Origin of the sequence: Corynebacterium pseudodiphtheriticum DSM 44287, from assembly GCF_000688415.1 — a bacterium.
GTDB classification, from domain to species: domain Bacteria; phylum Actinomycetota; class Actinomycetes; order Mycobacteriales; family Mycobacteriaceae; genus Corynebacterium; species Corynebacterium pseudodiphtheriticum.
In genome coordinates this window covers 1-57,671 of sequence record NZ_JIAH01000001.1, presented here as the reverse complement: position 1 = coordinate 57,671, position 57,671 = coordinate 1, and the positions used below count along the sequence as shown (strand labels likewise).

Annotated in this window: 50 protein-coding genes and 1 rRNA gene (1 of these 51 running past the window's edge); 23 read left to right on the top strand and 28 right to left on the bottom strand. The window is 53.8% G+C overall.

Annotated elements, in window-relative coordinates; genetic code table 11:
- From arc to O146_RS0100200, 12 genes are all read left to right on the top strand, one after another.
- Positions 1-1,207, top strand: partial view of a proteasome ATPase gene (gene arc, locus O146_RS0100255; RefSeq protein ID WP_027017357.1) — the 3' portion only. The gene continues 320 nt to the left of window position 1, outside the view; 1,207 of the gene's 1,527 nt are visible here — the last part of the coding sequence; the start codon falls outside the window, past its left edge; it ends in the stop codon at positions 1,205-1,207.
- Between the two features lie 95 nt (positions 1,208-1,302).
- On the top strand, positions 1,303-2,850 hold the full coding sequence (gene dop / locus O146_RS0100250) for a depupylase/deamidase Dop (RefSeq protein WP_035000416.1): 1,548 nt from the start codon (positions 1,303-1,305) through the stop codon (positions 2,848-2,850).
- A 126-nt stretch (positions 2,851-2,976) separates the two neighbouring features.
- The gene (locus tag O146_RS0100245; protein ID WP_021353904.1) at positions 2,977-3,186 is read left to right on the top strand and encodes a ubiquitin-like protein Pup; all 210 of its coding nucleotides are present in this window, start codon (positions 2,977-2,979) and stop codon (positions 3,184-3,186) included.
- Positions 3,183-4,619, top strand: a complete 1,437-nt coding sequence (gene pafA, locus O146_RS0100240; protein WP_021353903.1) for a Pup--protein ligase — start codon at positions 3,183-3,185, stop codon at positions 4,617-4,619. The genes O146_RS0100245 and pafA overlap by 4 nt, the downstream gene beginning before the upstream one ends.
- A gap of 5 nt (positions 4,620-4,624) precedes the next feature.
- The gene (locus tag O146_RS0100235) at positions 4,625-5,632 is read left to right on the top strand and encodes a helix-turn-helix transcriptional regulator (protein WP_035000414.1); all 1,008 of its coding nucleotides are present in this window, start codon (positions 4,625-4,627) and stop codon (positions 5,630-5,632) included.
- Positions 5,629-6,630 (top strand): helix-turn-helix transcriptional regulator, encoded by a 1,002-nt coding sequence (locus O146_RS0100230; protein ID WP_027017354.1) that lies wholly within the window; start codon positions 5,629-5,631, stop codon positions 6,628-6,630. The genes O146_RS0100235 and O146_RS0100230 overlap by 4 nt, the downstream gene beginning before the upstream one ends.
- Before the next feature lie 63 nt (positions 6,631-6,693).
- On the top strand, positions 6,694-7,017 hold the full coding sequence (gene tatA, locus O146_RS0100225; protein WP_027017353.1) for a Sec-independent protein translocase subunit TatA: 324 nt from the start codon (positions 6,694-6,696) through the stop codon (positions 7,015-7,017).
- Positions 7,018-7,280: 263 nt separating this feature from the next.
- A complete protein-coding gene (gene tatC, locus O146_RS0100220) occupies positions 7,281-8,219 on the top strand; it encodes a twin-arginine translocase subunit TatC (protein WP_035000411.1) in 939 nt (312 codons plus the stop codon).
- An 11-nt stretch (positions 8,220-8,230) separates the two neighbouring features.
- Complete coding sequence (locus tag O146_RS0100215) at positions 8,231-11,041, top strand: DEAD/DEAH box helicase (RefSeq protein ID WP_027017351.1); 2,811 nt, start codon at positions 8,231-8,233, stop codon at positions 11,039-11,041.
- A gap of 24 nt (positions 11,042-11,065) precedes the next feature.
- A complete protein-coding gene (locus O146_RS0100210; protein WP_021353897.1) occupies positions 11,066-11,731 on the top strand; it encodes an FxsA family protein in 666 nt (221 codons plus the stop codon).
- Positions 11,732-11,781: 50 nt separating this feature from the next.
- Positions 11,782-13,464: an apolipoprotein N-acyltransferase gene (gene lnt / locus O146_RS0100205; RefSeq protein ID WP_027017350.1), complete on the top strand. Its 1,683-nt coding sequence runs from the start codon at positions 11,782-11,784 to the stop codon at positions 13,462-13,464.
- Between the two features lie 7 nt (positions 13,465-13,471).
- Entirely contained in the window at positions 13,472-14,353 is an 882-nt protein-coding gene (locus O146_RS0100200; protein ID WP_027017349.1) for a polyprenol monophosphomannose synthase, read from the top strand.
- Between the two features lie 124 nt (positions 14,354-14,477).
- Here O146_RS0100200 and O146_RS0100195 read toward each other — a convergent pair whose 3' ends face one another.
- Positions 14,478-14,864 (bottom strand): RNA polymerase-binding protein RbpA, encoded by a 387-nt coding sequence (locus O146_RS0100195; RefSeq protein ID WP_021353894.1) that lies wholly within the window; start codon positions 14,862-14,864, stop codon positions 14,478-14,480.
- Between the two features lie 236 nt (positions 14,865-15,100).
- Between O146_RS0100195 and O146_RS12780 the strand changes: the two genes are divergently transcribed.
- The 3 genes from O146_RS12780 (at position 15,101) to O146_RS0100180 (ending at position 17,993) form a co-directional block, all read left to right on the top strand.
- Positions 15,101-15,436, top strand: coding sequence for a hypothetical protein (locus O146_RS12780; protein ID WP_027017348.1), 336 nt, complete (start codon positions 15,101-15,103; stop codon positions 15,434-15,436).
- 17 nt (positions 15,437-15,453) lie between these two features.
- Entirely contained in the window at positions 15,454-16,149 is a 696-nt protein-coding gene (locus O146_RS0100185) for a YceI family protein (RefSeq protein ID WP_231892350.1), read from the top strand.
- Between the two features lie 203 nt (positions 16,150-16,352).
- The gene (locus O146_RS0100180) at positions 16,353-17,993 is read left to right on the top strand and encodes a DUF1266 domain-containing protein (protein ID WP_027017347.1); all 1,641 of its coding nucleotides are present in this window, start codon (positions 16,353-16,355) and stop codon (positions 17,991-17,993) included.
- Positions 17,994-18,026: 33 nt separating this feature from the next.
- Here the strand turns inward: O146_RS0100180 and O146_RS0100175 are convergent, their stop codons facing one another.
- Positions 18,027-19,340 carry a class I SAM-dependent methyltransferase gene (locus O146_RS0100175; RefSeq protein ID WP_023019498.1) on the bottom strand — a complete coding sequence of 438 codons (1,314 nt, stop codon included), beginning with the start codon at positions 19,338-19,340 and terminating at the stop codon, positions 18,027-18,029.
- A 151-nt stretch (positions 19,341-19,491) separates the two neighbouring features.
- On the opposite strand from O146_RS0100175, the gene O146_RS0100170 reads away from it, so the two are divergent.
- Both O146_RS0100170 and O146_RS0100165 read left to right on the top strand, forming a co-directional pair.
- Positions 19,492-20,889: an NAD(P)/FAD-dependent oxidoreductase gene (locus O146_RS0100170; RefSeq protein ID WP_027017346.1), complete on the top strand. Its 1,398-nt coding sequence runs from the start codon at positions 19,492-19,494 to the stop codon at positions 20,887-20,889.
- Positions 20,890-21,070: 181 nt separating this feature from the next.
- Positions 21,071-22,609 (top strand): bifunctional hydroxymethylpyrimidine kinase/phosphomethylpyrimidine kinase, encoded by a 1,539-nt coding sequence (locus O146_RS0100165; RefSeq protein ID WP_425265826.1) that lies wholly within the window; start codon positions 21,071-21,073, stop codon positions 22,607-22,609.
- A gap of 27 nt (positions 22,610-22,636) precedes the next feature.
- Here O146_RS0100165 and O146_RS0100160 read toward each other — a convergent pair whose 3' ends face one another.
- On the bottom strand, positions 22,637-23,110 hold the full coding sequence (locus tag O146_RS0100160; RefSeq protein ID WP_021353886.1) for a PaaI family thioesterase: 474 nt from the start codon (positions 23,108-23,110) through the stop codon (positions 22,637-22,639).
- 113 nt (positions 23,111-23,223) lie between these two features.
- Between O146_RS0100160 and gndA the strand changes: the two genes are divergently transcribed.
- On the top strand, positions 23,224-24,690 hold the full coding sequence (gene gndA, locus O146_RS0100155) for an NADP-dependent phosphogluconate dehydrogenase (protein ID WP_027017344.1): 1,467 nt from the start codon (positions 23,224-23,226) through the stop codon (positions 24,688-24,690).
- Between the two features lie 24 nt (positions 24,691-24,714).
- On the opposite strand, the gene O146_RS0100150 is transcribed toward gndA, so the two are convergent.
- Positions 24,715-26,265, bottom strand: a complete 1,551-nt coding sequence (locus O146_RS0100150; protein ID WP_081820520.1) for an SLC13 family permease — start codon at positions 26,263-26,265, stop codon at positions 24,715-24,717.
- Positions 26,266-26,486: 221 nt separating this feature from the next.
- Between O146_RS0100150 and O146_RS10485 the strand changes: the two genes are divergently transcribed.
- Genes O146_RS10485 through O146_RS0100135 form a run of 3 tightly spaced genes read left to right on the top strand, consistent with a single transcriptional unit; the run spans position 26,487 to position 30,382 of the window.
- Positions 26,487-27,932, top strand: a complete 1,446-nt coding sequence (locus tag O146_RS10485) for a DEAD/DEAH box helicase (RefSeq protein ID WP_051619152.1) — start codon at positions 26,487-26,489, stop codon at positions 27,930-27,932.
- 46 nt (positions 27,933-27,978) lie between these two features.
- Positions 27,979-28,851 carry a hypothetical protein gene (locus O146_RS0100140; RefSeq protein WP_027017342.1) on the top strand — a complete coding sequence of 291 codons (873 nt, stop codon included), beginning with the start codon at positions 27,979-27,981 and terminating at the stop codon, positions 28,849-28,851.
- Complete coding sequence (locus O146_RS0100135; protein ID WP_027017341.1) at positions 28,829-30,382, top strand: vWA domain-containing protein; 1,554 nt, start codon at positions 28,829-28,831, stop codon at positions 30,380-30,382. The genes O146_RS0100140 and O146_RS0100135 overlap by 23 nt, the downstream gene beginning before the upstream one ends.
- Positions 30,383-30,412: 30 nt before the next feature.
- Here O146_RS0100135 and O146_RS0100130 read toward each other — a convergent pair whose 3' ends face one another.
- From O146_RS0100130 to O146_RS0100100, 7 genes are all read right to left on the bottom strand, one after another.
- Positions 30,413-30,997: a MerR family transcriptional regulator gene (locus tag O146_RS0100130; RefSeq protein WP_021353880.1), complete on the bottom strand. Its 585-nt coding sequence runs from the start codon at positions 30,995-30,997 to the stop codon at positions 30,413-30,415.
- A gap of 297 nt (positions 30,998-31,294) precedes the next feature.
- A complete protein-coding gene (ftsR, locus tag O146_RS0100125; RefSeq protein ID WP_023019507.1) occupies positions 31,295-32,044 on the bottom strand; it encodes a transcriptional regulator FtsR in 750 nt (249 codons plus the stop codon).
- A 9-nt stretch (positions 32,045-32,053) separates the two neighbouring features.
- On the bottom strand, positions 32,054-32,485 hold the full coding sequence (odhI, locus tag O146_RS0100120) for an oxoglutarate dehydrogenase inhibitor Odhl (protein WP_021353878.1): 432 nt from the start codon (positions 32,483-32,485) through the stop codon (positions 32,054-32,056).
- Between the two features lie 205 nt (positions 32,486-32,690).
- Positions 32,691-34,991, bottom strand: coding sequence for an accessory Sec system translocase SecA2 (gene secA2, locus O146_RS0100115; RefSeq protein WP_027017339.1), 2,301 nt, complete (start codon positions 34,989-34,991; stop codon positions 32,691-32,693).
- Between the two features lie 86 nt (positions 34,992-35,077).
- On the bottom strand, positions 35,078-36,076 hold the full coding sequence (locus tag O146_RS0100110) for a CE1 family esterase (protein WP_244266776.1): 999 nt from the start codon (positions 36,074-36,076) through the stop codon (positions 35,078-35,080).
- Between the two features lie 149 nt (positions 36,077-36,225).
- Entirely contained in the window at positions 36,226-38,043 is a 1,818-nt protein-coding gene (locus tag O146_RS0100105) for an ABC transporter ATP-binding protein (protein WP_051619150.1), read from the bottom strand.
- A 2-nt stretch (positions 38,044-38,045) separates the two neighbouring features.
- Positions 38,046-39,458 (bottom strand): ABC transporter transmembrane domain-containing protein, encoded by a 1,413-nt coding sequence (locus tag O146_RS0100100; RefSeq protein WP_244266775.1) that lies wholly within the window; start codon positions 39,456-39,458, stop codon positions 38,046-38,048.
- Between the two features lie 175 nt (positions 39,459-39,633).
- Between O146_RS0100100 and O146_RS0100095 the strand changes: the two genes are divergently transcribed.
- Positions 39,634-40,428 carry a class I SAM-dependent methyltransferase gene (locus O146_RS0100095; RefSeq protein WP_027017335.1) on the top strand — a complete coding sequence of 265 codons (795 nt, stop codon included), beginning with the start codon at positions 39,634-39,636 and terminating at the stop codon, positions 40,426-40,428.
- 74 nt (positions 40,429-40,502) lie between these two features.
- Here the strand turns inward: O146_RS0100095 and der are convergent, their stop codons facing one another.
- From der to O146_RS0100015, 16 genes are all read right to left on the bottom strand, one after another.
- Positions 40,503-42,713 (bottom strand): bifunctional cytidylate kinase/GTPase Der, encoded by a 2,211-nt coding sequence (der, locus tag O146_RS0100090; RefSeq protein ID WP_027017334.1) that lies wholly within the window; start codon positions 42,711-42,713, stop codon positions 40,503-40,505.
- Between the two features lie 64 nt (positions 42,714-42,777).
- Positions 42,778-43,629, bottom strand: coding sequence for a pseudouridine synthase (locus O146_RS0100085; RefSeq protein ID WP_027017333.1), 852 nt, complete (start codon positions 43,627-43,629; stop codon positions 42,778-42,780).
- 29 nt (positions 43,630-43,658) lie between these two features.
- A complete protein-coding gene (gene scpB / locus O146_RS0100080; protein WP_021353132.1) occupies positions 43,659-44,258 on the bottom strand; it encodes an SMC-Scp complex subunit ScpB in 600 nt (199 codons plus the stop codon).
- A 106-nt stretch (positions 44,259-44,364) separates the two neighbouring features.
- A complete protein-coding gene (locus O146_RS0100075; protein ID WP_244266774.1) occupies positions 44,365-45,234 on the bottom strand; it encodes a segregation and condensation protein A in 870 nt (289 codons plus the stop codon).
- On the bottom strand, positions 45,231-46,106 hold the full coding sequence (locus O146_RS0100070) for a ParA family protein (protein ID WP_018119497.1): 876 nt from the start codon (positions 46,104-46,106) through the stop codon (positions 45,231-45,233). The genes O146_RS0100075 and O146_RS0100070 overlap by 4 nt, the downstream gene beginning before the upstream one ends.
- A 207-nt stretch (positions 46,107-46,313) precedes the next feature.
- Entirely contained in the window at positions 46,314-46,757 is a 444-nt protein-coding gene (locus O146_RS0100065) for a hypothetical protein (protein WP_027017331.1), read from the bottom strand.
- 67 nt (positions 46,758-46,824) lie between these two features.
- The gene (xerD, locus tag O146_RS0100060; protein WP_027017330.1) at positions 46,825-47,754 is read right to left on the bottom strand and encodes a site-specific tyrosine recombinase XerD; all 930 of its coding nucleotides are present in this window, start codon (positions 47,752-47,754) and stop codon (positions 46,825-46,827) included.
- A complete protein-coding gene (locus O146_RS10480; protein ID WP_027017329.1) occupies positions 47,754-48,509 on the bottom strand; it encodes an NUDIX domain-containing protein in 756 nt (251 codons plus the stop codon). The genes xerD and O146_RS10480 overlap by 1 nt, the downstream gene beginning before the upstream one ends.
- Before the next feature lie 2 nt (positions 48,510-48,511).
- The gene (locus O146_RS0100050) at positions 48,512-49,459 is read right to left on the bottom strand and encodes a copper transporter (RefSeq protein ID WP_035000404.1); all 948 of its coding nucleotides are present in this window, start codon (positions 49,457-49,459) and stop codon (positions 48,512-48,514) included.
- The gene (gene steA / locus O146_RS0100045) at positions 49,459-50,643 is read right to left on the bottom strand and encodes a putative cytokinetic ring protein SteA (protein WP_027017327.1); all 1,185 of its coding nucleotides are present in this window, start codon (positions 50,641-50,643) and stop codon (positions 49,459-49,461) included. Before steA ends, O146_RS0100050 begins: the two co-directional genes overlap by 1 nt.
- 50 nt (positions 50,644-50,693) lie before the next feature.
- The gene (gene recN / locus O146_RS0100040; RefSeq protein WP_027017326.1) at positions 50,694-52,421 is read right to left on the bottom strand and encodes a DNA repair protein RecN; all 1,728 of its coding nucleotides are present in this window, start codon (positions 52,419-52,421) and stop codon (positions 50,694-50,696) included.
- Positions 52,422-52,429: 8 nt separating this feature from the next.
- Positions 52,430-53,413: an NAD kinase gene (locus O146_RS0100035; RefSeq protein WP_027017325.1), complete on the bottom strand. Its 984-nt coding sequence runs from the start codon at positions 53,411-53,413 to the stop codon at positions 52,430-52,432.
- Positions 53,414-53,424: 11 nt separating this feature from the next.
- Positions 53,425-54,261, bottom strand: a complete 837-nt coding sequence (locus tag O146_RS0100030; protein ID WP_027017324.1) for a TlyA family RNA methyltransferase — start codon at positions 54,259-54,261, stop codon at positions 53,425-53,427.
- Positions 54,262-54,325: 64 nt separating this feature from the next.
- Entirely contained in the window at positions 54,326-54,493 is a 168-nt protein-coding gene (locus O146_RS12520; RefSeq protein ID WP_155896206.1) for a hypothetical protein, read from the bottom strand.
- A gap of 3 nt (positions 54,494-54,496) precedes the next feature.
- Positions 54,497-55,525 carry an HAD-IIA family hydrolase gene (locus O146_RS0100020; RefSeq protein ID WP_027017323.1) on the bottom strand — a complete coding sequence of 343 codons (1,029 nt, stop codon included), beginning with the start codon at positions 55,523-55,525 and terminating at the stop codon, positions 54,497-54,499.
- Positions 55,522-56,355 carry a tetratricopeptide repeat protein gene (locus O146_RS0100015; RefSeq protein WP_021353145.1) on the bottom strand — a complete coding sequence of 278 codons (834 nt, stop codon included), beginning with the start codon at positions 56,353-56,355 and terminating at the stop codon, positions 55,522-55,524. The genes O146_RS0100020 and O146_RS0100015 overlap by 4 nt, the downstream gene beginning before the upstream one ends.
- A gap of 416 nt (positions 56,356-56,771) precedes the next feature.
- Here O146_RS0100015 and O146_RS10475 point away from each other — a divergent pair, with 416 nt between their 5' ends.
- Positions 56,772-57,215 (top strand): thermonuclease family protein, encoded by a 444-nt coding sequence (locus O146_RS10475; protein WP_027017322.1) that lies wholly within the window; start codon positions 56,772-56,774, stop codon positions 57,213-57,215.
- Between the two features lie 196 nt (positions 57,216-57,411).
- Here the strand turns inward: O146_RS10475 and rrf are convergent.
- Positions 57,412-57,530 (bottom strand): 5S ribosomal RNA (rrf, locus tag O146_RS0100005).
- Between the last annotated feature and the right edge of the window lie 141 nt (positions 57,531-57,671).

Here is a 57,671-nt window from a genome sequence, read left to right as displayed (position 1 = left end):
CGGCTTCGCTTCCGATGGCGTATTAATGCGGGTTACTGAATTTGTCGAAGAGTCTGCACACGGTGATGTTCGTGTGCTTGCTTCCGCACCCCAAGGTGATACCCACGTGCTGCATTTGGCAGCGCCGCTGGTGGGACATGTTCGCGCGGGTGATAGCGTGCTGGCAGACGTGAAATCCGGCTTCGCATTCGAGCGGATTTCCCAAGCGGAAGTTACCCAGCTTGCACTCGAAGAAATCCCGGACGTCACTTACGACGACATCGGTGGCTTAGATGCGCAGATTGAACAAGTTCGCGACGCTGTCGAAATGCCGTTCGACCACCCCGAGCTCTACCACGATTACCAATTACATCCACCAAAGGGGGTATTGCTCTATGGGCCACCAGGTTGTGGGAAAACCCTGATCGCCAAAGCCGTAGCTCATTCACTGGCATCTCGCGTGGGGAACGGTTCAGCTTCCTATTTTTTGAATGTAAAGGGCCCGGAGCTACTGAATAAATACGTGGGCGAAACAGAACGCGTGATCCGCCTGATTTTTGAGCGCGCCCGAGAGCTTGCTTCTGAGGGTGCGCCCGTCATTGTATTTTTTGATGAGATGGAATCCATTTTCCGCACACGAGGTACCGGAGTCTCCTCAGACATCGAAACCACTGCAGTGCCACAGCTACTTACCGAAATTGATGGCGTAGAAGGCCTGGATAACGTCATAGTGGTCGGCGCGACCAACCGGGAAGAACTCATTGACCCCGCGTTGCTGCGTCCTGGGCGACTGGACATCAAGATCCGAATCTCTCGTCCCACCAAGCACGAAGCGCCAGACATCATCAGTCGTTATCTCCACGAGGGGGTTCCACATACTGATCCACTCGAAGTACTTATTGACGGAGCGGTAGATGCGTTGTTTGCACCACGTCCATTCGTCGAGCTAACTCTTCGCGACGGCAGTACCGCTGTACTGCATTACGGTGATTTCGTCTCTGGCGCCCTGATTGCCAATGTGGTTGATCGGGCGAAAAAGCTCGCGATCAAAGACTATATAGCCGCTGGTTCTACCGGTGAGCACGGAATCTCATTGCGACACATCCAAGCTGCGGTGCGTACAGAGCAAGATGAGAGTGAAGACCTTCCAAACACTGCAAACCCAGAAGAATGGAACCGCATCGTCAAACTGTCTCAATCTGTAGTCTCAGCACGGAGCTTGGCGTAGTCGAAGCAATACCAAATCCGAATTTTTACCTAGCTGGGGCAGACTACAGTTTGGGATTACCAAACTGCATTAACGAGTTCATCGGAGTAGCGAAGATGAAGAGCACACAGAAATTTCGACGGTTCATGGGCACCGAAACAGAATTCGGCATTGCCACCCCAACTCAGCCGAAGCTGAGCCCAATTGTCACTTCAACCCATGCTGTCGTGAGTTATGCACTCCGGAACATCGGTACCCGGTCGCGGTGGGATTTCGCGGCAGAACACCCAACTCGAGATACTCGTGGCAGTGATCGGCGACGATACCGAACCGGGGCGATGGTGGATCCGGAAACTCTTGGTGTTGCCAATGCCGTTACCCATAATGGCGCACGGTTTTACGTGGATCACGCACACCCCGAATACTCTTCGCCTGAATGTGCAGATGCGTGGCAGGCAATGGTCTATGACCAGGCCGGAGACCGCATTGCGCTGCAAGCAATCAACGACGTCGCGACTTTTTCGCAAAGTGGTACCTCTGCTCTGGCTAATCACGGCGCGTGCCCACCTCTGAAAATCTACAAAAACAATGTGGATGGAAAGGGTGCCTCATATGGTTCGCACGAGAACTATCTGTACCCTCGCAGTACCGAGTTTGCTGATATTGCGGACGGGCTCATCCCGTTTTTCGTGACCCGAATCATCATGATCGGCGCCGGTCGAGTAGGTCTGGGGCAGCATGGCGAAACCCCAGGTTTCCAAATTTCACAACGCGCGGATTATATCGAACAGGAAATTTCGCTCGAAACCACGCTCAACCGAGGATTGATCAATACTCGTGATGAGCCGCACACGAACCCTGAAACACACGGTCGATTGCACGTAATCACTGGCGATGCCAACATGTCCCAGACCTCAACACTGCTGAAATTAGGTACCACAGCACTGGTTTTGGACGCGATTGACGCTGGCGTTCGCTTCGACGATTTGCGCCCCAAAGATCCGGTTTCTGAAATTTCGGCCGTAAGCCACGACCTGAGCTTGACGCATAAAATTACTCTCGCCAATGGATCCTCGGCTACGGCTATTGAGATTCAAAAAGAATACCTTCGACGCGTCACTGAAGCTGTCGTAAGTCTCACAGAGAGAGAGCAGAAGGTAGTTGCACTGTGGGAGGAAGTTTTGGACTTGCTTGCCGACGACCCCCTCTCAACGGCTCACCTTTTAGACTGGACGGCAAAATATGCGTTGATCAAGGGCTTTCTGGACCGCGGTGTTGCGGTTAGTGACCCCAAAATCGCGTTAATCGATTTGCAATATACCGATGTTGATCCCTCGAAGTCGCTGTATCACGCCTTGGTACGCAAGGGCCGTATGCGGACGTTGGTGACAGACGAAGAAATCAACATGGCCATTGCTATGCCGCCTGCGGAGTCGCGGGCTTGGACTCGTGGACGCATGATTGAACGCTTCGCTGATGAGCTAGTGGCCGCGAACTGGCAAGAGCTACATTTTGCAGATCCAAATAGCCCAGGAGGTGAGATCTTTGTGGACCTAACCGAAGTCGATGGGTTGAATAAAGCAGCTGCGGAAGACATCATCGCTAGTTCACCAAGTGCAGCAGAAGCGGCTCGTAAAATCCTTGACGCAAAGTCCAGGACATAAACAACTCCAGAGTATAAACGCAGTAAACTGAAGAAATAAAGGCTTCACTCACTCGACTTACTCGATATCGAGCTCAAAAACTAGCCTAAAAATAATCCACGAACGATACCAAGGTAAGTGTTAATCATGGCGACTAATTCACCGTACAATTCCAGTTCGCAAGTCTCCCAGACGAACGGTGGAGCCGACAATGGCACCGCTGACGACGAATTTGCAAATGGACAGGCACAGATTTCTACTGCGGGCACTGACGACTTACTCGATGAAATCGACGGGCTGCTGGAATCGAACGCAGAAGAATTCGTCCGTTCCTACGTGCAGAAGGGTGGACAGTGACTGAAGTTTATACGCGCCGTATTATGGGCGTAGAAACTGAATACGGCATTACCGCGACATCTGCAAACGGGACGCATACCCTTGGTGCTGCCGATGTTGCTCGCTACCTGTTCGCTCCTGTAGTCGAGGAGCACGGCAGCTCCAATATTTTCAGCGATAATGGTTCACGGGTATACCTCGATATGGGAGCTCACCCGGAAATTGCCACCGCAGAATGCGACAGCATTACCCAGCTGTTGAATTATGAGCGAGCAGGGGATCGAATCCTCGATGCATTAGCGCGCCGCGCGGAACTAGTACTGGAGCGTGAGGGCGTCGGCAAGCATATCTACTTGTTTAAAAATAACCTGGATTCGCATGGTAATTCCTATGGTTGCCACGAAAATTACTTGATTTCACGGTCGATGGTATTGCGTGCGATCGGTCGCGCACTCGAGCCCTTGCTGGTAACGCGCCAGTTGGTCTGCGGGGCTGGCCTCATTGAGCGAGAAACTGACGATCACCCTGCGCGATTTGTGCTTTCACAACGTGCAGATCAAGTCTGGGAAGGCGTGTCTTCTGCAACCACAAGGGCACGTCCAATGATCAATTCACGCGATGAAGCGCACGCAGATTCCCAGCGGTACCGACGACTGCATGTAATCGGTGGAGATACTAATTTGTCTGAACCGACGTTCGCTGTGAAGGTGGGCTCTGCGTTGTTGGTATTGGAGATGATCGAGGCAGAGCGGGAGCTGCCTGATTTCGAGTTAGAAGACCCGATTGGACAGATCCGCGAGATCTCGCGTGACTTGAGCGGCAAAACACAGCTACGGCTTAAAAGCGGCGGCACCGTCACTGCGCTTGAAGTACAGCAGTCATTGTGCGAACACGCTGCCCGTTGGTTAGAGGTACGTGATAACTACCGTGTGAATGAACTGCATTCCGGATCCTCAACTTCCGAAATGCATCGCGTAGTGGATTTGTGGCGCCGGACATTGCTCGCTATCGAGACTCAAGATTTTTCCCAGGTCAATCAGGAAATCGATTGGGTAATCAAAAAAGAGCTTTTCGAAAACTATCGTGACCGGCTCGATGCAGAGTGGTCACATCCGAAGCTAGCGCAGATCGACCTCGCTATGCATGATATTCGTCCCGGTCGTGGTATCTTCCCGGTACTCGAAGCTAAAGGCAGGGTAAAGCGATGGACTACTGACGAAGCCATCGCTGCTGCGATGTCTACTCCTCCAGCTACCACTCGAGCACACCAGCGCGGGCAGTTTTTGGTACGGGCACGGCAAACCAATACTCAATTCGCTGTCGATTGGTCCCGAATGAAGATCACAGAACCGAAGCAACTGGAATATACTTTTGGAGACCCTTTCGCGACCGAGAGTCCTGAACTTGATGAGTTGCTTGCTCTGATGGACCGGGGCACCAACGATACGGAGTGAGCTTAATGGCGGCAGCCGCAACACCTGCACAGCGACCGAAAACCGGCCCACGCTATGATGCTGCTGTCGAACGGTTGACTAACCTCACGTTTGCGCTGCAAGGAGCTGCCCAATCGGGTGGTAATCCCAGCCGTAGCGCGGAGTGGATTCATGCCAACGTAGCGGGTTATCACGAAAACAAGCACAGTTTCCGCATGCAACTACAGCGTGATGTAGCAACGCTTGCTCGAGCGGGCGTACACATTGATAGTTCCGCGGGGGAGAATGGGCCAAGTTACCGGCTCAACCCGGAGTCCTACCGGCTGCCGGAAGTGTCGTTTACGCCAGAAGAAGCGACCGTCCTGGGAATCGCCAGTGAAGTCGGACGAAACAGTGGGTTAGGTGCGTTAAGTGCCGCTGGGTGGACGAAGCTTGCAGCATCTGGCGCTCGCCGCGAGATCACCCCGGGGGCCGGATACCTCGCAATTAACGACATCACAAGCTTGGACCCAGAGGTTTTACGGGCGATCTTGACTGGAGTGGCACACAAGCTGCGCATTTCTTTTAACTACCAGCACCATTCCGGTGCAAAAATTCAACGACGCACCATGGACTTATGGGGAATTGTCCCGCATCACAACCGGCTATACGTCGTGGGATGGGATGTAGACCGGCAAGCTGAGCGGTCTTTTCGTTCTACGCGGATAAGCGACATCCGGCGCTCACGTGAAGTCGCTACACACACTGAACCGAGTGGCTCACTGCGCGAAATCGTCGAAAAGACCCTGGCTGTTCGCGACGTAGCCGACGCTACGATCCGCAGCCGTCGACAAGCAGCACCGCCGCTAGAAGAAGCCGCAGACGAAACCCAGGAAGTAGATGCCTCTGACGAAATCCGGTTGTTTATCAAAGGAGCCGACCGTGAATGGTTGATACGCACATGTGCCGCTTATGCTGCAGAAGCTGTCGTAGAACAACCAAAAGACATTCGTGAGCAGGTCAGCCGTTTGCTGCAGAAAGCAGGTGCCCGATGAATACAGATTCACCAGAAAAACTTGTGGCACTGGTCCAATCGCTCAACTTGGTGCCATACTTCAAAGCACATCCCGAACGGAGTATCTTCGAAGCGGCGAAAGATCTCGGGCTCAGCCCAGACGAACTGGTACGAGCCTTAGAAAGGCTGCACTGCAGTGGAATTAGCACGCAAACACAGGATCTCATCGACCTAAGCTACGAACTGACCAAAGGCGTGGTGATTCACGATGACCAAGGGATGGATTCATCTTTGCGTCTCACACCGACCGAAGCGGGGGCCCTTCTGCTAACCGTTGAAGTGCTCGAAACAATGCCCGGGTTGGTGGACCGGTCAGCTGTCGCTTCAGCAGCAGAAAAATTGCGATCAATTATGGATGACCGTTCCCGTGCAATCTACGACGGTATTGCAGAACATTCTTCTGCAACAGAAGATGTACAGTACCGCATCGCGCAAGCGCTACACACGAAAAGACGAGTGCAGTTTGATTATTGGTCAGCCTCGTCAAATAGTACGAGTACCAGAACAGTGGACCCAGCTCGGATTTTTATCCGAGGCGATGTTGCGTACCTGACGGCATTTGTCGAACAGTACGGTGAACATCGCAATTTCCGCGTGGACCGAATGAGAAACGTGGAAATTTTGCCAGAACCAGCCCGTCCACGCACGCGAAAGCTGCAGTTCTCTAGCGAAGACCCCTTCGGGTTTCGGGACAGCACTACAGCCACGCTTGCAGTTTCTCCAGACGCGCTGTGGATGCTCGATGAATACGATATGAAAAGACAAGACGAAACGCCCCCGTGCCCCGCTGCCGATGACCAGAAAGCTTGGGTGAAAGCCACCATGCCTATTGGCAGCACCTCGTGGTTTACGCGTTTCGCACTCAGCCACGCCGACCGAGTTCGAGTGCTAGGCCCGAAAGATCTTGTCGACGCAGTCCACGAACGCGCCCAGGTTGGAATACAGCGTTATAGTATGGTTGATACGAATAAATCTTAAATACTCGCCTGACTATCGCACGACGTTCAAGCGATAGTCGAGACGTTGAGAAAGGCGCGATTCATGACTATCAGCCCCACACAAATTTTGTTGATCCTGGTCATTATCCTGCTGCTTTTTGGCGCAAAAAAATTGCCTGACCTGGCGCGCTCGGTTGGCCGCTCTACACGCATTCTGAAATCAGAAATGCGCGAGATGAGTAATGACGACGCTCAGTACCAGAACACGCATAACGCGCAGCAACACCAGCAGCAGGCCATTAACCAGCAGAGTTTCCAGCAACAACAGCCGCAGCAAAACTACCAGAATCAGTCCCAGCAGCAACCGAATACAAACGCTGAAGACTTTTGGAACAAGCCTGAAAACCAACCACGGTCGCAGAACTAGAACGGCACTAACTTTATCAGCGCCAACACAGCGCTGTTCAAATCATTCGACTCACATACGGGTCTCTTACTGGTGAGGTCATGACGTCTCCGCAATCTCAGCCACAACCGGCTCGCCCAAACACGCAGCCGCCGGCAGGCACTAGCCTGCCGGGGCGATCTCAGCGTGCCTCGCGCGCCAAACGCAGCGGATTGCTGCACGGCAGAGCTAGCTTGCTATCCCGAGTACGCGCGAAACGCAAGAAAAAGTCTCCGACGGGGGACATGTCGCTCGTGGAGCATCTCAAAGAGTTACGCCGGAGAGTGATTATTTCCACACTCGCGGTAATCGTCGGAGCCATCATCGGCTTTATCTGGTACCAAAACGCGCCGGGGCCGATACCAGCACTCGGCGAGATTTTACGCGGCCCATATTGTGGTGTTGACCCGGAGCTACGCGCAGATTTTACTGCTTCTGGCGAGTGTCGTCTTTTGGCAACAAGCGCGATGGAAATGTTCATGTTGCGTCTGAAAATTGGTGCGCTCGCAGGCACTGTTTTGGCTGCTCCGGTGTGGCTCTACCAGATTTGGAAATTCATTACTCCAGGGTTGCTGCGTAATGAACGGCGCTGGACTTTCAGCTTCGTGACCATCGCGGTTATTCTGTTTTTGGCTGGTACCGTGTTGGCTTATTTTTCTTTGTCCCTTGGCCTGAATTATCTTCTTACCATTGGATCAGACTTCCAGACAGCGGCACTGACCGGTCAAGAATATTTTAGTTTTGTAGTCGCAATCATGGTGATTTTTGGGGTTAGCTTCGAAATCCCGCTGGTCATCGTTATGCTGAACATTGTCGGCATTTTACGCTATGAAGCAGTGCGGACGAAACGCCGCCATACCATCGTGCTGATCTTCATTTTTTCTGCGCTCATCACCCCTGCGCAGGATCCATATTCGCTGACGATTCTAGCGGTCGCGATTATTTTACTAGTTGAGATTTCCTTCCAGTTCTGCCGAATCAATGACAAACGGCGGGCAAAAAACGAGCCAGATTGGTCGCAGCTGGACGACGAAAAAGCTTCCCCGCTGGATTATCAGCCAGAACGCACCCCTGCAGCAGGTTCTGTTGCCACCCCGGAAGCAGTGGTTGACTCCAGCAGTCAATCACGGGGCAATCTGCAATACTCCCGGGGCCACGGTTCTAGTTTCGACGATATTTTGTAGCCTAGGTAATTATGACAAGCACCCATTTTGAAACCTTCCGCAGCCAACTCACTTATGAGCTCGATCCATTTCAAGTCCAGGGGTGCAGGGCAGTCGAAAACGGGCGCGGTGTCTTGGTATGCGCACCCACTGGTGCTGGCAAAACTATCGTCGGAGAATTTGCCGTCTCGTTGGCGTTGTCGCGCGGCACAAAATGCTTTTACACAACGCCGATTAAAGCCTTAAGCAACCAGAAATTTCACGATCTAGTAGCGATTCACGGTGAAGATGCAGTCGGTTTACTTACCGGCGATGTCTCTTTCCAACCGGATGCTGACATCGTCGTAATGACTACCGAAGTCCTACGCAACATGATCTATGCGAAATCACCAGCGCTTGATCGACTCACGCATGTGGTGATGGACGAAATCCATTTTCTCGCAGATCAAGCCCGTGGTGCTGTCTGGGAAGAGGTGATCCTCAACCTTGAGGAGCATATCTCGATCATCGGATTATCAGCCACAGTATCGAATTCGGAAGAATTCGGTCGCTGGCTTTCTACCGTACGGGGCGATACCGAAGTCATCGTTTCTGAACACCGCCCAGTGCCCCTCGAGCAGTGGATGCTAATCGGACAAAAAGTCTATCCACTATTCGCCCCGGGAACACCAGCTATTGAGGGGCCGACGACGAGTGAACCAGCCGAAGTAAACCCTGAGCTACAGCGACGCGTTGCTCGCCTAGAAGCAGGCGATGCGGCCGACGGTCGTGATGATTTCCGCCCAGGACAGGGCTTTCGTTCTCGTACTACGGCAGGCACGGGAAATTCTCGCAGCGGAAACGTCCGCCCACAAGACCGTTACCGCCCGTTGGGCCGACCAGAAGTACTCCGAATCCTGCAGGGTCAAAATATGCTACCCGCGATCATTTTCATCTTCTCTCGAGCCGGCTGTGATGGTGCTTTGCACCAGTGTTTGCGGTCCAAGATGGTTCTGACTGACGAAGACGAGCAGCGTATAATCGCCGAGGTCATCGATGCAGGCGTCGAGGGGATTCCACACGAAGATCTGGAAGTTCTCCGTTTCTCACAGTGGCGCAAGGCATTAATCCGAGGTTTTGCAGCTCATCACGCCGGCATGCTGCCAGCATTCCGGCATATCGTCGAGAAGCTATTCGTCCGAGGCTTAGTCCGCGCGGTTTTTGCCACAGAAACCCTTGCGCTAGGCATTAACATGCCCGCCCGCAGCGTCGTGCTTGAAAAACTCGTGAAGTTTAACGGTGAAGCACACGTTGATCTCACCCCAGGACAGTACACTCAGCTGACCGGTCGTGCTGGCCGGCGAGGCATCGACACCTTGGGTAATGCCATTGTGCAATGGGCCCCGGCAATGGATCCACAACGCGTAGCAGGGCTGGCATCTACACGTACGTACCCATTGATTTCCACGTTTGAGCCTGGCTACAACATGGCCATCAATTTGCTCAATAATCTGGGTATGGATGATTCTCTGCGGCTACTCGAGAAGTCTTTTGCGCAGTATCAGGCCGATGGCTCCGTAGTGGAAGAAACCCGCGAAATTGAGCGCGCTGTGCATCGCGTCGAGAAGCTACGCGAGCAACTCAATGAGGCAATCGCTGCCTTCGCGCCGCCGTCAACCGATGACCAAGATCCGGCGCAGTTGCTGTCTGAATATGTTGAGTTACGCAAGCGACTCAGTGTAGAAGAAAAATCGCTGAAATCACGCGCCAAAGACGAACGAGGCGACGAAACCCGGGCTATATTGGCAAAGCTACAACCCGGCGATGTCATCGCACTACCGAGCAAAAAGCGTCCCGTTCTGGCGGTGGTCAACACCCCAGCTAACCAAACCGCAGACCCGCGCCCCTGGATCACCACAGAAAAGGGTTGGTCAGCTCGCATCGACGCGAGCGGCTTCGACAATCCTCCCGCGCTGGTAGGAAAGATGAAGCTACCTGGCAAGGCTTTGAAAAATCCGCGACGCCACAACCACATCGTCGTCGACAAGTTCGCCAGGGAGGATTACCCGCGGCCAAAGAAAATGAAGCTACGCGCCCGGATCCGCGACACTGAGCGCATCAAGGATCTACGCACCCAGATGAAGAAACACCCAGCGCATGCGTGGCCGGCGATGGAACGCGAGCAACTCACGCAGTTGGCACAAAAATACTTGCGCAGAAAAGGTGAGCTCGACAAACTACGAGCCACCGTAGACAAAGCCACAGAAACTTTGGGCGATATGCTTCGGCGCATTGTCGATTTGCTGACCGAACTCGACTACGTCGATATCGTCGACGGCGAGCCGGTGGTGAGTATTGAAGGCGAAAAACTGGCCCAGGTGCACAATGCTTCCGATTTGCTGATTGCGCAATGCCTTAAACGGGGCATTTGGCAAGAATTAGATCCAGCAGAATTAGCTGGCGTGGTTTCTCTGTGTACGTTCGAGAACCGGAGAGCCACCGGCGGCCAGCTTTTCGACGGCGTCACCGATGCCATGACCAGTGCCATGGAGAACACCATGCGGTTGTGGGAAGAACTCATTAGCGACGAATCTCGGCATGGGCTCCCGCATACTCGCGAACCAGAACCAGGCTTTAGCATCGCCATCCACCAATGGTGTGCAGGAGCACCATTGGGATACTGTTTGGCTGCGGCTGCTGAATCCGGCGCAGAGCTAACCCCGGGTGACTTTGTACGATGGTGCCGGCAGGTCATCGACCTGCTTCAGCAGGTAGCGAAGACAGGTTATAGTTCCGAGATAAAGCGGACAGCGGGCCAAGCCATTGCCTCGATTAACCGCGGCGTGGTGGCTATTGGAAGTTAAGAACTTGCAGGTAGGGTAGTGAACATGCCATTCGTGATGTTCTTTTTCTACATGCTTGCCGAAATCTTTGCTTTTTGGGCAGTAGCGAGCCTAATTGGCTTTGGGTGGGCGTTGATCGCGTTGTTCGGCACCGTGGTGCTTGGAGTTATCATCACCCGGATCGAAATTCGCCGTATCGCAGCCACGCAAGCATCATTAGTGCAGCGTCTGCACGCTCAACGTGATGCTGTTACCGACGATGCGCAGAACATGAGTGCGCATGGTCAGAACCGAAAATCTGCCGGAGATATTGGCCTGACCTTAGCTGGTGCGTTATTGCTCAGCATTCCGGGGTTTGCTACTGCAATCCTAGGTTTATTACTGGTTTTTCCACTGACCCGACCAATTATCCGCGGCTTTTTGCTAGGCCGGATGTATCGCAGAGTGGAAAAACTCGGAGTGCGTTTTTTCCAAGCTTCGCCCACTGCTCGGAAACACTCTAGCTACGGTAGCTTCGGTTTTCCTAGGGGAGCTGCTGCTAGCAATCAACAATCAGCAGCTTCCTCCGGTGTCTCGTCGACTAGCAACGATGATGTGCTTGATGAAGATGAGCTTCGCAAATGGTCAGAGTCGATGAACCCAGAGGATTTTTCTGACCGCAGGGACGGTGGGGAAGAATCTAGTGCCTCCGGCGATAATAAGCCGAAATAAACCTTAACGTCCATCACTGTTACCACTGTTGATTAGGCCCGAAACTCACGATGTTCGCATTCGTTTTCCGCATATTGTTGGCCGCGCTATCCGGTGCCGTGGCTTATACGTCTTATGAACCACTTGGTTGGTGGCCTGCTGGCATAATCGCTGCTGGTCTGTTTTATTTTGTGCTTATGCCGTGGCCGGGAAGTGCTAGCCGGGAAAACCTCGGCCGGTACCCAGGCCGTATACCCCAAACGACAAGCTATCGACCACAACGCCCGAGCATGGCGCAAGGTGCATTGTTCGGTTTCGTGCACGCGATGGCCTGTTATTTGCTGCTATTGCCGTGGATCGGAGAATTTGTCGGCAGTCCACCATATATCGCATTAGCCGTGGTGTGTTCACTGTACGCAATTCTTACTGGTCTTGGCGGTGTCGCTCTTGCACGTTCAACGTGGGGTTTTCTGGCATTCCCTTTCTGGTATTTGGCTATTGAATTTGCTCGCAGCTCATTTCCGTTTGGTGGGTTTGCCTGGGTGCGTCTTGCCTGGGGGCAGGTTGCCGGCCCTCTAGCCGGGCTGGCGCAGTGGGGTGGTCCGGCTTTAGTGACCGTCGCAACGTTGTTGATCGGTGTGGGAATCACCCAGCTCGCTGTCTCAACGCGCACACGTATATCATCTAGTCGAACTACCTGGTTGCGTGCCGTGAGCGTCGCTATGGTCATTGTGCCTTTACTTGGTGGTGCGATTGCCACCTTTAATTTGCACCGACCCGAAAATACTTTCGCTGAGATCAAGGTTGCAGCTGTGCAAGGAAACGTTCCTCGGTTAGGCCTCGATTTCGCGGCGCAGCGAAGCGCAGTTTTGCATAACCACGTGCGGGAAACCAAGAAGCTTGCAGAGCAGGCCGACCAACTTGATCTCGTGATCTGGCCAGAGAATTCTTCCGATGTCAATCCTTTTAGTGACCGGGAAGCTTACGAGGCGATTGCTAGCGCTGTTTCAGCTGTTGGCACACCTGTGGTCGTCGGCACTATTACTCATCGCGAAGGGCGCCCGTATAACACGATGCAGACCTTTCTACCGGAATACGATCAATCACCGGAAGAGACTCCAGCAGATTCTTCAGAACCAACGCGCACGCATCAAGTACAAGGCATGAGGCCAGGGGAGTTCCACGATAAGGTTTATCTGCAGCCTTTCGGTGAGACATTGCCCATGCGTGGTTTCTTCGAAAAACTATCGGAATACGCCGAGATGGCCGGCAACTTCGCCCCTGGTGATGGCAATGGTGTGTTGCAAATCCCTACTGGCGGCGCTGATATCACGACGGACCACGGCGATGTAGCGGTAGGTGTGGCCACCTGCTACGAAGTAGCTTTTGACGAAGCTTTTCGTCGGTCCATAAATAACGGTGCAAGTATTCTGACGTCTCCGACAAACAACGCGACTTTCGGTTTTACGGATATGACTTATCAGCAATTGGCGATGTCGCGAATGCGAGCAATTGAAACCGACCGGGCGATGGTTGTACCCGCCACTAGCGGAGTTTCCGCATTAGTAGATCCAGCGGGAAACGTGCTGGCTGACACGGAGATTTTCGAAGCGAATCATCTCGTCGCTACTTTACCGTTACGCTCAGGGATAACCCCAGCAGTGCGCGTGGGGCAGATGCTTGAACTGGCGATGGTTCTCATGGGAGTAGTATTGGGTATTCTTGCTGTGATACGTCGTCGCGTGAAGGAGTAAACCCGCCATGGCTGAGTCCGCCGCACCGTCTGCGAAGACTCTCGTAATCATTCCGACCTATAACGAAAAAGAGAATTTACCTCGGATTGTCGGTCGATTGCGCAAGGCACAGTCCGACGTCAACGTGCTTGTAGTCGACGATAATTCGCCGGATGGAACTGGCGAGCTCGCAGACAAACTCGCCAGCACTGATGAACAAGTGCATGTGCTGCACCGCGCAGGCAAAGGCGGCTTATGCGGTGCCTATGTGGCGGGATTTATCTGGGGCTTAGAGCGTGATTACCAGGTTCTGTGTGAAATGGATGCAGACGGCTCGCACGCTCCAGAGCAACTTCATCTACTTCTGAATGCAATCGATAATGGGGAAGACGCAGTCATCGGTTCTCGCTATGTTCCAGGCGGGGAAGTAGTTAATTGGCCGAAAAATCGGGAATGGCTTTCTCGCGGTGGCAATGCGTACATTTCTCTAGCGCTCGGCGCCGGGTTATCTGACATGACAGCTGGCTACCGCGCATATCGCCGCGAAGTGCTCGAGGCTATAGACCTAGAAGAGCTCTCGAATGCCGGTTATATTTTCCAAGTGGATCTCGCTCGTCGTGCTATCCAAGCTGGCTTCGTGATTGCTGAAGTTCCTATTACTTTTACTGAGCGTGAATATGGCGAATCCAAGTTGGATGGCTCGTTTGTCACGGATTCCCTAGCCGAGGTCACGAAATGGGGTCTTGCGCACCGCAGCAAACAAGTGAAAGAGATGAGCTCGACACTGGTCTCGTTTGGGTCGCACAGCCTACGGGACTCTGCTCTGGCAGAACTACCGGAGCGGGTTTCCTCCACAGCAAGTAGTTTTTCTACAGTTTTACGCGATCTGGCCAAGCAAATAAAGAAATAGCTCCGCTAGCTAGACTAGCTAGCGGACTACCACGCTATAAACGAAAGGTGCCAGCCCCACATTCTTTAGTGGGAGACTGGCACCTTAAGAAAAACTTTAAACAGTTAAGCCTTAGCCAAGAAATTTATTTTCCTTCGGCTTCTTGCTGTTCTTTTTGCTCTTTGAGCAGTTTCGCAGCGGTACGACGGCGCTTACGCAAATTTTCGATACGCTCTTCAAGCAACTTATCAAGCTCTTCGATGCTACGGCGTTCGCACAGCATATCCCAGTGGGTACGAGGCGGCTTCACCGGCTTCGATTCAACGCCTTCGCCTTCTACTAGCGTTCCCCATTTACCGTTTTTGCACAGCCACTCTTCTGGAATCTCCGCATCATCGGCAAAAGGTACCTCGTAAACTTCACCGTCTTCGGTGCGGTATTTCACCATTTGGCGTGGTGCCAGGTCATGGTCGCGGTCAGTTTCGTAGCTGACAGCACCCATGCGGCTGCCGCGCAATACGCGATCTGCCATAAGTGGGACACATCCTTATATTATTCCGGGGGCATCGATAACATTCATGGCGCTAATTAAGCACCAAAAATTCATCGGGGATAACGATCTACCACTATAACGCACGAACCCACTGTTTTGTTCCCGATCATCCTATAAGGATTCTCGATTTGGGCTTCGCCATCTGCTTCCTCGCGTTCTTAGACCCACGCTAAGAACATTTCACGACTTTTCGTCAATAGACTAAAGTCACTAGAGTGTCTGCCTACCAACAAAACCGCCCCAAACCGTGCCAATGGTGTGGTACAGCAGTCGCAACCCAAGGACGTGGGCGCCCACGCAAGTACTGCAGTACGTCGTGCAAGCAACGAGCTTATGAGCAACGCCAAAATTTATCAGGAACGGAAATTTCTCCCGATGCCGTAATATTGAGCAAAGCTAAAGCCGATATGCTGCATGATTCATTATTCCAGTTGCGCTGCGCAGCCGAGGACATTGCATGGGCAGCAGCCGAAGAAGCTTCAGCGGAGGAGCTGGGGCAGTTGTGCACGGAATTAATTGATTTGGCGCGCTCCATAGAGAAGTTGAGGTAATGATGAAAAAATCCCCCATGAAACGCCGTAAATCTGTCATCGCGGTTTTCGTCGTACTCATTGTTCTTTTGGCACTGCTTAGCATCGTTCCTTTGTTATACCGGCTCATCACTGGGCCAGGCGTCAAGACTGAAGCCTTGAATGATTCAGGCGCGGCAGCAGCCTCGGTTCCAGTGGATGGCGCTTGGGAAATCGTCGAAGGAAAGAATCCAAATATCACCTCGGTAGGCTTTACTTTTTCGGAGATTTTGCCTGGTGACGAACGCGTAACTTCCGGCTCTACAGGTTATGTCACGGGAGCGGCACAAATTAGTGATGACACATTAACTTCTGCAACCGTTGAGGTAGACATGAATCAGCTGACCACGGATCGTGATGTCCGCGATGTCAACATGAAAGACAAGCTCTTTGAGACCAGCAAGTTTCCGATATCCACATTTATTCTTACTGAACCAGTAGACGTCTCACAGCTACCAGAAGATGGCACTGCGGGAGAGATCGATGTCGCCGGCAAACTAACAATCAAAGATCACTCCGAACCTGTTGAGGCACGATTCCAAGCTCTGCGCGATGGCGAGCTGCTCGTCGTTTCTGGCACGGTAGAGATCAACCGCGAAGACTTTGGCGTGCATTCACCAGATTTGATCGCTGCGAAGATTGCGGAAACAGGCACGGTGGATATTCGATTGAGTTTCGCAAAAACGGGCAAATAAATAAACGTCCCACTAGACAGCGGACGATTTGGTTGCGGTCCGCAATAGTTCGGCTCGCAACCCGTGGGTAAAGCCCGCTTCTACAATTGTCCGATAATTGACATTATGTCACTTTAGCGATCGATGCTCTCCTTCACTCTCGACTATTTTCGGCAGTCTTCGGCATCATTGGTGGTTCGGCTACCACGGGTATGATGACAAACATGGCTGAACGAAAGATTGACGCACTTGCCCTGTCCGAGGCCTCCAGTTACGAGGATTACCTCTCTAAAGCCCAAGCTCGTGGCTTTGATTTCGAACTCAAGAAATCTGGTTTACAGGATGAAATGCTACGCCGCGGCTGGTCAGTCGTCGCTCCATATTTCTTGCGTCCCAACATCGCTCCGGATGGACCTTTGCCAGCCATGCCGAAAATTGAGCGTGACGAAGAAGGCAACATCATCAAGGCGACCGCAAACCCGCAGCTCGCACAATTTTTATCGAAGGCCTGGAATATTAATAGCCGTGAAGATCTGCTGAAATCAGCGCAACAAGCCTCTCAGCGCACCCACGACCGTGCTTATGAAGTGGCTCGAAGCACTTTGCAACAGATCCGCGATTTGCCTTTAAACCAGCGTTCCGGGCAAAGCAGTGTGCTCGTTAACGAATTATCCGGTGCACTTCCCGAAGTTCCCTTCGCCACTTTGGAAACCGAGGCGCAGCGCCTATTAAAACCCCTGCTTAACCCCGAGGCCGAACTCTTAATTCCGCAGCAACTACCTCACACCTTAGCCGGGTTCTATTTCGCTGCTGCGGTGCGCCAGCTCAACTTGGGCGCAGGTGCCGGCTTAATTAAACCCGATGAGGTTCGGCCAATCATCGTGAAATGCGTACTCGGTATCGCGCGCGCTTACGACACCTGGGAAGAATACGTCGCTGCCCTCGTTTATGGCGAAGCCATGATGGCCAGCAAAATTGGTGAGTACTTCCGCTTCATTTTCCATAATGCAGCTGCGCTGCTTACCGACCCGGGTTCGCCATGGGTGGAACTCCCCTTGCACACTGAGTCTTTCCCACCGATTAAATCCAACAGCTATGAAGAGATCTTCTCGTCAATGCAAGCTAATGCGCAACAGCTTCCTGTCGCAGTTATGGGTAAGCTTGCCGACGATTTGCGCCTGGGCTGGTCGTTACAAGCACCGTATTTGCTTGGCAGCAAGATTCCCCTGGATGCCCCGGCTAGCTACGATGAGCAACGCGTACAGGAGATTTGGAAGCACTTAGAAAACCAGCACCAAGTCTCGGATGCCCCGAGCTTGCGCGCTGCTATTGGCAAATATCTCAATGATCCAGATCATGAGGCTTACCGGGCAGTGCGTACTGTGTTGCAAGAAATCCGAGGCTGGGAACTCGACAAACGACAAGCACATGGATTAGAAAAAATTACCACTGCCCTGCGAGACGAATATGCCCACGCCGCAGACCCGCAGAGCGCCGACAAGGAGATTAGCGCAGCCGCTGGACAGTTGGCCGTCTTATTATCACTCGAAGACATCGACCTTTTCCTGCCGAAAAATCTACCCACCTCGCTAGCAGGCTGGCGAATTGCACAGGGGGTACGTCTAGCAGCTATGGGCTATGCCACCGAATTATTCACAGAGGACGAAGCCAATGCATTCGCCGCAGAAGGTGCAAAACTAGCGAAGGCGCATCACACCAACTGGCGTGATTATGGCAATGGTTTCTTAGTTGGCCGTTTATGTGAAAGTGGCCAGGTGGACGGTCTACAACAACGCATGATGGCTTCCACCGCTGGAGCATTAGCGTCAAAGCAATCACCGTGGAGTGAATTACCGCTGCACTAATGCCAACCGAAACCAGTGGCCGACGCCAAATATTTAGCGTCGGCCTCGGCGATGCCGGTGGGTTGCGGTTAACTGCACAGCGTCAAGCATGCCCAAGTCCAGCAATGTTTCACGCAGAGCTAACTGGAATATCCACAACCGCCGGTATACGGCATCGAATCCACTTGCCGCCGCTTCACGCAAATGCCCTTCAAAAAAGCTGCGCTGCAGCTGCAATGACTTCCGGTAGTGTGAGCCAAAATGGCTTTGCTTAATGATGCGCAAACCAGACTTTTGATCGAAGAGTTTGTGATGACCATTGATATCGAAATAATCCAAACCTGGCCAAATATAGGCCCGCAAGGCCAATAAGGCATTGCGTGCAGATGCGGTCATACCATCAGTCGCCACCAAGGTTTGTATCCCCAGCTTTCCGCCAGGAGCCAGTAGCCTGCCCGCATGCCGCAAGAAATATACCCGATCTGCAGGTGCCAAGAATTCGAATGCTTCCATGGACACAATAGCGTCATAACGCCCTTGCCAGTCACTCGGCGTCGGTAAGGGATGCGCGATATGTTGTGTGTGCACAAAGTCTTCTACCCCGGCAAGAACCAAATCTTCGCGCACTGCCGCCAGGTGTTCTGCGTCATTGCTGAGGGCATCGACGACTGCTTTACGTCGGCCAGCAACTTCCGCCGTGACGGATCCATTAGCAGGAAACTCCAGCACGTGGCTGGAGGCAGTCACGCCAAGATCGTCAAGCAAAAACCGTGCGGCGCGTGCCTGGGCGTCCTGGAAGTCATCGCGTTCCACATTCTGCGGCTCGGAAATCTCTGTAACATCCACAAAGTGCTGCTTTGACTCACTCCCGCGGTGCTGGGAAGGAACATAACTAGGTACGGACTCCCGGACCGTCGTCGCCACGCCCGTCGAAAAGATTCCGGCGAAACCACTACTCTTTTCATCGGAATATAACCGAACTAGCTCCGCCGGAATTTGCCCGCCGTCAAACAACGTAACCGGGATTTTTTGCTTTGCACGTGGGGCATAGCCAGTGGCGAGCAGACGAGTGAGCACCCGAACCAAGGCGGCTGAGTCTGGGGTCCGCCACTCTCCTGCCATATAGGATTCTGCAAAGCCCAACCAACCAGCGTGCGCGATACGATGAAACAAAAGCTCGTGGTCAATAATTAAATCCGGTGAAGCATCTGGATCGAGCTCAAGGCCGGCGATCCGGCAGGCACGAGCAAGGTGCGCTTCCGCAACACGTGCGCGTAGCGACAGTAAGGCCCCACCAGGCACAGAGGCGATTGACGGCCACGCCTGTGCATCGATCGCTGCAAGATGAGCCCAATGTTGCTCGTGCACACTTACTCCTTGCCAACGATTCGGGACGGTAGGCGGAACTGTTCAGCCCCAATGATTTTAGCAAAGTGTTTCTGGCCACTAGAGTGTGTAGGCGTATATTTAACTGTGTACTTAATCAAATACACCGCATATTTTCTACGAAGAGGTATCTATGTCTCAAGCACACCGCCCCGCAGGTGATCGTCACCATGTCGTCGTCATTGGATCCGGCTTCGGTGGCCTGAACACGGTCCAAGGTTTGGCCAACGCTGACGTCGATATCACCTTGATCGACCGCACCAACAGCCACTTGTTCCAGCCGATGCTCTACCAAGTTGCCACCGGCCTCGTCTCCGCGGGTGAGATCGCCCCGTCAACTCGCCAACTGTTGCGTAAGCAAAACAATGTTGATGTTGTGCGCGGTGAGGTGACTGCAATCGATATTGCAAAACAGATCGTGAGCGCATCCCAGGGTGACATCAAGAAAGATTTCGCTTATGACTCCCTGGTTATCGCCGCTGGTTCCAAGCAGGGATACTTCGGTAACAACCACTTTGCACAGTACGCACCAGGCATGAAGAGCATCGACGACGCTCTGGAGATCCGCTCACGCCTTTTGGGAGCATTCGAACGCGCAGAATTGACCGATGACCCCGAAGAGCGCGCGCGTTTGCTGACTTTCGTAATCATTGGTGCAGGACCAACCGGCGTAGAACTGGCTGGTCAGCTGGCTGAACTGGCAAAGCGTGGCCTCAAAGGTGCCTTCAAGAATATTTCGCCGGAATCAGCGAAGATCATCCTTCTCGACGGCGCACCTCAGGTGCTTCCACCGTTCGGTAAGAAACTGGGCAAGAAGGCACAGCGCACCTTGGAGAAGCAAGGCATCGAAGTACGTCTGAATGCCATGGTCACTGAAGTTGATGACGACAAGGTCGTATACAAGAACATGGCCGACGATTCCGTGCACACCATCGAGTCCCCAACCAAGGTCTGGTCCGCTGGTGTGGAAGCTTCCCCGTTGGGCAAAATGGTTGCGGAACAAGCTAATGTCGAGTTCGATCGTGGTGGCCGCGTATCGGTCAACGAAGACCTCACCGTTGGCGATCACGACAACGTCTATCTCATCGGTGACATGATGTCACTGAATCGTCTGCCTGGTGTGGCTCAGGTTGCCATCCAAACGGGTAAGCACGTAGCCAAGCTCATCGACGCCAAGACCAGCGATAATTCCGAGCAGGATCCGAAGGAAGCTTTCGAATACTTCGATAAGGGCTCGATGGCGATCATCAACCGCGGTAATGCTGTGGTGAAAATGGAAAACAGCGAGATCACTGGCTTTGTCGGCTGGCTAATGTGGCTCGTTGTGCACGCCCAGTTCCTCACCGGTGTGCGTAACCGCCTGTTTACCGTCTTGAACTGGACCAGCAATGTACTTTCCCGCAACCGGGGCAACCTGGAGATCACCGAGCAACAGCGTCACGGCCGAAACGCTCTACTGAAGCTGGGCGAACTTAGTACTGATGAGAAAGACCAACCGGTCGAAGTTAAAGACACCAAGCGCATCGGCTAAAATTCCGCAACCGAATAACGCCACAAGGCAAAACCCAACGCCCGTATAGCACAGCCGGAGGCTATGCGGGTACTAAATGCTCTGAACATCATGCTAGGAACATTCCTGAGACACTGCTGCGCAGATTGTTGAGCGCATTCTTGAACAATATTCCGGTCACAATCACTGTGCAGGGCTAACAATTCCCAGTATTTTCGCTAGCCTGGTGAGCATGAAGACGAATGCTCGTATCTTATCCATTGCTGGCACTGATCCCACAGGCGGTGCTGGCGTTCAGGCTGATTTGAAATCTATTGCTGCTGCCGGCGGTTTCGGCATGTCCGTAGTCACCGCCCTGGTAGCGCAAAACACACAGGGTGTACGCAGTATCCATACCCCGCCACAGGAATTTCTGCGCGAACAACTCACTAGCGTTTCTGACGACGTCGAAATCGATGCCATCAAGATCGGCATGCTTGGTGATAGCGACACCGTCGATACCGTTTCTGAATGGTTGCGCGGCCGAAACAAAACTACTCTAGTGCTTGACCCGGTGATGGTTGCTAGCTCCGGCGACCGGCTGTTGCAGCCAGAGGCTGAAGCAAAAATCCGCGAGCTGTGCACACACGTTGATGTCATTACTCCGAACCTGAAGGAACTCGCTGTTTTAGTCGAAGACGATGAGGCTGCAGATTTCGATGCCGCGGTGGCACAAGCCCAGCGTTTTGCGGAAAAACATGACGTCACTGTGATCGTAAAAGGTGGCCATCTCGACGGCACGATCGCTGACAATGCAGCAGTAAGCGCTGATGGTGCTGTTCACCGGGTACCTTCTGCTCGAGTAGATACAAAAAACACTCACGGAACTGGCTGTTCGTTATCATCTGCCCTGGCTACTCGCTTAGGTGGTGGGGCAGAACTCAACGACGCACTCGACTGGGCAACCCACTGGCTGCACGAAGCAATTGCCCATGCAGACGAGCTTGCCGTCGGCAAGGGAAACGGCCCCGTAGATCACTTCCATCAGCTGCGTCGCTGGGCGACCAACGCGGACACTACCCCATGGACTTTCCCAGTCCATGACAAAGCACCGGCCCCAGCAATCGCAGCGCAAGGCCCACACACTACCCAATTGTGGGAAAAGACCGGCACTCTCTGGCGTGAAATCACAGAACTGTCATTCATTACCTCGCTGACCAGCGGCGAGCTCTCCAAAAAAGAATTCATGTTTTACTTGGCCCAAGATGCTTTGTACTTGGAGCTTTATTCCCGTGCATTGGCGCGCTTATCGACGATTGCCCCAACGCCAGAAGAACAAATCTGGTGGGCCAAAGCTGCACAGGAGTGCCTGACTGTGGAAGCGGAACTACACCGCTCTTTCAATGTGCCAAAAGTCGATCCCTCACCGGTTACTGCCGCATACACTGATTTCTTGGTTGCACGCACCTTCACCGATGACTACGCCGTCGGGGTAGCTGCAGTCTTGCCCTGCTTTTGGCTGTATGCCGAGATCGGCGAAGCGCTGACTAAACATAATCACGACGAGCACCCGTACCACTCGTGGTTGGAAACCTATGGTGATCCAAACTTTGCAGAAGATACGCGGAAAGCAATCAGGATTGTGGAAACGGCTTTCGAAAATGCCAGCGAATCAACCCGTGAGCGCGCAACCCGTGCTTATTTGATGGCATCGGCGCACGAACGTGAGTTTTTTGCCCAGGCATCACGTATGCAGCAGTGACTTCAGGTGCGTGGCTGACACGCACCTTTACTGCTGATCTGCTCGTGCACGAAGCTCAGCAATAGGCGGCCCCACCACCATTGTGCGCAAAGTGGTGCGGGCCACTAATTTTTCGTGGTTGTACATCTCTACGTTCCACAATTGCGTGCGTTTTCCGTTTTGTATGGGCTTCGCAATAGCTTCAATACGTCCTTCACTTACTCCACGGATGAAGTCCGTGCTGTTATTGACCCCAACACAGGGGCGTTGTGCACTAATCATAGAAGCCACCGAGGCAACTGATTCCGCAATCGCGCAAAACACGCCCCCGTTGACGCTGCCCGCATACTGCAGGTGCCTCGAATTGACCTCAAGATAAGCGCGAACTTCAGTAGGGGCAGCGTATGAATAAACCAACCCGAGGAGGCTGTCAAGGCCTAACTCGGATCGGTTTAGCTCTTCCAGCTCAGCCTGCTGTAATTGTCTGGTTCCCGCTGCCATCACTGCTTCCAAATAACCCATGTGTCAACTCTATCGGAATTCAAACCATCTATTTGTTAGCCCCAACACATTCCAAGCATTCCAGCTATTCCTCGCTCTCAGGCCTACTGCGGTAGAAGGTAGACTGATCAGTCATGAATAACCAGCAGTCTTCGCAGCAATTGGCAGATATCGCAATCGTCGGGGTCGGAGTCATGGGTTCGAGCTTGGCCCGTAACTTTGCACGCAATGGTTACCGCGTCGCGCTTTACGATCGGCGCGCGGAAAACGTCAGCAAACTCATTGCGGAGCATGGCGGAGAAGGAGAATTTGTCGGTTGCAACGACTTGCAGGAGCTGGCGGTTAACTTATCTAAGCCACGCCGCGCGCTACTGATGGTACCCGCCGGAACTGCTACTGATGCCGCTATCGATGACCTAGTAGAAGCCTTCGACGAAGGCGATATCATTATCGACGGAGGCAACTCACTGTATACCGACACCGTGCGGCGCGAGCGCGCAGTGGCACTCACCGGACGCCATTTCGTTGGTGCAGGTATTTCAGGCGGAGAAGAAGGCGCACTCACTGGCCCCTCAATTATGCCCGGCGGACCACAAGAATCTTGGGAGTCCATCCGACCGCTTTTGGAATCGATCGCGGCCAAAGTCGATGGCGCCCCGTGTGTACGCTATATCGGTGCCAATGGGGCCGGACATTTTGTGAAGATGGTGCACAACGGCATCGAATACGCTGATATGCAGCTCATTGGAGAGGCTTATCATTTGTTGCGCCACGGCGCCGGCTTGGAGCCTAGCCGCATTGCCAAGATTTTCCGGGAATGGAACGACGGAGACCTAGCCTCTTATTTAATCGGTATCACCGCAGATATTTTAGAAACCAGTGACCCAGACACCGGCGCACCGATGATCGATGTCATCCACGATGCTGCTGGACAAAAAGGCACCGGGCGCTGGACCGCGAAGGAAGCTTTGGACCTGGGTATTCCGGCGACCGCGATTGGGGAAGCAGTTTTTGCTCGCGCCCTGTCTTCGTCCACAGAGCTTCGCGCTGCCGCCCTGGACCACTTCCCTACCGGCAACCTCGCAGATTTCGCTGCACTGGGAATCAGCGTTGAGGAGTTCATTGAGCATGTGCGCCGGGCGTTGTACGCCTCCAAACTGGTGGCTTACGCACAAGGCTTCGATCTGATTGCCGCTGGTTCAGCAGAATACAACTGGAACATTAATCCCCGTGATCTCGCAGCTGTATGGCGTGGTGGTTGTATCATCCAAGCAGCATTTCTGGACCGCATTGACAATGCCTACGAGAAGCTTCCAGAGCTACCATCGTTGTTACTTGATTCCTATTTCACCGGGGAGCTCGACGGTTTGATCGATTCCTGGCGCACTGTTGCAGCCTCTGCGATCCGCTTGGGTCTTGCTGCTCCGGTATTCAGCTCCTCGCTCTCCTACTATGATTCGCTGTGCTCCAAGCGACTGCCCGCCGCGTTGGTACAGGCACAGCGCGATTATTTCGGTGCCCACACCTATCGCCGGGTTGATAGTGATGGTGTATTCCATCTGGACTGGACCGGAGATAAATCGCAGGAGCAGAAGCGTTAAAACGCCCACCCCTGCTAAGACGGACTAAATAAGGCCCATCCAGTCCCAATAGGTGGCCGAAAATAGCAATACCAGTAGGTAAGCGACGATGGTAAGCGGGATTCCTGTTTTCAGGAACTCGCCCCGGGTAAATGCGCCCGTGCCATAAGCCAGCATGTTTTGCGGCGCAGAAACCGGCAACAAGAAGCCGAAACAGATGACGAACTGCTGGATGACGACAAATCCGATGCTGGCATCACCAGCAGCAATCGTCGTCGACAAGGCGATAAAGACTGGAATCAGTGCGGATGCCAGCGACGTGGCAGAGGCAAATCCGAGGTGGATGAGGATGTTAAACAGCGACACTAACGCAATGGTGGCCAACAATGGCATCGAGTCCAAGCCCATAGCACCAAAAGTTTGCTCGGATAACCAGCTAGCTGCACCCGTATCGAGCAGGAATGTGCCCAGCGAGATACCGACGGCAAAGACGATCAGCGTACCCCAGGACACCAAATCTTGCGCTGTTTTCCAGTCGAAGACGCCGACTTTCGGAAGCAGCATGTAGCTCACTGCAATGACGGTCGCCACTGGTGCAGAAACCGGGTGCAGGATATCGCCAGTCGCCCACACGAATAGCAGCAGTACGGCGACAGTCACCAATCGTTTTTCGCGGCCGGACATCGGGCCGAGCTCTTCGAGTTTTTGCTCAATGAGTTCTCGACCACCGGAAATCGAGTCTGCCTCCGGTTTGATGCTCGCGCGCATTATGAAAAACAGCGCAATGGACATCAGCACCGACCATGGCGCTGCCCAGATAAACCATTGGCCCCAAGAAATAGTCTGACCGAATTCATCCTGGATGAAGTTCAAAGCTACAAAGTTTTGGGCAGCTGCTGTTTGGATACCGACATTCCAAATCGAGACTGCTTGTACTGCGGTGATAACCAATAATGAGGCCATCTTCGAATTTGTCGATAGTCCAAAGGCTGCAACCATACCCAGCAGAATCGGAACCACGGCACCCGCGCGGGCGGTCGCCGAAGGCACGAAAAACGCCAGCAGTGTCGCGATCACGATCGCGCCAATCAAAATATTCGAGGTTTTATCACCGGCGAGCTTCATCACCCAAAGCGCCAAGCGTTCATGCAGGCCAGTTGCCTGCATCGCACCGGCAAGCAACAAAGCAGCAGCTACCAACGCCAGCGCAGAGGTAGAAAAGCCCTGCAAACCAGTGCCCAACGCGGAAGATGTACCGACTATATCGCCAGTCTCTGGGTCTGTCGACAAACCCAGTAGCAACGCAATCAAACTGATAATCAAAAACGCGCTAACCGGGTAGGATACTGCCTCTGTTACCCATAAAACGATGGCGAAAGCCAAAACCGCCAGTGCGACCTGGCCTTCCCATGCCAGGCTTTCGATCGGCAATAGCAAAACGCCCACCAGAGCAGCTACAGCAAGCAGGAACCATATCGGCTGTAGTACGAATCGCACATCACGTTTTTTCTGCGATTGTTCCGGAGTAGCAACATCAGGAACAATATCACCTTCTGGAGTTTTGACCTTCGATCGCGGGAGAAAGTGCTCGGCCACTGTAAGTTTCCTTTGCACGTTGTAGTTGTAGATGTAGATGTAGATGAATGGATGGTGGATAAATGGATGTTCAAGAAGGCATTCCTCTCACTTTTCACGCTACAACTCCACAGGCACCGCGGAAGCAAAATTTACTGTAAGTTCTCGCACAGTCGTGCAGTTCACACGCTTTCTCGCATGAATCACGAACCAACTACCACGACGCGCTAGACTGAAGGATAATGACAACTAAACCTGCACAAGAACCATCTTTCGCCGACTTGGGCCTGGCCCGGCCCATCGTGCATTTCCTACGCCGCGAAGGCATCTCCACTCCGTTTCCGATCCAGGCGTTAACCATCCCTGACGTGCTGTCTGGCCGCGACGTCCTCGGCAAAGGCCCCACAGGATCAGGAAAAACCTTCAGTTTCGGTTTGCCCATGCTGCATCGCTTGGCGACGTCCGGCGTCTCGCGCCCGGGCCATCCCCGCGCGCTCATCCTCGCACCAACCCGCGAACTAGCCGCGCAAATCAGTGCTCGTTTGGAAGCGCCTGCTGCTTCCCTAGGATTGCGCGTGTTCAACGTGGTCGGTGGCGTCAATATCAATCCGCAAATTCGTCGCCTCGCCGCACCGGTGGATCTGCTCGTTGCCACCCCGGGACGTTTGCAAGATCTGCTTGATCAGAAAAAACTCAAACTAGATCAAGTGCAGATCGCCACCCTCGATGAGGCCGACCAAATGGCGGACATGGGCTTTTTACCGCAGGTAACCAAACTATGGAATAAATTACCCTCCGATTGCCAGCACTTATTATTCTCAGCAACGCTGGACAAGCAAGTCCAAGCTGTTGTTGACAGGTTTTTGCATGACCCACGTACACACGAAACTGCTCCAGCACAAAGTTCGGTAGACACGATGGAGCATGTTGTGGCACACGTGGGTACGCGCGAAAACCGTAACGAATTGGTAGAAAAAATTGCCGCCCGTGACGGAAAAACGATTATGTTTATGCGCACCAAGCATGGTGTTGACCGGCAAGTGAAAAAGCTGCGGCGCGTCGGGGTGCACGCTTTAGGTTTGCATGGAGACAAATCGCAAGGCGCTCGCACAAAGGCAATCGATGGTTTTAGCGCCGGAACCCTGCCTGTATTGGTCGCCACGGATATTGCGGCCCGCGGCATCGATATTTCAGATGTCAGCTTGGTGGTTCACGTCGATCCCCCAGCAGAACACAAAGCGTATCTACATCGCGCCGGGCGCACCGCGCGCGCTGGAGCCAGCGGCACCGTGATCACATTGGTTTTGGAAGACCAAGAAAAAACCGTCAAATCGTTGCTCAAAAAGGCAGGGGTCACCGCACGTACTATCGTCGCGCGCGGACCAGGTATACCGCAGGAGCTTGCGGATCTTAGTGGAGCACGCGAACCTTCCGGAAGAGCCTTGCAAGAAAAACCAAGCTCTGTTCAGAACCAGCGCTCAGAAAAAAGAGGATCAGCAAAAAACGGCACTGCTAATAAGAAGGCGCAACAAAAAGCTGCACCGAAAAGAAAAGATCGTCGGCATAAGACCGACAGTGAAGAAGGACGAACCTCGCATTCCCGCGCTGGACGTGGGGGCAGAAAATCTAGCGCATGGGGTGGAAATCCTACTGCGCCGCGCAGTCGTTCCCGCAAGCGCTCGCATTAATTAACCTCGCATTAATTAGTACCGTTTTCGTTGGATTACTAGCACCATGATTTTTACTGAGCAGGAATGGACAGCCCAAGCCGATGCCCACCTCGCGCGTGCTGAGGAACGTCTGGCCCGCTATCGGAACCCGGGCATGAAACATCCGGTTTATGATTTCTTGTTTGAGTATTATCCCGTTCGCCCGACACATCTGAAACGCTGGCATCCCGGCGTCGGTTCGGCTATGCAGGGCGATCCGCCACATGCGCACTGGCGTGATTACCACCACACCGAGCGCGGTGTGGAATTGAACGTGCAATCGCTATGGCAGCGGCGTGGTTCGGCAATCGGCTATATCGGGGATTTGCTGACGCGAACAGCTGAACGCCCCGCCAGATTTGACTGTTTTGGTCTACACGAATGGGCAATGGTCTACCGATCTGAAGCCCCACGCCATGATTTACCACTCCGCCTCGGGGCTAAGGGGACGAACGAAGTCGTAGAAAAGCATGATCTCCGTTGCACACATTATGATGCCTTCCGTTTTTTCACTCCCCCAGCACGCCCGCTGAATATCACGGTGCTAAATCGCGAAGATCAGCTCGACTGCGACCAAGGCGGATGTGTGCACGTGACAATGGACTTATACAAATGGGCTTGGAAACTGGGCCCACTAGTCCCAGGTGAGTTATTACACCAGTGCTTCGATCTTGCGGTTAGCGCCCGCGAGTTGGACATGGAGGCTTCACCATACGATTGCCGTGATTGGGGCCTTTGCGTCGTAGCCATTGAGACCACAGCGGGGAAAAACGAATACGTTGCGCGTCAACGTCAACTATCTGCCCGAGCCGAGCCGCTCCGACACAGGCTGATAAATATTGTGGACCATGCTCAGCGGGCTAGACTAGGTAGCTATGGGGCGTCATTACACACCTGAACAAAAGACTCAATTTTCCGGAGGATTCATTGCCTCCACCATTGCAATCTTGCTGGCAATTATCGCTGTGCTTGCATGGTTATTCTTGGGAAATGGTTCTGAAGACACCGGTTCCAATGCGGATAGCGCCGAAGGTGAATCGTGCATCGAAGGAAATATACAGCTTCCCGTTGCCAGCGGTGACGCAACCTTAACGCAGTCGCTATTGGCCTCCTGGAATGCCACGAAACCAGTGGTGCGTGATCATTGTGTGCAGGCCGTCGTCGCCGAAGATATCGCGAAAGCCGCTGTCTATATCGACGCAGATTCCCCGCGTTTAGCTCAGGCCGTTGCGGCTGCTGGTCGTACAGCAGCCGCAAGCGGTGAACACCCGAAAGTAGCTGGCCAAGCAGCTGGTATTTACGATAAACACGCTGCAACGGATGCGGACGTCGATCTCAAGCTTCCGGCTAACGCCGTCACCTATCCTGGCGACTCAGCAGCATCTGCGGTGGTTGCTTCCGCTCTTGCCGACGGCCCAGAATCTGGCGCGGAGCTTCTTTTGCGGGATGAAAACAAAAGCCTTGCCGACGCTGACGGTCCGGTTGCCGCGGTGCAGGCTATAAGCGCTCAAGATGCAGGCTCGTTCCGTGCCTTGGAGGGCGCATACGTGGAATATGCGGCGGTGGTGTTGAACCAGTCTGACGAAATTGATGAAGAACAGGCCCGCGCCGCGCAAGCTTTCGCCGATGATTTGGCGGCGCAATACCACGGGTTTGAGGCAAATCCGGAAGTAGAAGGCCAAGTTGAGGCTGAAACTGATGCTAAGCGATTGGACGCTAGCCCGGTCTGGGAAGCTTACCTAGCACGTACCGCACTGGATTTCGGCAACACCGGGAGTAAGCATCAGTCCAACGATGATGCCGCAGCCCAGGACCATAATAAGGACGACGCGAAACACGCCAACGACGCAGCCGATGCCCTGACTGCAACGGATACCCTGTTTTTGTTGGATACCTCCGATGCTATGTCCTCGGGTTTTCCCGGGATCGCAGGACCGTCGCGTTTCCAGGCCTCTGCTGATGCAATCGCAACCCTTGCTCCCGAGTTGAGTGCTCACGGACATTCGGTGGCATTATGGAATTATTCGTCACCATTAAACCCTGGGGTTACCCAGGGTTTTCGCCGAAATATCGATTTTTCTGATGGCGCAGAGACCGCTCGTTCTGTACAGCTTTTAGGTACCGGTGGAGTACCGCAAACTAACGAAGCACTACTCGCTGCTGCCCACGCGGTTCGGGATCATTCTGGTATCGCGCAATCGGAGTCTCAGCCATCCCGTATCGTGTTGATTACTTCTGGTACGGCGGATGGCTACCCAGATTTCCCCGCAAAATTCCGGGAGGCACTGGGTGCCAAGGCAGAACTCAGTGTTGTACATGTTGGTGATGGTGAAACAGATCCAGCTCTACGGGAAGTAGCGAGTCATATCCAGACAGTAAAAAACGCCGCAGAACTCGAAGAGAAGCTGCGGCGTGTCGTTGGACTCTAAAATGAGTCGAGCAAAAACTAATCCAAGATGTTAAGCCGAGTGAGATTTGCGCACACGCAGCGCAGCCAGCTCGTCAATACCAGAAGCAGCTTTAGAGTCGTCCGCAAGGGCTGGGTCAATACGCTCCGCTGGGAACGAACTAATGGTTCCGCTAAGTTCTTTCATAATGCCTGGAATCGCTACACCAAAGACGCCTTGTCCTCCCGAAAGCAAGTCGATGACCTGTTCATTGCTGTGACATTCGTACACCGTTGTGCCATCAGAAACAAGGGTAATCTCCGCGATATCGTTCACGCCACGTTCACGCAAAGACTCGACTGCCAAGCGGATATTCTGCAACGAGATTCCGGTATCAAGCAAGCGCTTGACGATCTTCAAGACAAGAACGTCTTTGAAGGAGTACAAACGCTGCGAACCGGAGCCACGCGCATTTCGGATCGACGGCTTCACTAGGTTAGTGCGCGCCCAATAATCGAGCTGACGGTAGGTGATGCCTGCAACCTGGCACGCAATAGGCACGCGGTAGCCAAGTTGTTCATCTGGCCCGAGGTCAAACAGGGACTCCTGGACGTACGGTGCGTCCGTGTACTGGGAACGGGATGAGTTGATAGTCACGTAATTACTCCGATGGAAGTTTGGAATCCTTAAATTATTTAAGGTCAATCCTATTGCCCTTTTACGAAGAATCGGCGCGACACGCCCTAAAGTCTCAATTAAGACTTTAGGGTTCTTCCGTCTCGCGAATCTCAACTGTTAACATGACCCCCATCACTATACTCATATTGGTCGTATCAGCCACAACAGACTCATCATGATGACAGAAAGAAACCGACACCGCAGACGTGCGATGCCGGTTCCAGACGAAAGATCTCCGTGAAAGACCCTAAAATAATGGGCTAGGCATTGAGTTCTTTAAGCATCGAATTCCTCACGCAGGGTGCTCTTAAGCAAACTTGTGTGCAGGGAAACCACCAACGCGGAAATTTGTTGTGATAATTCTTCCGCTTGTTGTTGCGCATTATCTGATTTTCCATGCGTCAACGGGCCTGCAACCTGGGTGATCAGATCTGCATGTCGACGCGCACCATTACGCAGTGATTTCAGCAATCGCGTGTCAAAGCCCAACTGCTGCAACGACCGCGCTGTACTCACAATATTTACGTCATCAGTGGCAAAAAATCCAGCGGCATCCGGGCGGATCAAACCAGCTCCAGCAAGTTCGGTCACGAACTCAACATCCACGCCTGCTTGGTGTGCCACATCTGAATCCGTGAAACTCCTCGGCCCGGTGGTGCGGAACGTATCCGCAGACATCAAACCCTGTGTAGAATTCGCCCCCACCAAGGCAGTAACTTGCCCGGAGTCCATAGCTTCGAGCTGTTCACGAATGACTTTCAGCGGAAGATAGTGATCTCGCTGGGTAACCAAAATATAGCGCAACCGTGCGACATCTTCTTCGGTGAAACGACGGTAGCCGGACTTTGTACGCTGCGGGGAAATTAATCCCTCCGATTCAAGGAATCGGATCTTAGAAACCGTAATATCCGGAAACTCAGGACGCAAAGATTCCAAGACGACACCGATGGACTTTGCCTTACGGGTCTTGTACGCGCTGCCTGTCCGAGGCGTCGACTGCGCTGCTGCTTGAGATACTGGACTCACAATTACCTATTATTTCTTGGTGTCAGCCAAAAAGACCAATCGGAACTTACCAATTTGGATTTCATCGCCCACAGAAAGCACCTGTGAATTCCGTGGCTCGCGGTTGACATAAGTACCATTCAACGATCCTACGTCTACCACTTCGAATTCCCCATTGTTCAAACGGAATTCTGCATGACGACGAGAAACGGTGACGTCATCCAAGAAAATATCCGCCTCTGGGTGGCGACCTGCGGTTGTGGTTTCTTGGTCCAACAAGAAACGCGCGCCCGCGTTTGGCCCCCGCTTGACCACCAACAACGCTACGCCTTCGGCGAGGTTTTCGGTATTTTCGGCTGCGGTAGAAGCACCAGCACCGGATTCCATTTCCTTAATTAAATCCGCACGGAAGACTGAGGTTGTCTCCGCCTGTTGCTCCGGAGTACCGGTGTTTTCGCTCATTATCTATCCTCCGCATTGTCGGAAATATTGCCGTTAGTAATCCATCATAGCGCTTAAACGGCTACGACGAGAGTCAAAGTTATTTTCTTTAGCATTTTTTCAACTACGAAAACCCCGCCAAATACCATACTCGTAATTCAAACCGCGGGGCTTTTCGGCTAGTCACCTGCCTAGAAGATCGAAGCGCTACTTAAGCCTGCGTTCATTAGCGGAATAGGTTGCCGATTCCGCTCAATGCAGAATTTCCCGAGCCAGCGAGCGGATTGTCCGAGACCATATACGTCCAAGTCGCAGATGGGCGAGCTAGGCCCCCTTCGGAAAGATGTGCACCCGCATTATCGATAACTACCTCACGGAAACTTTCTCTAGCTGCCTCTACACCACGACGCACGATTTCTTTAAATTCGCGCACCGCAATCCGGTGATACTCATCGATCGGGGTTTCCCTGGCGATCGCGCGCAGGTGAATCGATTCACGAACATCATCCATATGTTCAAGGTGATCCGCCCAGGCGAGATCAAGATGGTAAAGCATGATCTCGCGGCTTGCTTGCACCAATACGTCGTCGGCAAGACCCGCGGCAACCAATTCGGCGGCACGCTCTGGTTCATACTCACGGAGTTCCGTCCAGGCTTTATCCGTGTCGAGCAAACTACTCCTGCGCTCATCGATGATTTCCCGCTGATCTGCCAACAATTTGTTGTATTTCCAGGTCTGACTATGGATTTCCAGCAATTGAGCTTCTGTAACCCTCTGGCAATGAGCGATAAAATCTACGATACGCCCAGAATCAATCCGGCCGTTCCCGTCCGGCTGAGCTTCTACGGATTCACCTGCACCTCCGGAAATGACCACATCGTCTTCCAAAGAGACGAAAAACAGACTCAACCCCGGATCCCCCTGGCGTCCTGCACGGCCCCGCAATTGATTATCTAAACGCGAGCTCCGGTGGCGCGTGGTTCCCAGCACTGCCAAGCCACCGGCATCTTTGACTTCTTGATAGTGGGTTCCATCGGTGCCGCCTAATTTGATATCCGTACCGCGGCCAGCCATCTGCGTTGATACAGTAACCCTGCCTGGCATACCAGCTTCGGCAATAATCGCTGCTTCCTCGGCATCGTTTTTCGCGTTGAGCACCTGCGCATTGATTCCACGTTCTGTTAGAGCGGCGTCCAGGCTTTCTGATTCCGCAACATCCTGAGTGCCAATCAATACTGGCTGTTTCTGTGCATGCAGCAATTCAATTTCGTCTAACAAGGCCTGGGTTTTCTCAGCCACCGTGGCATAGACGCGATCTGCTTCGTCGAACCGCTGTGGCGCTTTATTCGGAGCAATTTCGGAAACGTACAAACCGTAAAATTCGCGTAACTGGTCTGTGGCTTCAACAGCGGTACCGGTCATGCCACACAACTGCGGGTAGCGACGCATAAGTTCTTGAATGGTCAGCGTATCGAGAATTCGGCCGCCTTCTGTGACTTTCAGTCCTTCTTTTTCTTCGACTGCGGCTTGCAATCCGTCCGGCCAACGCTGCAGGTCAGCAACCCGACCTTTCGCGGTATCAATCAGTTTCAACTCGCCATCATGAACCAAATAATGGATATCACGGATAAGTAAGGCTTTTGCATGCAATGCGAGGTTCACCCGCACCAAAGTACTTCCGATATGTTCATCACTATAAAGCGAATCGATTCCTAGTTCCTTTTCCACCGTCGCCGCACCATCGTCAGTAAGGAACACCGTGCGACCGTCAGTGCCGATGGTGTAGTCGCGTTCCTGCTTTAGGTTGGCTACCACGGTGGTCACGCGTGGGTCTGTAGCTTGGTCGGCTCGGGTTCCTGCAAGCACTAGCGGCACCAGGGCTTCGTCCACCAGTACAGAATCTGCTTCATCAACTAACGCTACGTCAGCTTGTTGAAATACAGCCTGTTCACGAGAAGTAATTTGGTTGTCCCGTAGTACATCAAACCCTAGCTCTTTCACCGGTGCATAGACCACATCAGCGGCATACGCTTGTCGACGCTGCGCCGTGTCCATGGACTCGGTCACTGCAGCTACCTCTAGCCCAAAGCTCTCTACGAGCGGGCGCATCCATTCGGCATCGCGGCGTGCAAGATAATCATTGACTGTGACCACATGTACTCGTTTTCCGCTGAGCGCAAAACCAGTGGCTGCCATCGCGCCAACCAAAGTTTTACCTTCGCCGGTCGCCATATGGATGACATCGCCCGTCAACAATCGCAGTACAGCCTGAGATTGCACGTCGTACGGGCGTAGCCCCAGCTTGCGAGAACTTGCCGTAGCAAGTGCCGCCAAAAACGTGGACTTATCGGTGATCTCACCACTGGGATTCACTGAGCTACGGGCATGCTCACGTAGTTTATCGTCGCTCAGTGAGTCAAAATCCGCGGCCTGTTGCTGGGCTTGGCCGACGATTTTACGCGATTGCTTCTCGTGCTTCGCCGATTTTGCACCCATGGCGTTCCAGAACCAATCGAATTTTCCCACGCTTGCTCAATATCCTTCCGGTCGTGAAATAATAGACGCTTAGTCTACTGCTTAGTATGCCATCGGTAGCGCTTAACTTCCGCGGTTCAAGGACGCCCCGGAATCCGGAAGAAGTCCAAGATCTTATCGGTAGCGAAATTCTCTGGCATCGCATCATTACGGTTTGCGCTATAGCCCGGCCACCAATGCTTGCCGCCTTCGATACGAATGTGATCAACTGGCGCTGCGCAATCCGTATAACTAGTTCGTTTGGCGCCACCAACTAACCGTTGCTGTTCAATACTATGCCCGCAGTGGTTTCGGCGCGCAGCCACACCCATGATTTCGGGCACCGATAAGAACTTCGTGTTGTGCCGGGTTCCGCCGTCATAACTCACAATCTGATCTGCAGTGCCGTGGATATCCAAATGCCCCACGGCTCCCGGGGCACATTTTTCTACGACCGCAGTGTAATAAGCAGCCGACACCGTGGCTATAGCTTGGAACTGCGCCGGCCGTTGACACGCAAGATATTGTGCAAAACCTCCGCCATTAGAAAACCCCACAGCAAAAAGTTGGCTATCGTCTATATTCCAGGTACGCCGCGCGGAGTTGATAATTTCGTCAACGAACTCTAGGTCTTCGCTCCCGCTGGTATTCGCATAAGGTGCCGGAGCCCAGGCCTTTTTATTCTGGTTAGGAGCTTTGCTTGGGGCCCCATCCGGATAAATGGAAATAGCACGAGCTGCATCGAAGTGTGTGGCAGTCGCCAAGGACTGGCCGTTTTGCCCCCATCCATGGAAAGTTAAGATCAATGGCCACGGCTCCGACGGATCGTAGCCAGCAGGCAGATGCACCAAATAGCTGCGACCACTCGGCAGGTTAATTCGAGTGGTCTCACCGGGCAACGCTCCTGCCACCGGGGCGCCGGTGGGGTGTGGAAACGCCTGCATCTCCCGGTCTAGTGCGTGCGTATGCTCGGATTCAGGGACATGTTGGGCCGATTGCGTGCCATCGTCCATATTGCTGCTGCAACCGGCAGCAGCAATGGCAAAAGCGCAGAAAACCCCAGCTAATTGGGTACGGACGCTACGCCTCGAGTACATCTGCAGTATGCCTGGTAGCAAACCAGCTAGTGTCATTCTTGCTCGTGCCAATGTCACCTACCCCAGCCTGGTGCGCAGCGTGCTACCACATGCATCTATCTAATTCATCGGTTACGCAAATAGTTTTACCACATAAAACAAATATTGCCTTAGCGACCCGAACTCCAGGCCTCCCACAGCTCAGTATAGCGACCATTTCGAGCAACCAAATCTGCATGAGTTCCCCGCTCAAGCACTCTACCCTTGTCCATGACGACGACCTGGTCCGCAGATGCCGCCTGATCTAAACGGTGTGCCACTATCACCGCTGTGCGACCAGCGGCAACCGCAGCTGCACCAGCTTCCAGCTTCTCGGCCCCAACCGAACCAGCTTCTGCAGTAGCCTCATCCATGATCACCAATGCTGGATCCGCTAGCCACACACGAGCCAACGCAAGCTGCTGGGCTTGCACCGGGTTAAGTTGCTGCCCCCGCGCACCCACCACGGTCTCCAGTCCGTCGGCAAGCGATTCCACCCAATCTGCATGCACGCTATGCAAGGCTCCAAGCAATTCTTCATCGTTAGCACCGGGACGCGCCAAGGTAAGGTCATCGCGCAGACTGCCAGAAAATACATAAACATCCTGCGAAATCATCGCTAAACGGCCCGCTCGCTCCCGATCAGAAAGCTGTGCCACCTCGGTTCCGTCGACAAGAATCTCGCCCGAATCCGGAACACGTAACCCGGCAGCTAACGCCGCTAAGGTCGTTTTTCCTGCCCCCGATGCTCCCACGACAGCAACCGTGGAACCAGGTGGAATCGTCAGCGACACGTCATCGACGGCGTTTGTAGAACCGCTCGAGTCGTCCACGTTTTCCGGGTTTGCAGCACCATTAGATCCCGCCGAATAAGAAAAACAAACATTCTTTATGGCGAGCTCGCCACGCGGTACGCCAGCTCCCGAATCCGGCACCGGCTGCGGCGGGCAGGCTATGACTCCTGCAATCCGACTCAACGAAGCATATCCGGCCTGCAGCGTATCCAGTACTCGCATCAAAGCCATTATCGGACCGCGAAGACGAATCAACATCAACATCGCCGCTGTCACGGCTCCAACAGTGAGATATCCGTTATCAACTACGAAAAAACCAACTAATAGCCCCAGCGACAAAAGCAAAAACTCGGCCAACCAAACCCACAAACCAAGGGTCATCATCGTGCGCCGCGCAGCAAAACCATAGGTCACGACCTGCGATGAACTCTCCTGCACACGCGCATGCATGGCATCTTCCCAGCCGTAGGCACGCACCGTGGGCCCACCGTGGATAGACTCCAATACGCGCCGGGCACGTTGCGCCATTGCTTCACGTTGCGCGATGTAACGCGGCGGAGCCACCCGCAGATAACGCCGCACAGCACACCAATAGATCGGCACCACGACCGCAATAACGACGAAGAACTGCCAGTCAATAGCTATCAGCGCAATTGCCGTTGCGCCGACCATGAACACGGATTTCGACAACACCGGCACTGTCTCACTCACTGCAGCGGAAAGTTCTGCAACATCATCGGTCGCGCGTGATACCAAATCCCCCGAACCGGCTTCTTCCACCTCATGTGCCGGCAGACGCAATGCGGTACCGACCATCGTTTCTCGAAGATTTGATATCACCCGTTCGATCAACGCACCGATAACGTACAACCCGCCCGCCGAAAGCACAGCGGAGGCTAACGCCAATGCCACCAGCCACACCGCGATTACGGTGATACTACCGTCTTCAGCCACAACCTCATCAACAATCTTCCCTAGTTGCCGGGGCACTAGAACATTCGCCACAGCGCCAGCGCTTAGCAGCAGCATTGCACACCAAAACTGGCTGGCTGCCCGCGGGATCCGGCGTAACTGCGTACCGACAATACGGCGAACTGTGGAAAATGAGGCGGTGGCAAATGCAGCACCCTGCGGCACACCAGACGCGTTCGACATGATCACTCACCCGCCTGCACAACATCTGCTACCTCGCGCCAAGCAGGTGAGGAACTATAAACCACTGTGGTTTTCCCACGACGAGCCTGAGCGACCCGCTGAGCGATGGTGTGTTCCGTGACAGAGTCGACGGCGGTCGTAGGATTATCTAAAACTAGTACCTCCGCGTCACGAGCAAGCGCACGAGCTAGAGCCACCCGCTGGCGCTGGCCACCAGAGAGATCACCATCCGATTCGCCTACCCGTCGTTGTGCACCACCAGGAATATCATCGGCAGCTGCAGCTACTAGTGCTGGCTCCACCCGATCAAGAATCTCCTGCGTACTCATGGTGTCCGTACGATCCAGAATATTTTCAGCGATGGTCCCGCTAAATAGTTGCCCGTCGTGTGGGGCCACCAGTACTTGTTCGCGTGGCAACAACTCCAGACCAGCCGGCACCGTGCCGACGATAACTGTTAATACCCCTGGTCTCGGACGCGCGTTTTCTGGGAAAAGCTCCCAATTGACGCCAGCCTGTGCCTCCGCTAGCGCATAGGGAGCTGCGAGCACAGACCTGATGCGATCGCCTGACCCTTGCGCGGTAGCCCATTTCGAAGAAATATTTTTCCCGAGCATCGTCATCGGGGTAATGATGAATTGCGTCAAACCGATAACCGTAATTAACTCTCCCACGCTGATGACCTCCCCCAGGGCCAGCCCACCAGCAGCAATCCCAATGACGATGATATAAACCGACCCGATGGTTTCCGTAATAGCATCGAGCACCGAACGTGCACCGTGGGCCCGAACGGTCGCAGAATACGCATCATCAGACACCTGCTGATAACGCTCATACACTGTGTCTACTGCGCCAATCCCTTTCAAAATCCGCAGGCCATGCACCACATCGGTTGCCGTGGCTGCGGCCTCAGCCAGCCAGTGCTGGCGTTTCCCGGAACGTCGGCGTAATGGGCCAGAAGCTGACAGGGAAATCCACACCATCACAGGACCGCCCACCAACACCGCGATGCCGAGGGGAACACTAATCATGCTCACCATTACCCCGACGTAAATAATCGAGGCAAATTCCGCAAACGGAAACACCGCCATCAAGACTGCATCAGCAATCCGCTGGGTATCGCTCGAAGCAATAGACAGCAACTCGCCTGCTGTTCGTCGCTGGCCACCAAGCCCCCGGGGATGAGAGATCCGGTCGGTCACCGCCATACGCAATGAATGCCCAGTACGCAGCATTGCGAGCACCAGGTACTTGCGCCCAAACCATCCACACGTAGCGTGCACCGCAGATACCAAGACCAAAACCGCTAACCAGCGCAACAGCTCTGCAAATTCACCGCCGGCAATGGCATCATCAATCGCGTACCCGACAATCACTGGAGTCAAACCGGTGCACAAAAACATGATTACCGTCATTGCTGCAGCAGGAATTGTTAGACGAGGATGCAGAAAAATCGTCTTCAACAACCACAAGCGATCATTTGAACCCGGCAACGAAGGGGTCGAATTTCCGGGCAATCTCTCGGCCGGGGTAACCATTAAAGGTGCTGGCTGCTGCACGCCAGCTTTTCGTGTATTAGTTTGTGTACCGATGACTTCTCCTGTGTTTTTCAAGGCATCTGCCAAAACCAGCCCCACCTTTGCAAGCGCAGAGTTGCGCCGTGCAGCGGGCGAGGCATTTTCGGCGGAAGCCTACGATGCAATCCGGCCCGGATACCCAAACGAACTCGCCCACTTGGCCACACGTGACCAAGCAAACGCACGCGTCGTCGACGGCGGTGCTGGAACCGGTCAGCTCAGCGCCGTATTCGATGCTGCCGGCCACCAAGTTTACGCCTTTGATCCGTCAGCAGGCATGGCGCAGTTCCTGCACCGAAAACTAGGCGTGCCGACGTGGCAGGCCAGCGCGGAAGCCACCGGCCTGGCACGAGATTCCGTAGATTGCCTGAGCTACGCACAATCTTGGCATTGGTTCGATGTCGCAGCTGCAAGCCAGGAAGCTGATCGTGTGCTCGCGCCGGGCGGCAGGCTGCTATTGGTATGGAATACTTTGGACGTCTCCCGCCCAGAAATACTCCGGCTGGCACGGATCATGCATTCTGGGGATATCCAACCAGCCGGGTTCCTCCCAACCGTCCATGCTCCGTGGCAGCTGGTAGATACGCTACGGACCACTATGACGCAAGAACTCAGCGTTGCCGGCGTGCATGAACTGATGCATTCGCGCAGCTATTGGCAGCGTGCAAACCAGCGAATGCGCAACCGGTTGACCGGGAATTTAAATTGGTACCTGTTAGATTTCTGGGAGAAATCACGTACAGATACCATAACGCTGCCCTATCGCACAGACGCCTTTGTTTATGAACGAGGCCCGCACACGGGCTAAGGCCAGAGCTGCCAGGCTAGCGCCGGGCATTGACTGTTAATTTCTGACTAATGCCCAGCTAAAGCTAGTTTCAACTACTTGCGCTTAGTTTTGCGCTCACGCACCCGGACAGCAATGCGCACTGGGGTGCCGTGAAAACCAAAGCGCTCTCGGAATTTACGCTCGAGGTAGCGCCGGTACCCGGCATCCAGGAATCCGGTCGTAAACAACACGATGGTCGGCGGCTGCGTGCCTGCCTGGGTAGCAAACAGTACCTTAGGCAAACGATTGTTCTTCATAGGCGGTGGGTTCGCCGCGATAGCCTCGCGGATCCAGTTATTCAACTGTCCCGTAGTCACACGCTTGTCCCAGCTTTCCAAGGCTGCGATCATCGCTGGTTCCAGCTTGTTGAGCGCACGGCCTGTTTTAGCCGAAATGTTCACGCGCGTCGCCCATGGGATATGCCGAAGCTGTTGTTCCAGCTCGCGTTCCAACAAGAAGCGGCGTTCTTCTTCCATCAGATCCCATTTGTTGAGCGCGAGGACTAGGGATTTCCCAGATTCCAAGATCATGGCGAGTACGCGCTGGTCTTGTTCACTGATCGGCTCAGAGGCATCGATCAACAGCACGCAGACTTCTGCAGCATCGATCACGCCACGGGTACGCAGAGACGCATAATATTCATGACCTTGCGCGTTTTTTACCTTTTTGCGCAGACCTGCGGTGTCGATGAAACGCCACATCTGCTCATCGAGTTGCACCATGGAGTCCACTGGGTCCACCGTGGTACCAGCAATGTTATCGACCACCGAGCGTTCTTCGTTGGCGAATTTGTTCAGGAGCGAGGACTTGCCGACGTTCGGCTTGCCCACCAAAGCCACTTTGCGCGGTCCAGAGGTAATCGAGGTTTGCCGTGGGCTTTCTGGGAACAAACGCAACATCTCATCGAGAACGTCAGCGGAACCGTTACCGTGCAGCGCCGAGACCGGCCATGGATCGCCCAATCCCAGGCTATAAAACAGCGAAAGATCAGCATATTGCTGCGGTGAATCAAACTTGTTGGCCACCAGCAGCACCGGTACTTTCGAGCGTTGCAGCTTGCGTGCCATCATGATGTCAGTCTCAGTGGCTCCGACTCGGGTATCAACGACAAAAATGATGACATCTGCGGTATCCATCGCCACTTCGGCCTGGCGTGCGATATGCGCGTTGAGGCCTTTGACATTGGAATCCCAGCCACCAGTATCTTGTACCCAGAACCGCTGGTTTGCCCATTCGGCTAAGTACGAGTTCCGGTCGCGGGTGACACCAGGTACGTCTTCGACGACTGCTTCACGACGACCCAAAAAGCGGTTCGTCAGCGAGGACTTGCCAACGTTGGGCCGTCCCACGATCGCTACGGTGCACAGGGCTTCTTCTACTTGGGTGCCGCCCAGTGCAGACAGGAATTCTTCTTCCAAAGCGTCCCAGTCTGGCTCGCCGTCAGCGCTCGAAGCGCTGGTTTCCTGCGCAGCAGAGACAGCTTCGGAAAATTCCGCATCGTCAAAATCCGCGCCGGTGTATTCACGGTATTGCGTGGCGAAGTCATTCGGATCCTCCGGATCACCAGAATCGGTCAAGTCTAGACCCTGGATAATATCAATAATCTGTTGTTGGACTTCCTCCAACGACAGTTCCGAGGTATCAACCAGCACCGCATCATCAGCTGGGCGCAGCGGCGAGGCAGCACGCGCGGAATCGGCCGCATCGCGGCGTTGGACGTCGGCAAGCACCGCAGAAAACGACGATTCCCGACCGGCCGCCAGGTTCTGGTCGTGCCGACGCTGCGCGCGGATTTCCGCAGAAGCAGTGAGAAAAATCTTCGTCGGCGCATCCCCCAGCACGACGGTGCCAATATCACGGCCTTCGACGATCACGCGGTGGGCGGCAAAAGCGAGCTCACGCTGCAATTGCACCAAGTTTTCCCGAACCTCCGGGATGGCCGAGACAGACGAGACATGCGTCGTCACGGCTTGCCCTCGGATCGGTTCCGAGACATCCTCACCGTCGAGAAGCACCGCGCTGGATTCCGGGTCATCGCTAATCTCAATCGGCAGATCGCGGGTCGCCTCAATAACCGCATAGCTATCGAGCGGATCCACCTGGGCACGAAGTACGGCGAGGGTGGCTACCCGATACATTGCTCCGGTATCGAGATATTTGGCATCCAGTTGTTTCGCCAGCGCACGGCAGGTGGAGGATTTCCCAGTTCCGGAAGGTCCGTCGACGGCGACAAGTAGGCCGTCGTCAGGCATGTTTGTAATCATAAATTCGTTTCTATCGTTTCTGTCTAGTCTGTGTGTATTACTGTGTATTAACTGCTGGTGTTTTCTACATGCCCACTGCTTTATACAGCGAAGTCAGCTCAGAGGAATTCAACGCCCGCAGGACACCGGGTTTTTGTTCACCGAGCTGCACCGTGTGCACCTTAGTACGCACCAGACGCTGGACCGGATAGCCGGCTTCTTTCAGCATGCGACGCACGATGTGCTTGCGACCTTCATGCAGCTCTACCTGTACCAACGAAAATCCTTGGTTTTTATCGATGATGCGAATGAAATCCGCTTTCGCCATACCATCTTCCAGCTCCACTCCTTCGCGCAGCGTAGAAATCAACTTCGGACCTGCCTCACCGAGCACTTCCGCCAGGTAAGTCTTGGATACCTCGTATTTCGGGTGCATCAGGCGATTCGCAAGCTCGCCGTCGTTAGTCAGGATCAGCAAACCTTCGGTGTCGGCGTCCAAACGTCCGACATGGAACAGCCTTTCGCCAGCATCTAACTTGCCGAGGACTAGATCACCGACGCAACGCCGGCCCATCTCGTCCGACATGGTGGATTGCACGCCACGTGGCTTGTTCAGCACGTAATAAGCTTTATCCTCGTCCACGTTAATTCGAGCACCGTCGACGTGGATGACATCCTGCGACGGGTCAACCTTCACGCCTTGTTTCGTGATGGTCTTGCCATTGACTTGCACACGCCCATCACGAATCAAGATTTCCGAGTGTCGGCGTGAAGCTACGCCTGCCTGAGACAACACTTTCTGTAGCCGCACGGCTTCGCGCCCTGCATCATTGTCTTGGCCATTGGTCGGCTCATCGGCAAAAATCCAATCCGCGCCTAAATCTTGGGCAATGGATTCTGCGGTTGCTTTACTGTGGTTTTCGGTCACGGTGATCACGGTCCTTTAAGCTGTTATCGTCTGCCGGGTTAAAAGTCGTCGTCAATGCTGTCGAGTTCTGGCAGCAATGGCGCAAGATCAGGCAGTGCAGCGAGAGAATCTATACCCAATTGTTCCAAAAACAGCTCGGTGGTGACATAGAATCGGGCTGTGCCGGACGTCTCCTCCGTGAGATCGGGGTGCTGACTTGCCTCAACCTCGCGAATCATACCGCGAATTGCCAGCGTGCGCATAACACCATCGACGTTGACCCCACGGACTGCCGAGACCTGAGCCCTAGTCACCGGTTGTCGGTATGCGATGACAGCCAGGGTTTCTAGCGCAGCGCGGGACAATTTGGTCTGGCTTCCATCAAGCAAAAATTCCTCGACGGGGGTGGCGTTTGCAGTGCGCGTATACAAACGCCAGCCTTCTGCATTCTCGCGCAACTGCATGCCTGAACCACGACTGTCGAATTCGTCGCGAATTTCTTCCAATAGTGCAACGACCTCGGGCTTAGCGACGCCGAGTGCTCGAGCCAGATGCGCAGCACTCGCTGGTGCATCGATGACGAGCAAGATGGACTCTAATTGGCTGCGCAGCTGAGAAATCAGTGGCAGATCGGTAGATTGTGCCGGGTTATCGTCCATGCTCATCGTGTTCCTTTACGCCTATTCTTGCTAGCAGCCATTCTCACAGTCACCCATTTTCGCTGACAACCGCTCTTATTGACAGCCACTGGTATTTGTTCCCGACTTATTCCCAATTTGCCGCACCAACGACGGCTGGGTCCACGTCCAAGCCAGTCCATGCGACAGATAGTTTTTCCAAGGCCTCGGGTTGTTCTGTATCCACCGCACGCGCCTTGTACAGCTCCAACAGCGCCAAAAATCGACCCACGATATGCATGGTATCTGGGCAATCACGGGTCAGGGTTGCAAATGTCGTCCATTCACTGGGTCCGAGCAATTTCAGCGAGTTCAGCATCACACCTGCTTGTTCGGGCACTGAAACTGCCACCCGGTGTACGTGATCGGTGCCGACTTCCTCGGGAGGTTTCGGGCGGAATACTCCTGCCGCTAATTCTGCGAACGATTCCGGGCTATGCCCCAAGTGCAACGGAGGTAGTAATTCAGCAAAGCGTTCTTCGATGGCCACGGCCCGCGGGTATCGTTGCTGTGCGTTGCGTTGCCAGTCTGCAAATAACTCTGCAACTTGTTTGTATGCGCGGTATTGCAGCAACCGGGCGAACAAGAGGTCTCGCGATTCCAGCAATGCGAGGTCTTCTTCGTCGTCGACTTCTCCACGCGGAAGCAAACGTGCTGCTTTCAGGTCCAGCAAGGTTGCTGCAACAACAAGGAATTCTGTGCGTTCGTCTAAGCCGGCGCTGGCGTCAAGAAAACGGGTATACGCTAAAAATTCGTCGGTGACCTCGTGCAGAGCGATGTCTGTAATATCCATCTTTTTGGAATGGATAAGCTGCAGCAGCAGGTCAAAGGGCCCCTCGAAATTCGCCAAGGCCAGGCGAAAACCAGTGATCTCTGGTTGTTCTGGGGTTTCGGTCTGGCTCTGCTCTCTCTGCTTTTTCTGTGCAGTGTGACTCTGCGCAGTGCGACTGTGCGTCATGCCTGAGCGTTAGCAGTGCGCTCCATAACCTCAAGCGCTAAGGTTCGATATTGCTGGGTGGCCTGTGAACTTGGTGCCCAGCTAGTGATGGGCTCGCCAGCCACGGAGGTCTCTGGGAAGCGGACGGTGCGTGTGATCACGGTATCGAAGACTTTTTCATCAAAAACCTCAACGACGCGATCCATTACTTCCCTGGCGTGTTTGGTGCGTCGGTCAAACATCGTGACCAAAATGCCCAGAACTTCCAGGTCAAAGTTGATGCGTTCAGAGACTTTTTCGACGGTGTCGGTCAACAGCGCCAGCCCACGCAAGGAAAAGTATTCGCATTCCATCGGAATGATCACGCCGTGTGAACACGCAAGCGCGTTTACCGTCAGCAAGCCCAAGGACGGCTGGCAGTCGATGATGATGAAGTCGTAATCCCGCATTACCGGACGCAGCGCACGAGCCAGAGTGTGCTCACGACCAACTTCGTTGACCATCTGGATTTCAGCAGCAGAAAGGTCAATATTCGCAGGAACGACATCGAGGTTTGCGGTATCGGTATGCAAAATTGCGGAGTGGATGCTGGTGTGGTTGTCCAACATGACGTCGTAGATGGTGTCTTCTAAACGGTCATGCGAAATGCCCAAACCCGCAGACAATGCACCCTGCGGGTCCAAGTCAACCAACAGGACTTTACGGCCATGCTCTGCGATACAGGCACCCAAATTGATGGTCGTGGTGGTCTTGCCGACGCCACCTTTTTGGTTGCACATGGAGATAATCGTGGCCGGGCCGTGTTTGTCTAGTGGCTTCGGTTGCGAGAATTCACGTTTTGCGCGGCCGGTGAGGCCGGTTGTTTCCGCCTCAAAGAGCCCGTCGTCACTCATGTCCTCGCCTTCCTGCATCAAGACTAAATCCAGAGATGCTCGTCTACACCGACCTCCGGCGGTCAGCAGAATACCTCCGCGTTGATACACCAAACTTACAACGCTGTTATTAAAAAAGTCCACCTGCTTGACAAGCGAACACAATAGACAAGGATAAAGCCTTGAACTAATAACTACTCAACCCGGCTACGACGTGGGCGCAAAGTTCTACATACCGAAGTGTTCGCCGTTCCACATAGCCTCGATGAAATTCAGCATAAACTCTTTGTCCAAGTATCTTACGGCGACGTGGACATTAAGCATCGATTCTAGGCTCGGTGAGCACAGCAAAGAATCGACCACAACATGATGGTCTTTTTCCAAATGAGGCACGAAATACCAGAAGGCATCACTGTGCGCGCGGAAACCACCCGCCGCGATATAGAGAAAAAGATCATGCTCAGAAATTCCAGCATCGCGCACGCGTAATAGATTTGCCCGCGAATAGAAATTGTCTTCGGAAAAGCCCTCCACAGGTGGCGTGCGCTTCCACTTGTCTTCCAATGCAAATGCACGTTCGGTAATGGTTTTCTGGCTATACTGCAGCGCCTCCTGCAACGGGCTAGTCTGAGTTAGCTCTTCTTTCAGGGTCATACCTCCATCAGAAACCATATGCCATTATCCTTTTCGTAGTTGTACAAACAATAGACTTTCATGTGGTACCACTCTTACTTACACCCTACGCCCGCGGGTGTGACTGAGCCCAGACTTCCCGCATGTCATCGGCACTCACGTGGGTATAAATTTGCGTAGTAGTTACTGAAGAATGCCCTAATAATTCCTGTACGGTGCGCACATCGGCTCCGCCGGAAAGCAAATGCGTGGCGAATGAATGCCGCAGCGTGTGCGGGGAAATCTTGGTGCTAATCCCCGCCTGTTGCGCAGCTTCTTGTAGCACCTTCCACGCGGACTGTCGCTTCAACTGCGCGCCACGCGTATTCAAAAACAAAGCGTGACTAGTTCCTTTCGCCAGCATCGGCCGGGCCCGCACCACGTACTCGTTACACGCATCGATCGCAGTCTGGCCAATGGGAACGATGCGTTGTTTCGAGCCTTTACCGGTCACGCGAAGGATCCGTTCCCCATCAGCAGCATGACGAAAATCATCGAGCGTAATATCCAAAGCCTCCGAAATACGAGTGCCTGTGGAATACAGCAATTCCAGTAAAGCCCGGTCCCGAATATTCACTGGGGTTGCCGCCTGCCCAGTCGGGATTGCGTCTAACAAGCGTTCAACGTCAGCAATGGACAAGGCATCCGGCAAATTTTGTGCAGCACTCGGCGGAGCTATCCCCGCGGCCACATCTTCTGCCAATTCGCCCTCGCTCAAAGCAAACTTGTGCAATCCCCGCACCACGATGAACGCCCGGCTCGTCGATGCCACTACCAAAGGTTTATACCCTGCAAATCCAGTCTGCAGATCACGCAAATAACCTTCCAGATCCGCCGCAGTTACCTGGCCTAAGTGCGTATATCCCAGTTGCTCCAACCACGTGAGGTAGCGCCGGATATCGCGTCGGTAACTCTGCAGCGTGTTATCCGAATGTCCTTTTTCCACCGCTAGGTGGTCCAGCCACGTATCGGCAATCTCTTGCGCTGTAGCAGCCATTATTCGTGGTTGTCTGTCTCGGTTATCTGGGTCAACGCTGCACCCGGTTGCACCGTTCCAGATGCTTGCCGACGCTGCGCCAACGCGGTCGGGCGCAATGCGAATGGGGCTTCCACACTGCGCAGCTGCGTGCCTGCTACCACATGGTGGTGTGCCAACAAGATGCCCGCCACAGCAGAAGCATTCATGATTTCACCAGCGCAAACCTTGGCGACGGCGTCGTCAAGAGCTATCCAGGCTAATTCCATATCGGCTTCTTCATCTCCAGAATCACCGATCTGAGCTCCTAGACCGGATGCACCCTGCTCAGCTGGATCCCGGGCTACTGTGCTGATATTTTGCGCGAGAAAAATTCGGGTGGCTTCATCCGATATCCCCGGGCTAGGAGCAATATCGCCGAGAACCGCCCACCGTGCTGCCTGCGCCCCAATTTCTTCCAACAACTCACGCTGTGCGCATTCGAATGCCGTCTCACCTGCCTGATCTAATAACCCGGCCGGGATCTCCCACAACCGCTGCCCGAAAGCGTGGCGATACTGATGGATCATCGCAATCCGGTTGTCTTCGTCCACCGCGACAATCGCCGCAGCACCGAAGTGTTCCAGGATTTCCCGCGTGGCCTCGCCCCCGCCCGGCATCGAAACAGTATCCCGGCGCAGCCCAACGATGGGGCCTTGCGCAAGCAGCTCCGAATTCAGCGTGGAAAAAACGTGCTCGCCGCGCTGCTGTAGCTCCTGGTTTTGCTCGTTATGCACGCTTAATGCTCCGGCAAAACCTCATCGGCGTTTTCGGAAAAGCCATAAGCGCCGCTGCCGCCTTCTAGTTGTTCGGCGACGGCGAGAACCGCCGCCAAGCGTCCCCATGTCTGATCCACGGCTTCGACAGTGCTTACAGCTCCGGCGGTGCTGTCGCTTCCACGCAATTGAGTAATCACGTTGCTCGCCTCGTCATGACCTACGCGACCGGCAATTACAGTGGCCCCGCCCGCTTCATCCAGGGCTTCGGCGAAAGCAGCTTGGTTTTTTGCCACAAAATCTGCACCGCTAGCCGTAGAGCCGGATCCGGTGACCATTACGATAGCCTGCCCGGGAAGGATAGTGCCGGACTCATACTCTAAATACTCAGCGTCCGCTAAAGTTTCCAGCAGTAACCCTCGGTCTTCCGTGGTGGAATTCGGTGTATCCGTGCCTTCGGCAAAGGTCAGAGCCGCGCCCAACGCTTGTCCTGCATGGGTGCCAGGATCCCGATTATCGGCAGAAAGTTCAGTACCCGCAGGCAAGGTATTTGCCACTATCGTTTTAAGCTGGTCTGCACCGTTTTGAGTAAAAAACTTCTCGGAAAGTTTAATTAACCCCGAATCAATCGCACCAGCTCGTTGCAATGATGCCCGCAGTTTTTCTACATCCTCGTCGCTGGCATCGGCTGTTGCTAGCACCAAAACAGGCTGTTCATCGAGTACGCCATTAATGATATCTTGCCCGGCGGCAGCAACGACCTCATCAGCGGCTTCGGCTTTGCGCTGCGCGAATTTTCCTTCGGCTTCCAGCGACTCATATTCAGAACTCGCCACAGTATCACTGGACGCACCAGTATTCATCGCACCCGGGATATTAGGGCTAAGCAAAAATACCCCCAGCCCCGCACCTAGAGCTAGACCGATTCCGGCACCAGCGATTCCGACACCTGCTCGTGGAGTACCAGCCATTAGCTAAACCAACCTTGCACAGTCGCGAAAATATTATCCCACGTAGAAGCAATGTTCTCAGCGAAATTACCGCTTCCCGCGATACCAACAATCAGCACTAACGCAGCTAGCGCCACCAAGACCCCAAGTGCTGCCCAAAGCCAACCTGCAGCAACACCTCTGCCAGTCTGGTACAAGCCAATAACCGCATTAGCATCTACGAGTTTCGAACCTACTTTGGTCCTGGTCAACAACGCCGCGGGGCTGGCATATTCTGCTTGTTGGAAGATATCTCCTAAGTCCAATGTGCTGCCGGCGTTCACAATGAAGCTTGCGCCGTGGTAATCAGCCAAAAGCAATGCTAGATCAGTAGCATTATCAATCGCTGCCGGGAAAGTCATGGCTCCAACGCCGAGATCCTGGATCCGCTCCAGACCTGGGGCATGCCCATCTGGGTCTGCTGGCAACACAACCTGCGCACCACAACGCAGTGAATCGGCCTCCATTGCAGTGGGGTTACCAACGATAATATCTGGGGTATACCCCATTTCCAGCAAAGTATCAGCGGCTTGTTCCACGCCGATAATCGATGGCTGATATTCGCGAATGAAATTGCGCAAATTCTTGATTTGCGCACGATGGTGCACACCAGGACTAACCACGAGGACTTTGCGTCCTGCCAGACCAGTTGGAACATCAGGAATGCCTAAGCCGTCAATCAACAGCGGCCCTTCCGAATGAATAAACTGGATTGTGTTGCCGAAATATGCCTCCATATGATCAATGAGGGATTGTTGTGCTTCCGCAAAAGCCTTTTCCGCGGATTCACGATTCACCGGATCGCCTTTGCCGATGAAACGATCCCCTAGGTAGATTTCACCTTCTTCGGTCACGCGCGCTTTTTTGCCTTCGCGCATTGCAGAGGCAAAGCCCTCCCCGGCGTTTTCCAACAGCACAACATCTTCGTCTAGCAACATGTGCGGGCCATAATTTGGCACGCCGCCTTCGGTGAATCGAGCGACGTTAATTACCACTGACGGGCCGGCATCAACGAGGTTTTGTGCCTCCCGCCGAGTTATATCGGCAGCGTTAATCACTGCGATATCGCCACGTTGGAATTTGCGCATTCCCTTTCCGCCAGGAGTGCAATCACGCACAGTGGCCTGAACTCCAGGAAGATCGGCATCTTTGTTAAACAACCCCATGCGGGAATATTTAACACGGATTGTCCCCGGTAGTGGCCAAGGCGCGCCTGTTACCGGGTAGTTTTGTCCTGGTCTGCCTTATCTAATAATTCTGCTGCATGCGCACGCCCAGTCTCTGTGTCATCCAAACCGGCTAACATGCGGGCAAGTTCCTCCACGCGTTGCTCATAACCCAACGTGAGCACGCCAGAGGTGACTGTCTCATCAGTGACTTCTTTAGCTACGTGCAAATGTGTATCCGCATAAGCTGCGACCTGTGGTAGATGCGTGACGACGATGACCTGATTATGCACCGCCAAGCGGGCCAAACGCCGGCCTATCTCGACCGCCGCACGGCCGCCGACGCCAGCATCAACTTCATCAAAAACCATCGTGGCACCAGTAGTTTCTGCAGAAATGATGACTTCCAATGCCAGCATCACGCGCGATAATTCGCCACCGGACGCAGCGGTAGAAAGCGGTTGTGCCCGTGCTGCATCATTCGGCGCAAGTAGCAGTTCAACCTCATCAGCACCAGATTCTGCTGGCTGGATTTGTCGAACAGCAACCTCTAAACGTGCTTTCGGCATTGCCAAGCCCTGTATCTCGGCGGTTACCGCCTTTTCTAATTCCCCAGCGGCTCTAAGGCGTGCAGCAGAAAGTTTTTTCGCAGCCGCACGCATATTTTTCTCTGCCGTTTGCATGCGCTTTTGCAATTCTTCGAGTGCATGGGCTGAAGTGTCGATGCTCGCTAACCGTTTTTCCGCAGCGTCGCGCCACGCAATCACTTCGCTAATCGTCGGGGCATATTTGCGCGTCAAGTTTTTCAGTTCGTGCTGGCGTTGAAGTGCAGATTCTAACTGATCTGGATCTGCCGGTAGCTCCCCAAGAAAGCCGCCAAGTTCTGCGGATATTTCCCCTAATTGCGTAGTGATATCGCCAAGTTTGTCCGCCAAGGCAGACAATTGTGGGTCCTCAGAGCCCCGTACCGCTGATTCCGCCTGCCCCAGGAGAGTCGAAGCAGGGTCAGTTTCGCTAAACCCGTCTGATCCACCGGCAGCCTCCGCGCCGTCGATCGCGGTCAGTGCTGACATAGCTTGTTCACGGAGGGAGTCGACGTCTTGCAAGCGACGAATCCGGGTAATCAGCTCCTCGTCTTCACCAGCTTCCGGCGAAATCTCGTCGATTTCGTCAATCGCGAATTGCAAACGATCAACTTCTTGAGCCAGCTCGCGACGAGACTCTGTCCGAATTTTGAAGTCTCGCTGCAATCTTTTCCAGTCCCGATAATGAACTTGGTAATCCACAAGTAGAGCGGAATTCTTTGGCGCAAACCGATCAAGCGCAGCACGCTGTTCTTCTGGAGCCAACAAACGGAGTTGGTCATTTTGCCCATGAATGGCCAAGACATAGGAAGAAAATTCCGCCAGCTTCGCGGCAGGCACCGAACGTCCTCCTAAGTGCGCCTTAGATCTCCCCTGGGCGCTAACCGTGCGGGCAGCGATGTATTCGCCATTTTCGTCTGCAGAACCGCCCCCAGATTCAACGATTTCTTTCACCGATTGTTGCGTACTGGAGCTAAGCTCATCAGTGAGAAAGCTACCTTCAACGACGGCTTTTTTAGCTCCCGTTCGTACCCGGGACGCGTCGGCACGGCTACCTGCGAGCAACCGAAGCCCGGTAACCACCATGGTTTTGCCGGCACCGGTCTCGCCAGTGAGCACGGTTAACCCGGAAGACAGTTCTGCTGAGGCATGACGAATCACGCCTAAATCTTCGATCGTGATATCCGCGAGCATAACCTTGACTACTCGCCTCCCCCTCGTGCATCGTCCGTGTCGTTGGCCCCGCGGCAAAGTCCCCGTGGACCACGCCACCCCTCCACCGGCAACCAAAATTTGTTAACGAGGCGGTCGGTGAACGGTTTATCATCCAAGCGTACCCAACGAATCGGATGTGCGCCTCGAACCACCTCTACTCGCGATCCCGGAGGCATAGTGATTTGCCGATGACCGTCCATAATCACGACCGCCTCATCAGTTTGCGAAGCGGACTCTACCGCCACCGTCGATGCCGGTGAAACTACAAGTGGTTTAGCAAAAAGCGCGTGCGCATTGTTCGGCACCACCAAAATCGCATCCAACTCAGGCCACAAGACTGGCCCACCGGCAGAAAACGAATACGCGGTAGACCCCGTCGGTGTCGAGATCAGCACACCATCGCAACCGAATGAACTCACCGGCCGGCCGTCGACTTCGAGAATGGCATCAAGCACTCCACGTCGATTCTGACTATGCATGCTAACTTCATTGAGCGCCCAAGAACGACCAACTTCTTCCCCAGCTGCATCGACTACGACCGTGTCAATGGTCATGCGCTCTTCAATGCGATAATCACGTAGCACCACACGTTCCACAGCGGTCTCCAGTGATTCTTCTTCCCACTCAGCGAGAAATCCGACATGGCCCATGTTCACGCCTAGGACCGGGACGTCAACTGCATGTGCCAAGTCTGCAGCACGCAAAAAAGTGCCATCTCCTCCGAGAACAAGCACCAGCTCGCAACCGCGCGCAGCTTCTGGTTCTGCAGCAACCAACGGATACTGGGAGAGATACGGATGTTCGCTCACGCCGGTGGTTCGATCATCAACGACGATGCGCACAGAAATACCAGCGGCAGAAAGCAAACGAACAACGCGTTCGGTAGTAGCTACGTTGCCCATGCTGCCAGTATGCGGGACCAACAAGACGACACGCTGGTCACTAGCGCGCCGGTTGCTTTGAGCAGCCATGTTCAACCTCGTCACTGTGGTCCTTTCTCAACCGCATTATGAATTAACTCGTGCAAAACCGAGTCAGACGGCATCCGTGCTCCACCGTCTTTTTTCAGCCATAAAAAGTATTCTACGTTTCCGCTCGGGCCTGGCAGTCGCGAGGCCCCTGCCGCTAGCGTCGATAAGCCCAACTCAGCAGCAAATTCAGCGACCCCAATGGTGACTTCTTCTCGTAGCTGTGCGCTGCGCACTACTCCGCGATTTCCAAGTCGATGCTTACCGACTTCAAACTGTGGTTTGACCATAGGAAGTAGGTCAGCACCGTCGGCAAGCACCGAAGCAATAGCAGGCAGCACTAACCGCCAAGAGATAAAAGATAAGTCTCCAACCATGGCATCGCAGTAGCCATCCGTGTCATCAACAGTGACGTGCCGCAAATTAAGCTGTTCTTTCACCAACACCTGCGGGTGGCTGCGCAACCGCGGAATCAATTGCTCACGTCCGACGTCAGCGGCCACGACCATAGAGGCTCCACAGTGCAAACAGACATCAGTAAAACCTCCGGTTGATGCACCAGCATCAAGAACCTTTTTGCCCGTAAGATCCAGGCCTGCAGGCGCAAATTGCTCGAGTGCTCCGAGCAATTTATAAGCGCCCCGCGATGCCCATTCCGGCGCGCCACCACCGCTAACCGTCACCAAGTTCGAATGCGTCACTGGGAAAGAGGGTTTCCGAATAACTGTCCCCTCGACAACAACCAAGCCATCTTTAATCAATCTGACCGCATGTTCCCGTGACCGGGCCAACTCGCGGTACACCAGCGCTGCATCGAGCCGTGAGCGCGATTCTTTGTGCGTGTCGTGCATGGGTTACTCGTCATTCCTGAGCTCGGTGTTTCGTGTTGCGATGACTACTTCCGCGATCAACGCGCTAATTTTCTTGTAGACCACGTTGCAAGATCTGATGTGCCCGTTCGAGTTGTCCGGCTTCCATTTCTAGATCGGTTGCTGGTTGTGCAAACACATGGGCCAGTTCGTCGGCAAGTTCGCCCGGGGTAATCGATGGGGTGTTGGGGTCACGCGGTTTTGGTACAGACATGGCTTAGTTCCAGCTGTCTACAGCTTTTTCGGCAAACTCTGATCGTGGATGGATATACCGGGGTGGCTTCGGCAGTGCCCACGCGACTTCAAGCACGGTGCGCAACGCAGCAGCCGAATGGGCAGCCTGCCCTTGGCCGTTGTTACCGTGACCTTCTATCGAGCCGCGTTCCAATAAAACATCGTGCCCATCGCCACGCGCGGTAAAACCATTTTGCGCCCCGGGTCGTAGTTGTTCAGCGGGAAGGAGGACATCAGCAAGATCAACGCCAATATAAGTTGGCCGGTGCTCCGGTGGTGCCTCAAGCAACTCGATTGCCCCAGAAACTCCTGTAAGTACATGTAAGGAAGCGAAACCAGCGTTGTTGGCACCAGCAATATCTGTATTTAAGCGATCGCCAATGCACAACGGATTCTTTGCCCCGATCTTTTGCGCAGCCAAATGGAATAACTCCGGTTCCGGCTTACCCGCTGCCCGGGGGAGCACCCCAGTAGACGCTGTAACTGCAGCGGCCATCGCACCGTTGCCCAAATAAAACCCACGTTCTGTAGGCAGTGAAGCGTCCGCGTTAGTCAAAATATAGCGAGCGCCGGCACGAACAGCCAATGCAATTTCCGACAACTGAGCCCAACCATTTTCTGGGTTATGCCCCTGCACAACTGCTGCGATCCCTGCGTTGACGGGGTCGTCGCCAGCTGAGGTCACTACACGGTACCCCGCGTCTGCAATGGTTTCTTGCAGCCAAGCGGTGCCGACAACGAGCACGGTAGTGCCCGGCTCAGCTTCTTGTTGCAGCAGCTGCACAACTGCATCGACCGAATTAAACACCGTGGGACTCTCGTTGTTTATCCCTAAGGCACGGAGTTTTTCAGCGACGGCAGCATGGGCTTTTGAAGCGTTATTAGTTACGAAGGCGACGGGAACGGAGACATCGTTCAGTGCCGAAATAGCTGATGCAATGGGAGTGTCACCATTCCACACCGTGCCGTCCAAGTCGACAAGTAGACCATCATGCTGAGTTAACAGACTCATGAGCTTTTCTTCAACTCCTCTAAGCGCACTTCTGCATCAGTCCACTCTTCTTCATCAATTTCAGCAGCGTGCTCGAACCAATCCAGAGCTTCGTCACGACGGCCGGCCTCCAACAGTGCGTTGGCGTAGGCATAGCTCAGGCGCACAGCTGCCATCCCCCGATCAGCTTTATCTGGATTAGCGCGCTGCAAAGTAATCACGGCGCTGTCCGCCTGTTGCTGATCTAGGCGAGCACCCGCGGCGACAATCGCTAATTCAATGGCCTCGTCGAGAGGTAAATTGCGGGCTTCTGGTGACTTTGATAATTCGATAGCTTTTTCCGGCCGCCCAAGGCCGCGTTCGCAGTCAGCCATTACGGCCAAAAGACCGGGACCACCGTGCATACGTCGCGAAGCGCGGAGCTCTGCTAGAGCCTCTTTCCACTCACCAGCATGATAGGCCGCGATGCCGTTTACCTCCCGAGCGACCGAAACTCGGCCGGCACGGTCCTTAGCTGCGCGGGCATGACGCAATGCTAGCTGTGGATCTTCTTCCATCAGCGTAGCCGACATAATCATGTGTTTAGCTACAGAATCCGCGTTATCTTTCGACAAGACCTTCAAATCTTGCAGAACAGTTGGATCCAGGACGGTTGGATCAATATCATCTGGTAGATCAGGCTCTGTTGAGCGTTTGTTCAAGCGATCTTCCCGGAAACCAGGTTTCTGGGGCCCCTTATTCGCCTTCGCGGAACGCTGGGAATCGAATTGCCTGCCCCCGCGATTCTGGCTGTGGGTCCGTTTGTTGCCTTTGTTTCCAGTTCGCCGTGGTCGACCCGCGGGTTTATTCATACAGGATCCTCTTTCTAATTATCGTTGCGCCAAAAATCTGCCAGCTTCCAGCTAGCTTAGCGAACTGGATAGAGCAGCGATAGCTACAGTAGGCGGAATCACCGTTAGCGGACGACATGGCAAAGCGTGTAAAGGTAGGAAAAGAAAACAGAAGAGGTTGGGACAGCGAAGGCGACGAAGGCTCGTTGGACTACGCTGAGCGGACCTGGCCCTAAAGAACTAAAAGCTCCGGATTATGCTAAGCCGAGAAACGTTAAACCTGCACCGGGAAAAATAATTAACCGAAGAACGCTGAAACAGCCAGGAGGCAAACGGTGGACCAGAGGAGATCGAAATCTGCGCTCGGACTTACAATTATTGCAGCCCTTCTATACGGGGGCTATCAATTACTGGGTTCCGATATAGACAACGGGCAGATGCCAGAGCGCATAGAAAGGACTGCGGTTGTCGCTAGCATCGTCGATGGCGATACTATTCGCGTAAGGAAGCCTGGAACTTCGGAAACGACGCGGGTCCGACTGTTGAATATAGATACGCCGGAACTCAATAAAGAATGTTACGCCGACGAGGCCAAACAGTTTGTCGAAGACCTGATTCCGGAAGGTACGCAAGTGCAGTTGGTTTATGATCAGGAACAAGCTGACCACTATGGGCGAGAGCTAGCAGGAGTATATGCCGGAGAAACCTTTGTAAACCGAGAAGTCGCCGCTGCTGGTTTAGCAGTACCGATCTTGGTGCAACCAAACACACTATTTTACGAAGAAATTGAGCGGGCTGCTGCCGAAGCGAAAGAAAGTCGACGTGGGGTATTTGCAGCTGATAGCGGATGTGAGTTTGCTGGTTATAAGACCCAAAATTAGACTAAGAAAAAAATCCACTGTCGTCCGGACTCTGCCTCTTGTGGCGCACTTAAGCGCGTTCAAAGGTAATATGCTGAGCCACGAAAACCTGGCTCCATAAATTGGGTGTGGATATGTTTGTGGCCCGTGATTGAATGCACCACCAGGGTGCACCCAACCACGGGCCAAACAAACAACCAAACATGAAATTATATAGTGTCGGCAGCAACCTACTCTCCCACACCCTCCCGAGTGCAGTACCATCAGCGCGACGCAGGCTTAGCTTCCGGGTTCGGAATGGGACCGGGCGTTTCCCTGCCGCTATCAACCACCGACACAACCAACCAGACAACACACAAAAAACCATGTGCCCGTCAACCACACAAACACGGCGTGGTGTGTCAAACACTGCATAGTGGACGCAAAGCACAACAAAAATTAATCTCTCACGAAAAACACCAGCCAAAAACCGGTATG

What these genes read in the sequence shown, in the direction of transcription:
- dop (WP_035000416.1), top strand. Translation starts at nt 1,303, where the DNA reads ATGAAGAGCACACAGAAATTTCGACGGTTCATGGGCACCGAAACAGAA.
- O146_RS0100245 (WP_021353904.1), top strand. Translation starts at nt 2,977, where the DNA reads ATGGCGACTAATTCACCGTACAATTCCAGTTCGCAAGTCTCCCAGACG.
- O146_RS0100235 (WP_035000414.1), top strand. Translation starts at nt 4,625, where the DNA reads ATGGCGGCAGCCGCAACACCTGCACAGCGACCGAAAACCGGCCCACGC.
- O146_RS0100230 (WP_027017354.1), top strand. Translation starts at nt 5,629, where the DNA reads ATGAATACAGATTCACCAGAAAAACTTGTGGCACTGGTCCAATCGCTC.
- tatA (WP_027017353.1), top strand. Translation starts at nt 6,694, where the DNA reads ATGACTATCAGCCCCACACAAATTTTGTTGATCCTGGTCATTATCCTG.
- tatC (WP_035000411.1), top strand. Translation starts at nt 7,281, where the DNA reads ATGTCGCTCGTGGAGCATCTCAAAGAGTTACGCCGGAGAGTGATTATT.
- O146_RS0100215 (WP_027017351.1), top strand. Translation starts at nt 8,231, where the DNA reads ATGACAAGCACCCATTTTGAAACCTTCCGCAGCCAACTCACTTATGAG.
- O146_RS0100210 (WP_021353897.1), top strand. Translation starts at nt 11,066, where the DNA reads ATGCCATTCGTGATGTTCTTTTTCTACATGCTTGCCGAAATCTTTGCT.
- lnt (WP_027017350.1), top strand. Translation starts at nt 11,782, where the DNA reads ATGTTCGCATTCGTTTTCCGCATATTGTTGGCCGCGCTATCCGGTGCC.
- O146_RS0100200 (WP_027017349.1), top strand. Translation starts at nt 13,472, where the DNA reads ATGGCTGAGTCCGCCGCACCGTCTGCGAAGACTCTCGTAATCATTCCG.
- O146_RS0100195 (WP_021353894.1), bottom strand. Translation starts at nt 14,864, where the DNA reads ATGGCAGATCGCGTATTGCGCGGCAGCCGCATGGGTGCTGTCAGCTAC.
- O146_RS0100185 (WP_231892350.1), top strand. Translation starts at nt 15,454, where the DNA reads ATGAAACGCCGTAAATCTGTCATCGCGGTTTTCGTCGTACTCATTGTT.
- O146_RS0100180 (WP_027017347.1), top strand. Translation starts at nt 16,353, where the DNA reads ATGGCTGAACGAAAGATTGACGCACTTGCCCTGTCCGAGGCCTCCAGT.
- O146_RS0100170 (WP_027017346.1), top strand. Translation starts at nt 19,492, where the DNA reads ATGTCTCAAGCACACCGCCCCGCAGGTGATCGTCACCATGTCGTCGTC.
- O146_RS0100160 (WP_021353886.1), bottom strand. Translation starts at nt 23,110, where the DNA reads ATGGGTTATTTGGAAGCAGTGATGGCAGCGGGAACCAGACAATTACAG.
- gndA (WP_027017344.1), top strand. Translation starts at nt 23,224, where the DNA reads ATGAATAACCAGCAGTCTTCGCAGCAATTGGCAGATATCGCAATCGTC.
- O146_RS10485 (WP_051619152.1), top strand. Translation starts at nt 26,487, where the DNA reads ATGACAACTAAACCTGCACAAGAACCATCTTTCGCCGACTTGGGCCTG.
- O146_RS0100140 (WP_027017342.1), top strand. Translation starts at nt 27,979, where the DNA reads ATGATTTTTACTGAGCAGGAATGGACAGCCCAAGCCGATGCCCACCTC.
- O146_RS0100135 (WP_027017341.1), top strand. Translation starts at nt 28,829, where the DNA reads ATGGGGCGTCATTACACACCTGAACAAAAGACTCAATTTTCCGGAGGA.
- odhI (WP_021353878.1), bottom strand. Translation starts at nt 32,485, where the DNA reads ATGAGCGAAAACACCGGTACTCCGGAGCAACAGGCGGAGACAACCTCA.
- O146_RS0100110 (WP_244266776.1), bottom strand. Translation starts at nt 36,076, where the DNA reads ATGTACTCGAGGCGTAGCGTCCGTACCCAATTAGCTGGGGTTTTCTGC.
- O146_RS0100105 (WP_051619150.1), bottom strand. Translation starts at nt 38,043, where the DNA reads ATGTCGAACGCGTCTGGTGTGCCGCAGGGTGCTGCATTTGCCACCGCC.
- O146_RS0100100 (WP_244266775.1), bottom strand. Translation starts at nt 39,458, where the DNA reads ATGACGGTAATCATGTTTTTGTGCACCGGTTTGACTCCAGTGATTGTC.
- O146_RS0100095 (WP_027017335.1), top strand. Translation starts at nt 39,634, where the DNA reads ATGACTTCTCCTGTGTTTTTCAAGGCATCTGCCAAAACCAGCCCCACC.
- der (WP_027017334.1), bottom strand. Translation starts at nt 42,713, where the DNA reads ATGATTACAAACATGCCTGACGACGGCCTACTTGTCGCCGTCGACGGA.
- scpB (WP_021353132.1), bottom strand. Translation starts at nt 44,258, where the DNA reads ATGGACGATAACCCGGCACAATCTACCGATCTGCCACTGATTTCTCAG.
- O146_RS0100075 (WP_244266774.1), bottom strand. Translation starts at nt 45,234, where the DNA reads ATGACGCACAGTCGCACTGCGCAGAGTCACACTGCACAGAAAAAGCAG.
- O146_RS0100070 (WP_018119497.1), bottom strand. Translation starts at nt 46,106, where the DNA reads ATGAGTGACGACGGGCTCTTTGAGGCGGAAACAACCGGCCTCACCGGC.
- O146_RS0100065 (WP_027017331.1), bottom strand. Translation starts at nt 46,757, where the DNA reads ATGGTTTCTGATGGAGGTATGACCCTGAAAGAAGAGCTAACTCAGACT.
- xerD (WP_027017330.1), bottom strand. Translation starts at nt 47,754, where the DNA reads ATGGCTGCTACAGCGCAAGAGATTGCCGATACGTGGCTGGACCACCTA.
- O146_RS0100050 (WP_035000404.1), bottom strand. Translation starts at nt 49,459, where the DNA reads ATGGCTGGTACTCCACGAGCAGGTGTCGGAATCGCTGGTGCCGGAATC.
- steA (WP_027017327.1), bottom strand. Translation starts at nt 50,643, where the DNA reads ATGGGGTTGTTTAACAAAGATGCCGATCTTCCTGGAGTTCAGGCCACT.
- recN (WP_027017326.1), bottom strand. Translation starts at nt 52,421, where the DNA reads ATGCTCGCGGATATCACGATCGAAGATTTAGGCGTGATTCGTCATGCC.
- O146_RS0100035 (WP_027017325.1), bottom strand. Translation starts at nt 53,413, where the DNA reads ATGGCTGCTCAAAGCAACCGGCGCGCTAGTGACCAGCGTGTCGTCTTG.
- O146_RS0100030 (WP_027017324.1), bottom strand. Translation starts at nt 54,261, where the DNA reads ATGCACGACACGCACAAAGAATCGCGCTCACGGCTCGATGCAGCGCTG.
- O146_RS12520 (WP_155896206.1), bottom strand. Translation starts at nt 54,493, where the DNA reads ATGTCTGTACCAAAACCGCGTGACCCCAACACCCCATCGATTACCCCG.
- O146_RS0100020 (WP_027017323.1), bottom strand. Translation starts at nt 55,525, where the DNA reads ATGAGTCTGTTAACTCAGCATGATGGTCTACTTGTCGACTTGGACGGC.
- O146_RS0100015 (WP_021353145.1), bottom strand. Translation starts at nt 56,355, where the DNA reads ATGAATAAACCCGCGGGTCGACCACGGCGAACTGGAAACAAAGGCAAC.
- O146_RS10475 (WP_027017322.1), top strand. Translation starts at nt 56,772, where the DNA reads ATGCCAGAGCGCATAGAAAGGACTGCGGTTGTCGCTAGCATCGTCGAT.